Origin of the sequence: Microvirga massiliensis (genome assembly GCF_001006805.1) — a bacterium.
GTDB classification, from domain to species: domain Bacteria; phylum Pseudomonadota; class Alphaproteobacteria; order Rhizobiales; family Beijerinckiaceae; genus Microvirga; species Microvirga massiliensis.
Map to the genome: position 1 here is coordinate 344,980 of NZ_LN811356.1, position 57,671 is coordinate 402,650.

Consider the following 57,671-nt stretch of genomic DNA (forward strand, 5'->3'; position numbering starts at 1 on the left):
GTGGCGGCTGCGATGCCCAGGAAATGACGCCGCGCTCTGCTGACGGGCCGAAAACGGTCTGGGGCTCGTGACATGAGCTTACCCTCCGAATGGAGCATTCTAAGTTTGCTCGTGGCGAGTAGAGTGGCCCAGCCCACAAAACTGAGAAATTCCCCAGAGAACAGTATCAATTTGGGTGAAGTCTCTACCGCTTCTGCGGATACCATTGTGCGAGTGGACGCGGTGGGCCTACGACCGGCGCAACGTTTCGGCCTTGTAACGGACAGGTCCTCTTTCGGTCTCTGGCCCGGCGATGTGGCGGTTCTAGGCAATCTCTCGGCGCACAAAGTGGCGAGTAGAGGCGATCCAGGGGGCGAGGCCAGCGTTCTCTACCTGCCGTCCTCCTCGCCCGATCTAGCAGGTCTATGCCAAACTTAAGGCGCTCTGCAAAAAAGTTGCCGCACAAATGAAATACGCGCTCTGGCAGGCTATTGGGAATTGCTCGACGGCTTTTCAGCCGTGAATGACAGAATTGTCTCACGAACTGCGACTACAAATCCGTATTAGGCGAAACTGCTGTAAGACCCTCAAGGACCACTGCTGATCTTGAGAGTGCCGCGGTCGTTCCAAACCTCTCCTGCAATATGCGGATCCGATGTTGGAAGTCCTTTAGCGAACAGTCGCCCATTTATTGCATATGGTGCCGATGAAGTTCCGACCGCACCCGCTGGTGTTCGCGGATCGAGCGGCAAGAAACTGTTGTAATACCAACTCCCGAACTCATCATCGGTCATGGAGCCGGCCGGGATGGTAAGCAGGATCGGTTCAAAAATATCGAACGTGCACCCATCCTCAGACTGCGGATAAACACAGGCCCCGTACGCCGGATCCTCATTTGCAGAGCCTGCAGTGATCAGTGTCAATCCTAAAGTCATCCAAGCCCACGCAGGAAAAGCTGGAACTCCTATCCCCGCCTGGGCATAGTTCGTTTCATCCCCATTCTCGATATTGCGCCAAATATTCAAATTGCGACGCCAGCTGCAAATCCGAAACCCGACGAAACTTGGAATTTCCCACGTACCGCGGGTTCGCAACCAGCATCCGAATGCCACATGGTCGCCTACGGACCAGCCGTCACGCGGGCGCGATGGGGGCTCTAAAAGCAACTGTGCGTTTCGCGACCCGTTGTCGCTAATGTTGTAGGCCCGCAGTGTTCCATCGGGCGCATCAACCAGTGACACGACCATGCCGCGGTCAGCTCTGAGAGCCCGTCTGGCTCCCACTGCAGGTAGAGGAGAGGGGTTGAGAGCAGGTGCAGATGCCCGTGCCATACCGAACGAGCGGCCAACAACCTCACCGCGCAAGTTGAAGCCGACTTGACCCTGGCGGGCATCGGCACCGTTCACGACGACAGCACGTCCTCGGATGGGATGATTGCGGCCAGGGCTGATAACGACCGTATCCGGGGCCGCGTGGGGTGGCTCGATTTGAATATCTGCGAACGCTGATCTTGGAATGTCGACACGGGATGAGTTCTGGATCGTCGGTCCGCCGCGAAGCCCATCATATCTCTTGACCCAAACAAGCGGGGGTTGGTCCGAGATAAAGTCGCCTTCCATAATAAGATTCCGGACCGTGACGTTCGATCCGGAGCCGTCAATATAAAGGCCGCCGCGAGCCCAAACGCTGTTGGCAATATCGACGAGGCCAGATTGCTGGCCTCTGAGGCGTATGCACGCCCGGCGCGGCGACTCCAGGGGGATATTCTCGTTACTGCTGATCACTGTATTATGGAAATAGAGCCAAAATCCCCATCCGATATCGACGGCAGGCCCCATTACGCCGTCATCTTCGCCGGACTTGCGGAGAATCTGTAAATTGTCGAACCAAACGAGGGCTGTCATGGACTCCATTCCGCCACCGCCATCGGCCTCATATCCGATGCGAACAGCATGCGGTGCCTCCCAAATCGCGGTGTTCGCGAACCTGGTGCCGCGGTTGGGAGTCCCAGCGAGCCAGATGGCCGGCAGGTCACTAACCCAGTGCGACTGATCGCCATTTTGGGTCGGGTAGATCACGGCGGCACATGGTTGTCCAAACTGGATCGATTGCCCTCCGCTGGCACCGAGAAACAGTACGGATTTTTCGCGTCGAAATCCTGGCGGGGGAGACGAGAAGCTAGGATCCGACGCACCGATCAACCAGATGCCTTGGTGATCCACCTCACCGCCTACAAGAGCGCCTGGCGCGAAGACGATGGTTCCACCGCCGCCACCAAAACCACCAGTGTCCGGAAGGGCATCATAGGCGGCGAGAATGGTTCTTTTCGCCGTCAGCCAACTCGATCCATCATTGTGATCACTGCCGACTCGGCTGTCCACGTAGAGTACATGAGCTTGACCATTAGCGGAGAGCAGTTCACCGGCTGTGTGGGGTGAAAGGCAGAGCAATGTAGAGGATTGGATTGCCGGAATGCTCATTCGGTTCCCCACATACAGGTGCTGAAGGTGGCCCATGTATCTACTGAGTTATTCGGGCGGTCATCAACCAGAGCTTAGGATTGGCCGTGGCGACCATTGCTCTAGACTCGCGACAAACGTGTCATCGTTAAAGCAAGATCATGTCCAGGAGCTGATACTGATGATGCCAAGCGATTTACGAGCGTCGTGAACTTGCCTTGCATCTTGGGCCGCATCCGCTTCCGAGTCACTGCAGAGGGACGAACGTTTCTGCGGGAAAGCAACGAGTAGTCTGTCTCGGTGTCTTGTCGCATGCGACTTCAAGGTAAATGCGCCGAATCGACTAGTGAGTGATATCCTCTAAGCCCCAATCAGGGATTGTTTTTCTCCCTCGCATCGAAACCCAACGTCTCGGAGTGTGGATGATGGGTTGGGCGACACAAGTCGGTAGAGTTAGATCATCTATATCTTTCCAGTCATACTTCTGATGCACCGGTTGGGTTTGCCCTCGTGAGGCGCCGGCCGACAGTCAAAGCCCTCCTCAAACCTTGGTGATAGGAACTCCTTATCGCAGAACTGACTCTCGTTGGGCACAGCGCAAGGACGTGGTGTGCCGCATCCCGCCCAAGAACGAAGGCTACGTCGGCACATCGTCTGCTTAGAGTCGATCCGGCCAGGGCTCGTTGGTACATGCACAACAGGTTCTGCGTTGCTGTCTCTAAGGCGAATCGCTCTGTCACGACGCGACGTCCAAAATGCGAAAGTTCGTCACGAATGGTCGGGTTCAGCATTTCGTGGATGTGAAAGGACAGCTTTTCGATTGGATCTCCATCAGAGCCATTCCCATAAAATCCATAGCGCATGAAGTAGGGTAAATTATTTTGGGTAAATGGCTTAGAAAAGCCGTCACTGCCTAAAACAATCAGCGGTTTTCCAAACGAGAGGCCGCGTATAGCAGCTCCTCCCATAGCAAGTACAAGATCCGCCGCGCTATATGCAGGTCTAGGATCATTCATAAGGCCCGTCATCATGATTACTTTTGCTCCCACGCGTGCATTTACCTCTTCGGCCAAGCAACGCAGAGTAGCCGCGGCATCGCCGTCACCTACAACGGCCAATCGTAATTCAGGTGCATTCAGGTGTGCAACTGCGTGCATAACATTCGCTATACCTTCGGCCTTCATCGACTTCTCTAGTCGAGATACAATAACCAATAGCGGAGCGTCAGGGCTAATTTGCCAACGCGTACGGAAATCCAGAGACTGTTCCGGAGAAGACAAATCCGCATCAAGGTTGACTGGGGGCTCCATGAGCCAGACTGGTCCCCATCGGGACGAGGCAGCCGATTCCCTGAGTTCCTCTGTCCCCACAATCAGGGGAGTATTTGGCGGCAAGCCTGTAACGTTGCTCATTCCCCAATTGGTGACTATCACAGCGCACCGCGAATGACGAGCGAGTGCCAACACAGCGGATGCGGCCTGCCCAACACCAAAAACATGTATGACATCGAACTTGTCTCGTTCCACTAATTTTCGGAAGTGCTGCGCCTGCGCCCAATTGCTTGCGGCTGCGGGCAGAACTTCCACATGCCACCCGCGCTCCTCTGCAACGGGGAGCACTGAAACAGGCGGATCGTCATGAATTCCGAAGACAGTCACCTGACAACCATTTCTACGCAAAGTTGTCGCGAGATCGAGTGCGTTCAGAGAATTGCCTCCGAAACTGAGCTCTCCGAGTCCAATTGCAACACGCAGCGACTTCTCTGTTGGAGCGCACGTAGATGGATTAGAAATGGGTTGCATATAGGAGCCTATCGCATAGTAGTATATCTGGAATGAGGCGGGGTGTATCGATCCTCACTGCAGGAGACATGGGTGCTGCCGCTATCCTATAGTGCATGTACGAGTCTGATATCTTGTGACCCCACGGGAACGATCGTGCGTCATACCTTTCGCGGCGGCTAGTTATCCGGACGGACTTCGAGTTGTGTTCAGTTGCACTAGCCGATGAAATCCTTCCGCAGCTATACGTAGCTCTGCTAGGAGAGGATGCGCTGTCAGACATAGTCCAGCCAACCATGCAAGCATGCTACCAACCACTGCGAGGAATAGTAGTGAGGACTGCAAATCCGCCCATGGGCCGCCAACGGCCAGACAGGTTGCCGGAACTGAGGCAGTCAAAAGCGTGACTGCGGCACTTCTGCGGACAGACGCGGCAATCTCGTTCCAACTCAAATCTAATCGCCGCCGAATGAGAGCCATAGCTACCCCGACTTGGAGCGGCAGTATAATTAGCATGCTCGCCGCAACTGTCCCCGCGCCATGCAAGGCGGCAGCAGTAACGATACATGCAGAAATGGGGAGAGAAATTACGCTCGAAGTCAACGTATCCCGGATGTGCCCCGAGGCGACAAGGACCGGATAAGTCAGTGGCGCAGGCGCCATGACGAGACTGGCCAACGCCAACATTCTGAGGACCGGTGCCGCGGCATCCCATTGCTCGCCCAGGAGGAGGCGCACCACCGGTCCCGCCAGGAGTGCAAGGCAGAGGAAGGCAGGCCATTGCACACATGACAGGAGGCAAAGGCCATGAAGGTAGGCTGTTTTTAACTCCTCTCCAGCGCGCGCCTTGGCGGCAAACGCGGGTAGAATGACTGGCTGAAAGGCGCCCACGATGGCTCGGTTCGGCATTTGAGCGAGCACGGCCGCCCGGCTATAGAGGCCAACCGCATTGAATCCCGCGAACCGTCCCAAGAGTAGCTGCGGTAGCATTTCGAACGACGCATTCAAAAAAGCTGTGGCACTCGAATAGCCGCCGAAACTGAGAACTTTTCTCCATTGCCTCAGGCAGGGCTTGTACATCCAGAACTGCCGGCGCATCGACAATGCGAGCACCGAGATTGTTGCGGCCGAAGCGAAAGCTGCGAGAGGGAGGCTGAGATACCCAAAGCCGAGTGCAATGAAGAAGAGTGACGCTACTAAGTTGATAACTGTACTCGCGAAATTAATGATGGCCACCGATCGAAAATCCATCTCCCGCTGCATTAGGCCGAGCGTCGGGCCAGCAAGCGAGCCGGCCACGAGTCCTACGCTCGAAATGTGAATGACCGGTTCCAGCCGAGGCTCAGCATAGAGCCTCGCGAGGGGAGCGGCGGCAAACGCGAGAGCAAGAGCAGTGAGGAGAGAGGACGCAATGACCAGCGTAACCGTGGTGCGAACGCCATCGGGGACAAGGTCTCGTTCCTGTACGATGTAGGTGACTGTTCCGAATTCGCGCAGCGAATTAGTGACCACGACGATGGCACTGGCGACCGCAAACACGCCGATTTCGTCGGGCGACAGCAGCCGCGCTATCAGCGCTGTCGATGCCAAGCCGATAGCAAGACCCGCATAACGATCGAGTCCGGAAAATAGCAAGGACCGGCGCAATTGGGTGAGGAACAGACTGGAGGTAGCGGTCAATTGCCTTCCATTCTCGAACTTTGGCCGTATGTCGGGCTATACACATGATTATTCAGCTTCGACTGGAGGGCAATCGAGCTGCGCAAACGCGGTAAGGAGCAAGGGCGCCTTACAGTGTCACTACATCCTCCGGCGTTACTCGAAGCGGCCAAGCGAGGTAACTTTGTAAGGAGTAACTGGCGTCTGTGGACATTCGATTCACAGTCAAGTTTGTGCTCGCGGGCTGAATCATGACAGTGAGGTTCTGGTCGGTCTCGTCGTGACGGAACGTGATCCGGCGAAACTGCTTCGGTGTGTAGGAGAAGCTCTCCATCAGACGGAGCCGGCAATACATCTCGAAATCGCACGCGCTGTGGTGCGATCGAGCAACTTTCGGCGGGGTGGCCGGCGTGCCGCGGCATCAAGCTCATAACGGAGCCAGCCGCTGTCGAACGCTGTGTGGCCGATGAACGCCTTGATCGCGAGTTCCGCGAGTAAGTGCTCAGTAAGGCTAGCCACAGGCACTGCTGCATCCCGAAAGTCGCACAGCTGGATCTCCATTAATGCGAACTGTGTCCGGCTCCCTGAAGAGCAGCTCCCACTCCAGATGGATTCTGCGGAGCAGACTGGTGCGGGCGCCCCGCGAGGTGACGCTCGCCGCGAAAGAACACTCCGAAGCTCATCAGGAGTATACGGACATCAACCCAGAATGATGCATTCCGCACATACCATTCATCATAACTATTCTTTTCAAGAGCGTCGAGTGCGCGACCTCCATTTACCTGAGCCCATCCAGTAATCCCAGGTCGGATGGACAGCCGAACCGTAGGATCCGGCGGCTGATCGGCAGGCAAGAGCGGGCGGGGACCGACGAGAGACATGTCACCGGAAAGCACGTTCAGCAGTTGGGGAAGCTCATCCAGACGAGTACGCCGCAGAAATTCTCCGACCCTCGAGAGCCGCTCCTCTTCTGAGACCAATTTTCCCAGATGGTTGACAGGAAGATGCAGGGTTCTGAATTTATAGAGGAGAAAGGCGTGTCCACAGCGACCCACACGCTGTTGCCAGAATAGCAATGGCGAACCAACATCCAGGAACACGACAACTGCCACAAGAGCTGAAATGGGCAGTGTCGCGATGGCAGCCACGAGAGCCACCCCAAAATCGAGCGCGCGCTTGCTGCGGTGATACCGAGTCAGGGCCATCCGCTTCATCGTGTTCTCTCGGTGGTCCAAAACTGCTATATTGTCGGAGAATCCTTGCAGTTGGGGCACAAAATCGAAGCCGATAACCCGACGCTCACATACCTGCCGGATCTCGGAGAGTAGTTCCGTCGGCAGGACACTCTCATCTCCTCCTACGAGCACCCGATCGACCGGCACACCGTGTATCTTGAACTCGTCGATAACTCGCTCGAGCTGCTGAGGGTGACCGATAATGTGAATGCCGTTGATGGCTCGGCCGACGAGCTGCGCCCTCTCGTCGAGCACTCCGACGACACGACATTGCTCGCGCAGGCAAGTCTGGATCATTCTGATGTAGGCGGCCGTCAGGGGATTCGAGCCAAGCATCACGACGTTGGTGATCCGCGATCCCGGCGACGGCCGAAGACGCGCCGCCAGGAAACGCTGTGCTGTTATTCGGGCGGCAATCAAGCCTGTACCCAGGAGTAGGGCGTGAATCACGGGGGTGGAACGTGGAACGCCTTCAAGCCGTGTGAAACCGAAGGAAGCAATGCACGTCAGTATTGCGGTGCATACCACCGCCTTCAAAACGTTCCCCGCATCAGGCAACGAGAAGTAAGGGGTAAGGCCATCCCCTAAGCGGAAGATGACGAAGCAAGTAACCGCGGCAACAAGAGCTACCAGGGAATAGAATGTGCTGATAACCAGCCATCCAGCGGAGAGGAGTTGAGCATCCCGTAGATACAGGGCGAGCGCCGGAGATATAGCTGCCCACACGACGTCGAAGGCCGCAACCTGAATCCGCATGGAGCCGCACGACGATGGCAATCGAGCATGCATGACTTTCATCCTCGGATTGCTAGAGGATGAACACCAAGCTTCCCCAGAGATAGTACACATTCCCGGTATATATTCGCGAAATGTGATCTCGATGGAGAAGCGAGTTACCTCGCTCGGACGAGATACTTTACCACCTTGGTAGTATTCTAGTACCGAATGCCGGGTGATCCCGACAAATTGGCCTTTATTGACGAGTCGTGTGACGGTGAATAACAAAAAACAAAATCCGCCGAACCGACGGCCAACTGCCTCGAGCGGCAACGTGCTGGCCGGGTAGGAGCCACGATGCAAATCGACGATTGCCGGGATGTAGTTGCCGACGTTCCGGCGCGTAGCCAGCTATTGGTTTCTCGCCTTCAGCTATTAGATGGTGAAAGATGGTATGCAGTGCATGCCCAGCCGCACCGTGAGAGTGGTGCTGAAATGCAACTTCGACTTCAAGGCTATCGAAGCTTTCTGCCTCAGACGATCAAGACCATTCGACATGGGGGTCAATTCCGAACGGCCAGAGCGCCATTGTTTCCGCGATATTTCTTCGTCATCCTGAACTTGAAGCGAGATCGCTGGCGATCGGTAAATGGGACGTCGGGAGTATCGAGCCTTATCATGGCTCATGACCGCCCAGCTCCAGTTCCCAATGGGGTAGTGGAGGCGCTCCTGGAGATGGCAACGGGCCCAGGCTTCGTGCATGCCGACCAAGATATAGCGGTCGGGCAGAATGTCCGTGTTCTCGCTGGCCCGTTCACCGACATAATCGGATCACTTGAACGGACCGACGATAAGGGCCGCGTTCGCGTACTGCTCGACATCATGGGTGGAAAGGTTCCGACGGTTCTCCAACGTCGACACGTCAAAGCCGTTTAGTCAGCATCGCGACAGCGACTAGGCCATTCATGCCATTCCCGTTAGCCGCTAATGGGAGTGATCGAATTTCATAAACGGGTTGAACGTCTCTCCACCCGAACGGCGGTAGCATGGAAGCAATGGCAGGGCAGCGCTTTTGCGCACTTAAGTGATGTAGGGCGCTCCTGCGTGTTTGGTCGAATGGACAGGCCCTCCCGCAGATAGTGGACTCATCATAATGTCGGCCGCTCATGCTCTGACATTGCCCCTGAGGCTGAACGGTTGGCCGGATTGCAAGCGCTTCGCGCAGAATGTCGGTTGCGGAAAATGCAGAGTCAGTCTGCTCCCGGGAGATGCCCAGGCAAGGGCCTGGTGGGCGGGCGCTTCTGTTCTGAAACCTCACGCGCCTGCGCTCGGTAAGGTATTGCCAGCAGGATTTTCGGTGACTGAAGATGCTATGCTCCAAGTCGACTTGATGAACTTGGCGTATTTCAATATGGCCCCTGGAGATCGCTACACGATCCGAATTGCTTATCAACTTCAGAGGCGAACTGATCTCTCTGTTCCAGTGGCGCCAGTTGTCGTCATCGAGGGAACCACGCAAGGCCCCCAAGTTTTTCTGCTCTTTCCGGGGGAAACGCCGGATCTGACCCTACCCGATCTGTCCTACACGCGGGTTTGGACGGGAATCGAATCGTGATTGTTTGCCGCAACACAACTTGGCGTGGCATTGTGTCGTGTTCTGGCGCGCAAACGCAAAACCGGGTTGTGGGGATCGAGGTGGTCGGCAGCGCCGTATCGAACCGAGCTGCGGCCGCGCAGATCGGCGAGGCCCATATGGGACCACAGCTCCCGAAGCGGACCAGTCGAAGAGGTACTCCAGGAATAATACCTTAACTTGCATTTTTCCCACCCCTCGAGATTACTGCGAGCGTCATTCACATGTGCGGCCTGAACGGAATTTTCTCCTACCATTCTGCAGCGTGCTTTCCGAAGCGCGCCGAATTGATTGCCACGCGCGATTACATGCATGCGCGAGGGCCCGATGGGGCAGGGGAATGGTGGAGTGAAGATTTCCGTGCGGCACTAGGCCATCGGAGGCTGTCCATTCTTGACCTCTCCGAGCGCGCAAGCCAGCCGATGGTCAGCTTGGATGGGCAACTTGCGGTAGTCTTCAACGGAGAGATTTATAATACTCCGGACCTCCGCACGGAACTCGAGCGACGTGGCGTTGTATTCCGGACCACTTCCGACACGGAAGTGCTTTTGCATCTTTTTGCATATCATGGAGAGGAGATGGTCCATCACCTGCGAGGCATGTTTGCGTTTGCAATCTGGGACGAGGCCAAGCATCGCCTCTTCCTCGCGCGGGATCCGTACGGCATAAAGCCTCTCTACACCGCTAATGACGGGTGGACTTTTCGCTTTGCGAGTCAAGTCAAGGCGCTTCTTGCAGGGAGAGCGGTATCGCGCGATCCTGAGCCCGCTGGCATAGTCGGTTTTCACCTCTGGGGTAGCGTGCCGGAGCCTTTTACAATGTATCGCGAGATCCGCGCTCTGCCAGCTGGCCACACGCAATGGATAGACGCAGCCGGTCCCCGGAAGCCTGTGTTGTATGCGTCGGTCCCTGCGGCGCTGTCTCGCGGCGTCCGCATGGCGGTAGGACGAGATGAGATTACCCCTCGTATTAGGGCAGCCGTACTGGACAGCGTGCGGAGCCATCTGCTTGCTGATGTCGAAGTCGGTATGTTTCTCTCGGCGGGTGTGGATTCCGGAGCTGTGCTTGGTCTGATGCGCGATGTCGGACAAGCCAAGGTTCGCGCGATCACTCTTGCCTTTGAGGAATTCCGTGGCACCGCGGATGATGAACTGCCGTTGGCAGCCGAAGTGGCAAGGCTCTATGGTGCCGAACACGTCGTTCGAACCGTGTCAGAGCGCGAGTTTCAAGCCGACCTGCCTGTGATTCTGGATGCGATGGATCAACCGTCAGTTGATGGAGTGAACACTTGGTTTGTGTCGAAAGCAGCTCGTGAAGCCGGGCTCAAGGTAGCGCTTTCCGGATTGGGTGGCGACGAGCTCCTGGCCGGCTATCCGAGCTTCCGGCAGATACCGCGTTGGGTTGCCGCGTTTCGAGTTCCGGCCGCGATCCCCGGCGCTGGGATGATAGCACGCGCCATCTTGGGTAGGCTTGGCCTGCACACTCGTCTGCCGAAGGCACTGGGCTTGGCCGAGTACGGCGGAAGCTATGCCGGGGCCTATCTGCTCCGACGTGGCCTCTTCCTACCCTTCGAGCTGAAGACCATACTCGACCCGGAACTCCTGAGCGCCGGAATGCGCCGCCTCGCTCCACTTCGGAGGCTCCGGGAGAGCATGACACCTGATCCACGTGTGCCGATCGCCCGCGTTGCAGCGCTTGAATCAGCCAATTACATGCGCAACCAGCTTCTACGTGATGCCGATTGGGCAGGGATGGCGCATTCTATCGAGATCCGTACGCCTCTCGTAGACTTTCATCTCCTCAAGGCGCTGGCGGCCGTTGTGCCGAGTCTCGACGAATTGTCCGGGAAGCATGCCTTGGCAATGGCACCGAAAACACCGTTGCCTGTCGCGATTGTCGGTCGCGCCAAGACTGGCTTCGGAGTGCCTACCGGGCATTGGATTGCCGCTTCATCTTGTGAAACCGCGCGCAGCAAGGGTGCCGCATCGAGGGCTTGGGGGCGCGAGGTTCTGAGTCGAATGATAGATAGCCCCAAAGCGAAGCTTGCGTAAGATAGAACGTGAGCACAGCAATGCATATTCTCGCGCTGGTCACGGACGCGTATGGCGGGCGTGGAGGTATTGCTCAGGTGAGCCGCGACATGGTGGCTGCGTTTACGAATAGCAAGGATGTAGCCCACGTTGACATCCTCCCCCGTCACGCCCCGGATCTCCTAGCGGGATTGTCCGAAAAGGCGCGGCAGCATCCCGCACGGGTTGGGCGGCTTGCATATTCTGCCGCTGCGCTGAAGGCTACGCGCCGAGTTCGTCCAGAACTGATCTACTGCAATCACCTCTACATGGTCCCGCTTGCGGCCTTCATTGCGCGGCTGAACCAAGCCAAGCTGCTCGTTCACCTGCACGGTATCGAGATCTGGCCTGCGCCTTCGACCCTTCAACGTCGCTCATTAGAACTCGCTGATCTCGCGTTGTGCGCGAGCCGCCATACACGTGCGCGACTGCTAACCCATACCAACTTACCGCCCGAGCGCGCCATCGTCCTGAGTAATACGGTTGCGTCAGATTTCGCGCCAGGTGACCGAGCTGCCGCACGCACGCGGTTCGGTTTGGACGCGCAGCTAACGCTCCTGACTGTCGGCCGTCTGGACGCGCGCGAGCGTTACAAGGGGCATGACAGGATTATCCCTCTACTGCCCGGTCTGCTGGCGGAAGGACTGGATATAATCTATCTCGTTGCCGGAGAGGGCGATGATCGATACCGGCTCGAGACACTTTCTCGGGAGCACGGCGTAGCGGAGCGGGTCCGTTTTCTAGGCGCGGTCGCTCGCGCCGACTTGCCAAATCTCTACCGTGCGGCAGATCTGTTCGCCATGCCCTCCACTGGAGAGGGCTTTGGAATCGCCTTCCTTGAAGCTATGGCCTGCGGCGTTCCTGCCATTGGTATTGCAGTTGGAGGTGCCTCGGATGCACTCTGTGACGGGGAGCTAGGAGTTTGTGTGAGCGAAGTAGATTTTCCGCAAGTATTTGCTCAACTGCTTCAAGCCGCAGCAAAAGACCGAGCGCAACTTTCTTCTAATGTTCATGCCCGCTTTGGCTTTCCCGCTTTCCAAGCTCGGGTGGTGAAAGCACTAGCCCATCTGCAGTAAAAGGAAAGAGTACTCCTATCGCGCAAGCATTGCTACGGTATAGCAAAGAACGAAGGTGCGTTGACGGTACAATAATCGCTGCAGAAAGTATAACCTTGTAACACAGTAGGTGCCATGTCAAAGTGGCTGAGCAGGTAAATTGCATGAGCCACAACTCACCAATGCGGTGCAATAGCGGACAACTAGCACAGGAAAGTCAATGGCTTTTGAGATGGGCTTACTGTTACAATCTCCCGAGGGGCACTGCACTTAGGGTGCCGGTCTGCTTTGGAGTGGCTTCGTGAGCTCGTACGTCCATATCTGCACGCTATGCGAGAGGGGTTACGATCTAGGTGTTGGGGCTCTACTCAACTCACTAATACTGAGCGGTTTCAGAGGAAAGGTGTCCGTTGGGACGAGAGGAGAGATCTCAGCGCTTTTGGGGAACATTAAGACTGCATGCTTCAGACATAATATTTGCGTGTCTATCTTAAATGTTGATTGGGATGGCCATCTAACAACATTCAAGCCAGCATTTATGCGCCAAATACTCGAGGCAACTGTTGAGAACGAAGGAGGAGTTGCGTACTTTGACCCAGATATCGTTGTAGAGGCCCGATGGGGATTCTTCGAAAGTTGGATAAAAAATGGCGTGGCGGTCTCGAGTGATGTGGTTCACAACATGATGCATCCCCATGATCCTCGGAAGCTGATGTGGCGCGATATTGCGGAGCGACTGAATTTGGAATTCCGAGATTTTCAGGGCTATGCAAATGCGGGCTTTGTTGGTGTGCATCGAAAACACCGCACTTTTCTGGATAGTTGGGCGATGTTGACGGACAAGCTCAGTGAGGTGGGTCTCCTTGATCCTTATGCATTTAGGCAACGTGACCCAACTCACCCATTCGTTGCCGCAGACCAAGACGTCATGAATATGAGCTTTCACATAGCAGACGTCCCAATTTCGCTCGCAACACCAGATGGCATGGGTTTCCAGACAACTGGTGCAACGTACATGGCACATGCGCTCGGACCAAAGAAGCCATGGCAGCGTGGGTTTCTCTCTCAGGCGTTACGACGAGGTGTTCGTCCGAGCTATGCGGCGCGCCGTTACTGGGAGTATGTCGAGGCGCCCGTTCCAGTATTCAGTTCTTGGGAGGTGCGTATGGCTAAACTCGAAATCAGGGCAGCTGCGTTGGTAGCTCGACTCGCTGGCTGATGGATTTGCAGAATTCGATTTTATGGCCACTACCGCCAGCTTTATTAGCGCGCACTGCCGCAATGCATATCAACTCCAAGAAGCTTCGGAATCGCGCCATTTGCTGGTGAGGCGCTGTATGGGCCAGGCGGCGAGCAGACCAATGACGCTGGCGAAGCAAACCGGGCGTGATCAGCTTAACTTTACACCGAGCCTCCTCGGCAGCAGTAGGTACGGGAAGTTGAAAGCACTTTCGGCCCGCGGAAGCGGCACGCTAGAGCGTTCGGTGTGAGCATCAGAGCGCTTGCGGAGCCGGTGTTATAAAGGTTCGACGAGATTGCGACGTAATCATAGGGCTGTGGATTGAGATAATATTCATTTCATATTGGACTTGGTGGGTTAGTTCAGCATGACGTCAAAGCAATCGAATGTCGGCATTGAATTAGGGATCTCAATAGTTATCCCATCATATAAGCGTTTCGCCGCACTGCGTGATACCCTCGAGGATCTGACCCGGCAAAGCTTACCGCGCTTTGAAGTGCTTGTTGTCCTGCAAACGCAGCTATCGCTGGCGGAACTTGCTGACCTTCCGGGACAACCGCGTGTGTTCTATGTTGAGGAGCCGAACGCGAACCTCGCACGTAACATCGGCCTCCTCGAGGCGCGGTATGATATTGTTCTATTTCTTGACGATGACCTCCGGATAGAAGATCCAAGCTTCCTGTTCAAGCATGCTCGTAACTTCGTCGATACCAGCATTGCTGGAGTCTATGGCCAAGTTCTGGAGGTGGGGCAGGCTCCAACATTGATGCCGGATCGGAGTACCATTGAAACCTCATGGGGCTGGATCTATCTGCCTGCGAACTACGGCCAGCGCTGTCGCACGCGCAATGGAGGTAGCGGCAATCTTGCTGTCCGGCGAGCATGGGCAATCGCCGTCGGGGGAATGGATGCGCACTTCATCAAAGGGGCGCGTCGCGAGGAGACTGAGTTCAATCTTCGCTACACCAAGCGCTATGGGCCGCTTGTCTTTGATCCTGAGGCGAGCGTTGTTCACCTAAGCGCTGAGGGTGGCTCGCGGACATGGGGGCACGTCCGGCAGGTCGTGCCCATGCACCACATCGTAGGTCACTGGTACTTCCTATTAAGCTCGATGCGCAACCGGTCCTTGACGCCACGAAGCGTATTGCTTGAACTTCGTCACATCGCTACAGCGCTCATTCGCAATCCATCCGCTAGAGCTGGCATTCCGAGCTTCTTGCTCAATGCGAGTCGGGCGCTTATTGGCTTAGCACTTGCGTCATATCAGATTTCAAAAGGGCCGCGCTGGATCGACGGGATCGCTCCGGACCGGTACGAAGTCCTCTCCGACGCGGTCCATATTAATTAGTTCTTGTCGCCGGACGAGAGGCCTGACTATTGAGGATCTTTTTCTTTTCCACTGTCTTCGCGCCGAGTGTTGGCGGAATTGAGAGGCTTGCCGAGACACTGTGCGCAGAGTTCGCTGCAAAGGGACACGATGTTCGGCTCGCGACGCTCACGCCTTGTATCGAGAAAGAAAGACGGCCTTTTGCGGTTATCCGCCGGCCGAGCCTCATCCAGTTCTTGGAGCTGCTTCGCTGGAGCGAGATCCACATTCAGGCCAACGTCTCGCTCAAGTATACGTTTCCGCGTGTGCTACAGCCGAAACGTTTGGTGTATCAACACAACAATGTCTATCAGCGTGATGATGGTACGCTCGGTGTCCTCGATCACTTGAAGTGTCTGATAGCGCGCCATACGCTGGGTATCGCCAACAGCTGCTATACTGCGGGTAAGCTTGGCTGTGCTCGTACGGTGTACAACGCGTATGACGATTTCGTCTTTTGTTCGACGGTGCCGTGGGATAATCGCGACCGCGACATAGTTTTCCTCGGTCGGCTTGTGTCGCAGAAGGGCTGCGATGTACTCATGCGGGCACTAGGACGGCTATCGCGGGACGGTCTGAGACCGTCCGTCACCATTATCGGCGACGGTCCGGATCGCCACATGCTTGAGATGCTCGCCCAAACTGCGGGAGTTAAGGCGCAGGTCCGGTTTACAGGAACGCTAGCGGGCTTCGCTCTCGCCGCAGAACTCAATCGCCACCGGGTTCTCGTTGTGCCATCAACCTACGAGGAGCCCTTCGGCATCGTGGCGCTCGAGGGCCTTGCCTGTGGCTGTCTTGCGGTGGTTTCAGAGCGCGGTGGCCTCATCGAGGCGATTGGACCGCACGGTCTTACATTCCCCAACGGTGATGAGGCTGCGCTTGCCCGAACACTTGCTGAGGTGGTTTGCGGCTGGGACGTGGCTCGCGCTCGGCTTGCAGGTATCGACATGCACCTCGCGAACTACCGGGCGTCGGTTGTGGCCGAGCGCTACCTTGCCATTTTTGAGGAGCTTCTAAAGCAGAGAAGCGGGTTGCTTGACGCTCGAAGTCACTAGATAGTCATCATGTCACGACAGGTTCAACGGTCAACAGACTGTAACCGTTCACTATAACTGGCGTAAGTACGTTGACTGTAGTCATCAGCCATCCAACCGGGAATGCGAACGTTCGAGCCGTACTCCGCGCAGCCACACATAGCGGGTACCTGCACAGCTTCTGGACCTCTATAGCAATGCCGCCAATTTTGGCGAATCTCCCTCTGGTAAAAACGCGAGCGAAACGCGAAATCGGGCGGAGGATATTCCCGGAAGCGCCGTGGGAGCGGACGCACGTGCGGCCCATGCGGGAGACAGCACGCCTCGTCGCCGGACGCATGCGTTGGGCTGGTCCGACACGGCATGAGACTGGCTGGGCGTCGGTCGACGAAGTATATCGAGAACTCGACCGCGATGTCGCATCATATCTCGGTCGAGCCGCTGCACGTGGCGTAAGGGCGGTGTACGCTTACGAAGACGGTGCGCTTGAAACCTTCCGCGTAGCGCGCAGCCGCGGGCTTAAACGCCTCTACGATTTGCCAATCGCCCACTGGCGCACCCTTCGGCGGTTACTTGCGGAGGAGGCAGACATGCACCCCGCTTGGGCGCCGACGATGGAGGGCCTCGTCGACAGCCCGTCCAAGCTCGAGCGAAAGGACGAAGAGATCGAACTCGCCGACCAGGTTGTGGTCGCATCAAGTTTTACACGACGCAGCCTGGAGGAGCATTTCGGTCGGGATCTCGCCATTACTCTAACACCTTATGGCGCTCCACCTCCGCTGGTGACGTATCCGGCGCGGCGTAGGGCTGGCGAACCGTTGCACTTGTTCTACGCTGGCCATCTCACGCAGCGGAAAGGGATGGCATACCTCATCGCGGCTCTACACTCAGTCGATATTCCATGGCAAATGACGTTGGCTGGACCAAGACCCGCAGCAGCCCCGCCCGAGTTAGATGCTTTTCTAGCCGACCCTCGCTGTCGGTGGCTAGGACACGTTCCTCATGCAACACTGCTTGAGGAGATGACGCGAGCCCATGTATTCGTTTTCCCTTCAATCGCCGAAGGATTTGCGATGGTCCTGTTTGAGGCCATGGCTGCTGGAATGCCGGTCATCACCACACCGCATACTGCCGGACCCGACATAATGACGTCTGGCCAGGAGGGATTTATCGTTCCGATCCGCGATCCTAATGCCATTGCAGCGTGTATCGCGCTCCTTCATGCGGACGAGGACAGGCGCCTCGCAATGGCAATGACAGCGCTCGCGCAGGCCACGACATCGCGCTGGCAGGACTACGAGGCCAAAATTATCGCCATTTTCGATGAGATCCTTGCATGATTGCAGCGGATCCCCTCACTTTTCGCGATCTCTACTTGCCAACGAATCGCGTTGAGCTTCGAAAAGCGCGCCGGCGCTTGGTCGTAAATATGGTTCTGCTCATCTACGCTCTGGCGTTGATTGAGGGGCCTCTGCGCAAGTGGATTTTGCCGGAACTTGCGACACCGATCTATTTTACCCGCGATCCAGTTCTGCTTTTCCTCTACTGCTACTGCCTGAAATATCGGCTTTTCGCGCGCGGCACTCTCGTTCGACTCTGGTTTGCCATTGCGCTTGTCACCACCGTAGTCGGGATACTGCCCTTTATCTATAGCAGTCTCGATCCCCGCGCTTGGATTTTGGGCGTACGGAGCTACTGGATATATATGCCACTTGCGTTTGTCATTGCCGTTAACTTTCACCGGCAAGACGTCGAGCGGTTCTTCCGATGGAATATGCTACTTGCCGGACCCTATGCGGCGTTAGTGATTTTACAATACAGATCGTCGCCGTCGGACTGGATCAATCGCGGGTTAGAAGACGAAGTCGAGGTTGCGATGGTGGCATTCGACATCGTGCGGCCTTATGGACTATTTACGTTCACGGGACCGCATGTGGACTTCACCGCGTCAATAGTGGCGATGTTCGTTGCCTTTGTTCTATCGCGCCGCCAGGGTCGGTTCGACGCTCCAATTCTCTGTCTTGGCGCGGTGGCGGTGGGCGCGATGGCAGTACTCACCGGAAGTCGCGGAATCTACTTCTCGATCGGCGCAATCTGCATAATAGCTCTTGTGGGGTCTGCCATTGCCAATCCTAGTGTGCGCACATTGGCACGTACCGCGGTTATCGCGCTAGCGATAATGGCTGCTGCAGTATTGTACGTTACATTCTTCGCGGATATGTATACAGCAATGGAGACTCGCTTCGAGGTGGCTGCTCGGGCGGAAGGCTCCATCTGGGAGCGCGCCCTCGCCGGAGTTTTTGGATTCATAGAGCCGATGTTTTCCGCGCCTCTGATTGGCTATGGGATTGGGACAGGTACGCCACCAATCGCCAGTATTTTACGCCTGCCTCAGTATGTGTATGGTGAGAACGAACTAGTGCGAGTAGTCAATGAACTTGGGTTTCTATTGGGGCTGGGCTTTATCTTCGTCCGTCTCGGGACTGCCTTTTGGCTGGTGGCGGCGGCCTTTGCGGCGGCACGTCGGGGCGAGCTTGCAGCCCTTCCTCTCTCCGGTTACACGATAATCGCGATTTCCATAGGCCAGATTACATTTTCGCCGCTTAATGCTTTTCAGCCATGGGTAGTAGTCGGAGTTATCCTTGCCCTTTGTTGGGATCATGCGGGGCGAGCGCTGTTCCTGCGTACAGGAAGATGAGTAGACCCAAACTCGTATCGAAGCACCTCGCTCGGTAAAGCAAGCACGGTGACATTATGGTTAGCCCGTACCGTGTCGTGAAAGCCATACTGCGGCCGGCGTGCATTTTCTGCCCGTCGCAAGTATCCCGTTGAGTCGGCTATTCACCCAATGAACCCATAGGACGGGTTGGGATAAACACGCACTTGGGCCCCCACTGTTGCTCGACCGGGCCGGCAGGCACGTCGTGAGCAGACTGAGGGTGCCCGCCAACCTCACGCTCGTGCCCCCTCCCGCGTGTTCGCCTGAACTCAATCCGATCGAGAATGTCTGGCAGATTTTGCGCGACTAATGGCTGTCGAACCGGATCTTGACCTCCTGAAGCGACATTCTCGGTCACTGCTGCGTGGCCTGGAACAAGCTCATGGATCAGCCTTGGCCCATGATGCCCCTCAGCCTGCGCGACTGGACCCATGGGGCCTGATCAATGAGACTTGGTATAAGTTTGCGTGGATGGAGATGCTTGCGGTAGATGCTCAGCGCGCCACCGAAGCCGAACCACAATTGTATTCGAGAGTATTTACCTTCAGCGAACTTTTGTTGAGCGAACAGTGAAAGTTGCGCTTCTTACTGCGACGTTGTCTCCGGCCGCTGGCGGGTTGGCAACTTCGGTTCCCGCAACGGCGGCGGCCCTTGCGGAGCTGCCTGGCTGCGAGGTTCATATTGTTGGGACCGAGGATACCGCTGCCCCAGAGGCTTGGCGCACCTGGGGTCGCCACGTTCACTCACATCGTACTTACGGGCCCGCTGCTTTCAAGTTCGCTCCGAGCATCGGGCGAACACTACGGGATCTAGGCGCGGATGTCACTGACGTGCAGGGTCTCTGGGTACATTCGTCTTTAGCGCATCTCGGGTATCAACGGAGTCGCGGGCGACCATATCTCATCACACCGCGCGGGATGCTGGATCCGTGGGCGCTGAAGCGTTCATGGTGGAAGAAGCGTGCTGCCGCTTGGTGGTTCGAGGATGCGCATCTGCATGGAGCGATGTGCCTTCGCGCCACCGCCATCATGGAGGCACACCACTTTCGGTCCTACGGCCTCCGTCAACCGATAGCGATTGTGCCGAATGGAGTCGATCTTCCAGCCTTGATGTCTCGGACTAACGCTGGTGATCGGCGGAAGCGTCTTCTGTTTCTCAGCAGAATCCATCCGAAGAAGGGAATCCCATTTCTTCTGCGGGCCTGGGCTGCACTTCACCGTCGGCATCCCGATTGGGAACTTGTCATTGCCGGGCCGGAAGAGATCGGACACCAGCGCGCAATGCAAGTGCTCGCGAAAGAACTGGCATTGCCGCGTGTCATGTGGCCGGGGCCGGCACATGGTCAGGAGAAGGACGCGCTCTATCGCAGTGCTGATCTCTTCGTGCTTCCAACGCACGCAGAGAACTTTGGCTTGGTGATCGCAGAGGCACTGTCGTATAGGATACCCGTAATTACCACTACCAACGCACCTTGGGCCGGCGTCCACGAGCACGATTGTGGCTGGTGGATAGACCTCGCCGATGGCCCTCTCATCGAGACCCTGCACTTGGCTCTTGGCCTACAGGATGCCACGCGTACTTCTATGGGTGCGCGCGGCCGGGCTTGGATGGAGAGGGATTTTGCTTGGGCAGCCGTAGGAAGGCAGATGCTGGAAGTCTATCACTGGGCAGCTGCGGGCGGTGCGCGCCCGTCTTGCGTTCTTGTCGACTGAGGCCGCGGCACTCCGTTACGACCAGCGCAATAATCAGCAAACGAGCACTCCAGTTGGCTTCGAATAATCCAAAGAAGGGAGTTCCAATGCTTATCCTGGGTTTGAATGCGTTTCATGCGGACGCATCGGCTTGTATCGTTCGCGACGGTGTTCTGATTGCAGCGGTGGAGGAAGAACGCTTCCGCCGCATAAAGCACTGGGCTGGCTTTCCTACAGAGGCCATCAAATGGTGCTTGGATGAGGCAGGCGCTACCCTCGCGGATATCGACTATGTCGCTGTCAATCAGGACACTCGCGCCAATATGTGGAAGCGGGCGGAGTTCCTCGTTAGATCGCGACCGGATCTTGGTTTTTTGCTGGACCGACTTTGGATCCGCAAGGAGCGAGCTAGCGCGAGCAAGCTACTTGAGGGTATTTTTCTTGGAGAGACGTTTCGGGGAAAAGTTCAGCCCGTGGAGCACCATCTAGCCCACATTTCCTCTGCGTTTCACGTTTCACCCTTTGAGGAGGCTGTTACAATCTCGGTAGATGGGTTTGGTGATTTCGCAAGCACGGTTTGGGGGACGGGCTGCGGCACCGACATTAGCATCGATAAGCGCATTTATTTTCCGCACTCACTCGGAATTTTTTATCAGGCGATTACCCAATACCTGGGGTTTCCCAACTATGGGGACGAATACAAAGTTATGGGACTCGCGCCGTACGGAGAGCCTAAGTATGTCGAAGCGCTGCATGCACTGATTGAATTGCTGCCGGACGGTACTTTCAACCTGAACACAAAGTACTTTCGCCATCACACGGAGAGCTTGCCCCAGCAGTGGGAGAGTGGGTGCCCGACTTTCGATGATCTTTTTTCCCCAGAGTTTGAGAGCCTGTTCGGACCTCGTCGAGCCCAAGATGCGCCGCTGGAGCAATACCACCGCGATCTCGCCCGCTCGGCACAAGCGCTTTATGAGGAGGCCTTCTTCAATATCGCTCGAGCTGCCCGGAGGAACACGGGAATCACGGACATCGTTCTTGCCGGGGGCTGCGCAAATAACTCTGTTGCAAACGGTAAGATACGTCGCGAGACACCCTTCCGACGAGTCTACGTGCATGCCGCACCGGGCGATGCCGGCGGAGCCATTGGAGCCGCTTTTGTTGTGTGGCACCAAATGGGAGGTAAGACGCGGTTCCCAATGGAGCACGCTTACTGGGGCCCGTCGTTCAGCGACGGAGCACGCGCAGCCGCGCTTCAGGCGCGCATTGACGATCTAGAAGTTGAGAATTGCTACGTTGCCGTAGTTTCGGATGAGGCTGAGCTCTGCCGGAGAACGGCTGCGGCTGTTGCCGAGGGCAAGGTCGTCGGCTGGTTCCAAGGCCGCATGGAGTGGGGTCCGCGAGCACTTGGGAATCGGTCTATTATCGGTGATCCGCGCCGAGCAAACATGAAGGACATTCTGAACGCCAAGATCAAGCGTCGGGAGAGCTTTCGCCCGTTTGCGCCGTCCATCCTCAAGGACCATGTCAAGGATTGGTTCGAAGAGGACGACGACGTTCCCTTTATGACGCAGGTGTTCCAAATCCGGGAGGAAAAGCGTTCAAAAATACCAGCCGTCACTCACGTTGACGGATCAGGGCGACTTCAAACGGTGTCTCGCAGTATTAATTCTCGATATGCCGCTCTTATTGAAGCCTTTTACGCTATTACCGGTGTGCCAATTGTGCTGAATACAAGCTTCAATGAGAACGAGCCGGTTGTCTGCCGGCCGGAAGAAGCGCTGGACTGCTTTTTGCGAACAAGAATGGATACTTTGGTCCTAGGGAACCATGTTGTCGAGCGCCGTACCATATAAGCGCTGTGGCACACGATTTGCTCAGTGCCTTCAGGTCGACTCGACAAGTGCAATAACATGACTGCCTTGGTTTCCTTTAGGTGACATTAGGGAAACAGCGCGGGTCTTGACACGCACCGTCTTCACTCCCGGATCATAATGACGGGGAGAGCCTCCTTTTCGCCGGCTTCGACGCAGGCCGCATCAGCCTTGCATTCGTAGGAGCGCTGTGAGCGCACTGTGCATATGAGCTTGCGTCGCCACTGGGGCAAAGCCGATCATGCCACACTGAAGTCCCTGCTTGAGGCGTGCGCAGGGTCTTCCAATTGTTCATCGTCGATCCCTCAGCCGGCTATTCAGTGTTGTATCTGAACGTTGCCGAAGATTAGGATAGCTGCGGCTGCGCTCGCAAGAATGCTTGAGAGAAGTGTTTTTGCGTGATACGTTCCAACTGCACTACTTTGAACGACCAAGCTGCCTGTAAGATGGTGGAAGAGCCGCAGACAACAGAAAGCAATAGTAACAAAGAGCTATGTCTAAGCTGATCTTCGTCAACCGCTACGCGCCCCCTGATCACTCCGCGACAAGTCAGATCCTTGGAGATCTGGCTTTCCATCTCGCAGGACAGGGCGAAGATGTACATATCGTGTGCAGCAGTCAGCTTTATGATGATCCGACAGCAAATCTCGCGGCGGAGGAAACCATCAATGGCGTGACGGTCCACCGCATCTCGGGCTCTACTTTTGGTCGTGAGCGGCTCATCGGTCGCGCGGTGGATTATTTGTCATTTTATATCGGAGCGCGCACTTTTCTGAACAAGATGGCTGCCCATGGAGATGTGATCATCGCACAGACTGATCCCCCACTGCTTTCAGCCGCCATCGCAGATGTTGCCTCGAGGCGTGGTGCGAAACTCGTCAACTGGCTTCTAGACGTTTTTCCGGAGGTTGCAATCGAACTTGGAGTTCCGCTTATGAGCGGCCCGGCGGGCTCGGCTCTTGTTTCATTTAGGGATCGAGCGCTGAGAATGGCCGCGAAAAATGTTGTGATTGGTGAGCGAATGACGGATCACTTTGTGCGCCGTGGCCTGAGAACCTCGCAGGTGGCTACCATTCCGAACTGGAGCTTGGACGACGTGATTGCTCCAGTGTCGCATGATGACAATCCGCTACGAAAGGAGTGGGGGCTGTCGGACCGGTTTGTAGTCGGATATTCTGGGAATCTTGGGCGAGCGCACGAATACGAAACGGTCTTGAGCGCAGCGCAGAGACTTCAATTTGCGTCCAGTGTGATGTTTCTCTTTGTTGGAGGCGGTCATCAGGTCAGGATGCTTGGCGCGAGGGTAGCTGCACTGGGGCTTGCCGACAGGTTTCAATTTCGACCTTATCAGGATCGTGCTGATCTCTCGCGATCGCTCGGCGCCGCCGATGTACATTGGGTTTCATTGCGCCCGGAGCTTGAGGGGTTCATCGTTCCGAGCAAGGTCTATGGGATTGCGGCGGCAGGTCGCCCGATCATAGCGGTGACTGCTCGAGATGGCGAGGTCGCGCGTTTGGTTGTGCGCCACGGATGTGGAGCCCACGTCGATCCGGGGGACGGAGACAAGTTTGCAAGAGTTATTCTTTCATTGCGCGACGATTTTCGGCTGCGAGAGCATTTCGGAGCTAACGCGCGGCTCATGTCTCAGCGGCATTTTACGAGAGCAGGGAGCCTCGCATCATGGAGCAAGTTGCTGCAAGAGGTCCGGTGCCTCTGAACCCAAAGAGTTTCGCGTTGCCGTGGAGTGTGCCCTGGCTTATTCACTCGCCGTATAGATCGGAGCGAAGCTCAGTTGTGTCCGAGCGGTTATGGCGGGCAGGTGGTGCCTCAGGCTGTTCCAGAGTGGATGGAGATGATTCGATGGGGCTTATGGCAGAGGCCGGTATGCCAACCCCGCGGCGGAAGGACTGAGCCAAACCGCACGCGACAACACTTGCGCAAACGACGCCGTAGCCGGGGATCTGAACGGAAAAATCCAGGAGCGAATGGCTCATAGAGAGAAGGCCACCAGCGAGCCCCGCGAGTGGGATGACGAGGTCGCGCTGCCGCACGAAGACTCCTCGGAAGAGAGAGAAACCGGCCGGCAGGCACAAAGCCGTCAGGCTCAACAGGACGGGCAAGCCCATCTCTACGGTAAGTTCGAGAGGAGTGCTGTGGGCACGATCCCATACCCCACTTACAGGAATGGCGTCGCTACGGAGGGCAGGGAACACATCCGCAAAGGAGCCAAGCCCGGTTCCGAACAGAGGGTGGTCTTTAATCAGGGCGAGTGTCGATCTGTAGATCTCGGATCGCCCCTGATCGATCAGCCCCTCTGCTCCTAGCCGGAGTGCGATCCGACCTCCCCACACTTCGAGTGCAATGCCGCTGACAGTCATCGCTGTCAGGAGTAGCGGAAGCCAAAAGCGGCCTCTAACGGTCCGAAAGAAGTAGAGGCTGCAACAAATGACAACGGCGGCAAGCGTGAGCAGAATTCCGGCACGTGACTGAGTGAGCAGATTGGCCGTTATACAGATAACGAATCCGGCAAGTGCCACTCCTAGCTTTGTGTCGAGAATAGTTGCATCTACGCTGCCGGACGTTGCCAATGCCTTTTTCTTCCGCTGCAATCTTGCAGCAGCAAGGAGCAACCATAGCAGAGCGCTCGTGCCGTAGTAGGTGGCGGCCGTGTTCCTGTTGATGAAAGGTCCGGTGATGACGTTGGAAGCCGAGACTTCCGTCGTGAGCAATGCAGTTCCGTTATCGATGGCCAAGCTGCCGATGTCGTATAGGCCGTAGACTGCAGCCGAAGCGGCGCATGTCCACAAGAGAAGATAAGCAAAGTTGCGATCGAGTGTATTTATGAATGCCGCCATGAAGGTGAGAGCCAGAAGCAGGGGAGAGCCGAGGGACAGCCAAGGTGCAGAGAGGTTGGCGGAGACGGCACGCCGAAGGGGTTCTCGTAATAGGTGCGCTGCGTCTGCCCAGACTGGATGAAACTGGCCGACGAGAGGTGCCGACGCAAGCTGGTGCCAGACCGTGATGCCAAAGAAGGCAACAAAGGCGAGGAACGGAACGATAACCCAAAGGTGAACTGTCCTGACTCTTGAGGTTGGCGCCAGGACCAAGCTCAGAGCAATCACGATTGTCCAGACCGCGATCCAGACGGTTTCGACGGAGCCGAACGGGAGTGGTGCGAACGCGACCGTGCCCATCAATGATATACGGGAGACGGAAGTGCCCATATAGGATCTTACATTTGAGAGTTGTCGCGCTGTCACCTACAAAAAAAGAGGTATTTACCACACAAAGGTGCATAGCTGCATTACTTCGGGAGATCGTTGCCAGATCTAAGACTTATGGCGATGTCACGGTGTTGTGTCTCTGTTTGACCCATCATATCGCGTGTGCGATTTTCCGAGAGGTGGATTTGACTGGCAGATGTTCTACCACCTGCTCTATTTAACTACTGGCTCGGGGAGGCGCTTGGCTGCGCGAGGTCCGAAGAGGCAGGCATGCTGAAACCGAGTCCACCCGTAACTACAAACTCGCCTGTGCTTTCGGAAGCACGGGCCGAGGAAGCTCTCAACTTCAGTGCTGTGTTCCATTTCCTGCGGCGGCAGTGGTTGGTCATCGCAGCATCGCTGCTGAGCGTCATCGGCCTTGGCGTAGGTTATGTCCTGGCCACGCCGCCGACCTATCTGGCCCGGGCCTATCTGCTGCTCGATACCAAGAAATTGCAGGTGTTTCAGCAGCAATCTGTTGTAGGGGACCTGGATTTTTCTGGTAACTCCGCGGCCTTGGAAAGCCAGATCGAGGTTGTGCGCTCTGTCGACGTGGCCCGCTCCGTTGTGGATGAACTCGGGCTCGCCGACGACCCGGAGTTCACCGGTCAGGTCACGAGCTTCTTCGGCTCTCTGTCCTCCGCCCTGCTCCAACTTCTAGACTGGACGACCGACATGGGCTCTCCGGAGGAGGCACAGGTTCTCTCCCGGGAGCAACTGACGAAGCTTGCCGTCGGGTATCTGCGCGGGAATTTGCAGACCCGTCGTGTTCGGTCCACCTACGTCATTGAGGTTGGCATCGAGTTGCTTGATCCCGGCAAGGCCGCACGCGTTGCCAACGCCGTAGCACAGGCCTACATCCTTGATCAGACGCAGTCGAAGCAGTTTACCACGAAGCGCGCTATAGATTGGCTGCAGGAGCGAATGGAGCAGCTCAGCCGGGAAAGCATTAAAGCCGAACGGGCCGTACAGGATTACAAGACTCAGAACCAGATCATCAATCTGGGTGGGCGGCCGATCGACGAGCAGCAACTGGCCGAAATCAGCAGCCAGCTTGTCTTGGCCCGCACACATACGGCCGAAGCGAAAGCAAAACTCGAGCGTCTGCAGCAGGTGATCGCCTCCGGCGGCACGGATTCCATGTTGGCGGACTCTCTCCAGAGTGACATCCTGACGACGTTGCGGCGCCAGTATGTCGACAAGTCCTGGAGGGCCGCCAATCTCTCGACACGCTATGGCAGCAAGCATCAGGCTGTCGTGACGCTACAAGCTGAGATACAGCAGTTGGAAGCTGCGATTATGGTCGAACTTCGCCGTATCGCGGAGGGCTATCGGAGTGACTACGACCTCGCACTGAGCCGCGAGAGGACCATTCAGTCCCGTCTGGTCCTGCTGACTCGACAGAATGCCGGGACACGTCAGGCGCAAGCCTCTCTGCAAGTACTGGAGAGCACCGCGCAAGCCTATAAGCAACTGCATCAGAGCTATGTTCAGCGCTACATGGAGGCCACTCAGCAGCAGTCCTTCACGCCTACGGAAGCGCGCGTGCTGGCACCTGCCGAGGGCGCAGTCAAGACCCATCCGATCGGGAGCCGCATCCTCTTGATGGCCGGGTTCCTGGGGCTCGCCGTCGGCGCCGGGATCGGATACCTGCGGGAGAGCCTCGATCGCGTCTTTCGAACGGCGCGGCAAGTTCAACAACTCGTCGGTGTCGAGTGCCTTGGTGTTCTACCAGCCATGCCGGAAAAGAAGCGTCATCAGTTGAACGGCGGGTCGGCCCCGCCGGAAAGAGAGATTACCCAGGACCTTGGGGTAAAGCGTCAGGTGGTTCTGACGCCTTTCTCGCGCTTCACGGAGACTGTAAGGAACGTCAAGGTTGCAGCCGATATGAGTGCCGTCGCTCGGGATGTACAGGTGATTGGGATCGTTTCGGCTGTTCCGAATGAGGGCAAATCGACGATCGCTTCCAACTTGGCACAGCTGATCGCCCATTCCGGGCGGCGCGCCTTGCTCATCGATGCAGACCTTCGTCATCCCACGCTTACTCACCTCATGGCACCCGGGGCGCAGTGCGGGCTCCTGGATCTACTCCGTGATGAAAAGGATGAATCCAGAAAAATCGCAGATGTGGTCTGGCATGACCCGCTCACCGGACTTGATTTTCTGCCTGGCGTGGTTGGAGATGGTCCTTCCCATACCAGTGAGATTCTTTCGTCGGCAGCTATGGCCAACCTCGTCCAGGCAGCACAGGCGGAGTACGACTACGTCGTCGTCGATTTTCCTCCCCTTGCGCCAGTAGTAGACGCAAAGGCGGCCAGTCCTGTCATCGATGCCTTCGTGCTCGTCATAGAGTGGGGCCGCACCTCACCCGAGATCGTGTCCGAGGCTCTAGGTTCTGCCGAGGCTGTGCAGAGCAAGCTCATTGGGGCAGTTCTCAATCGAGCGAACCCCACAAAGCTGAAGCAATTGGAGGGCTATAAGGGTTACGATTATCACAAGTACTACAGTGCCCGCGGTTCCAGCGCATAGCATCAAGCCGGGCGGGCAGCGGACACTCTCATGGGTAACCCTGGCGCTGCTCCGGGGCATGTTCCTGGCACTGGCAAGTGCGGGGGCCTTCTGGAGCCTCTCCGTCATCCCCGGCGAGAGAGAGGCCGCTCCCCTCAACCGCCTCGCGAATCGCATTCTCGCCGGGAGGACACCGACGCTCGAGGCTCTCGCGCCCACGCTCGCTTATCTCGATCGCTCAGATAGCCCCCGAGGTTGCTCCAGCCCGGCGCTCCGGCCGATCGCCACGATCCGTCTCTACGCGGCGGCACTGGCGCATTCCACGGCAGCCGACGAGAGTGCAAAGCTGCTTCTTCAGAAGGCGCGACGTGATATCCATGCCTTTCTGCGTTGCGCTCCCCACCAATCTTTCTATTGGTATGCTTTGTTTTGGGTAGAGATGGCGCTTGGCGGCGACAGCCATGACCATTTGCCTCTCTTGGAATTCTCATACAGGCTTGGCCCACATGAGGGCTGGATCAGTGCCTATCGCTGCCGGGACGCTCTGCCCTATTACGAGATGGTGAACCCGCCTACTCAGAAGCACATCCGGGAAGAGTATCTCAGCCTCGTCCGGGAGAATGCCGGTGAAGCAGCGGCGATTCTGCGCCTCGGCGACGCCGAAATCCGCTCACGCGTCCTCGAGTTCATAACGGTACTCCCCCTGGAAATCCGCGAGAGCTTCGCGCGACGTCTCGACTCCCTAAATATCGAGGTCGATGTGCCGGGCGTTGATTACGAGGCGCTCTATTCACGCCCGAACTTGCCCAAACTATGAGCAATCAGATCCTTTTGCAGACGGAAGGTAGAGCTTTCGGCCGGGCTTTGCCGGGCGGCCAGCTCGGGGTGAGAAAACGCTGCCGGTCATCTTCGAGAACAAGGCAGGTCAGCCGGTTGGAGATGTAGGCGCCGGTGTCGATGTTGATCCGGTTGTGATGGATCTCTGGCTCGCTTACGGGCGTATGCCCGTGAATCACTACCTTGCCGAAATCTCTCTCGGAAGCAGTAAACTCCTCACGGATCCAGAGGAGATCCTCCTCCGTTTGCTCCGTCAGGTCGATCTCTGGCCTTACACCTGCATGGCAGAAGAAATAATCTCCTGAAGTGAATGACAGAGGAGTGGCACGCAGGAATTCGAGATGCGCCGCGGGTATTAGCTTCCGGAGTTCATAAGCCGCTTCCTCATAGCCCCGACCTAACCGGACCTCCCGCACGTCGAGCCCGTAAGAATAGAGCGTCTCCAGCCCACCATTGTGGCGCCAAGTCGTCAGCGTTTCGGGATTGTTCAAAAATTGTAGCAGCATTGCTTCATGGTTGCCGCGCAAAGGTACAATACGGGCCGGAAACGGCGAGGCAGTTAGACGGTCGAGAACTACGCGGGAATCGGGACCTCGGTCGACGTAATCGCCGAGGAAGACAATAGCGGGAGCGTTGATAGGAAACTCCTCGAGATCCTCAGCAATACTCTGCCTCATTCCATCAAGCAGATCGGCCCGCCCATGGATGTCGCCCACCGCGTAGACCCGCTGCCCCGCCGGCACGCCGGGCTTCATGACCTTTTGTTCCTGGCCCGGGAACAGGCGCCTGAGAAATCGCAAGTCTTCCTCTCACGATGCCCGCGCGGCCGCAGAGCGCCCGCCATCGCTGCTGGCCGGAACGGTACTCTCAACGGCTTGTCGCAGCAACGCAAAGGCTGATATGTTTCCTACTGTCGGAATGGAAGGTCGAGCCATGTCAATCATGGTCAAGAGTGCGCGAGCCGCCCTCGTTCTAGTCGCCGGGGCCTTCTGGCTAGGATCCGCCGATTCTGCCGGTGCGGTGCCTGGCAGTCGCGGCAGCGAAACCGCAGGCCAGGCAGACTCGCAGGCCACTACGCAATTTTCCACCAGCTCAGTCAGCCCTAGCAGACCGAGTGACTGTCCTGATGTGGATGCTGGTGCGCAGGACTCCAAGCCCAATAACAACGCCAAAAAATGCGGCTTCGAGAGAAGGCGTTAGTCATCAAACTCATTTGGCCCGTTGATGTAACAGCTTAGCACTTCTCTGTCAGATGCTATGTTCTGGCACATAGCGCGGCAAACTCTGCTTGATAAGATGCAGAGAGGCGAGCGTCAGACACTACAATAATGCGCGAGTGACGTACGCCGACGGTGGTAGGGCCGTTCTCGTTGCTCCACCCCTTGGGGAGGAAGACGCATTGTACCCCTTCTCTAGAGGAGGCCATCCATCCATTGGCTGTCGGTCGCTTTGGGGCGATCACGCGGTGGAGTTGTCGCACTAGGGTCGGATCCAAGCCGTCGACGCCCTCATGGGTGCCCTAATGTCGCGCGGAGAGCGGAATGCCGATCAACAATGTGCGCCTAGGCCAGGACGTGCGAATTGTTCATCCGGAACTCGTCAACCTGTATGGCTGCAGCATCGGCGGCGGCACGCAGATCGGTCCTTTCGTGGAGATCCAGAAGGGCTGCCGCATCGGCGCGCGCTGCAAGGTCTCCTCGCATTCTTTCATTTGCTCAGGCGTGACGATCGAGGACGAGGTCATGATCGCCCATGGCGTGATGTTCACCAACGACCTCTTTCCTCGCGCGACCAATGACGACGGCAGCCTGCAGACCGAACAGGACTGGCAGGTCGTGCCGACGCTGGTGAAGAGATGCGCCGCGATCGGCTCCAACGCGACCATCCTGGCGGGCGTCACGATCGGCGAGGGGGCCCTGGTCGGGGCGGGCGCGGTGGTGAGCCGGGACGTGCCCGATTTCGCGATCGTCACTGGAGTTCCTGCACGGGTGATCGGAGACACGCGCGCCCGCAGCACCGGATGCGATGAGGTCACGCAAGAGGCTAGGGCATGATTCCCGTCGGCATCGTCGGCTACGGCTACTGGGGACCCAACCTGGCGCGCTGCACCGCCGAAGCGGACGGCTGCACGCTCGCGGCTATTGCCGATGCCTCGGCGGCGGCGCGCGCGAGAGCTGTCAAGCGGCACAACGCGGCTGTGCTCGACGATTGGCGCGACATGATCGCCGATCCGAACATCGCCGCTATCATGATCGCAACGCCGGCCCGCACGCATTTCGAGATCGCACTCGCGGCCCTGCACGCGGGCAAGCACGTCCTGGTCGAAAAGCCCATGACCGAGACCTCCACGGAGGCGCTCGTCCTGATCGAGGAGGCCGCCAAGCGCAACCTGACGCTCATGGTCGATCACACCTTCGTCTACACGGGCGCGGTGCGCAAGATCCGGGAGATGATCGACGAGGGCCTCGTCGGGGACGTCTTCTATTACGACTCGACCCGCGTCAATCTCGGCCTCTTCCAGCACGACGTGAACGTCATCTGGGATCTCGCGGTCCACGATCTTGCGATCCTCGATTACCTGCTCGACTGCCAGCCCGTTGCGGTCTCTGCCAATGGCGCGGGCCACCTCGGTCGCCTCGAGAACATGGCTCAGATCACGATCTACTTCGCGGGCGGCACGACGGCGCATCTCAATGTCAACTGGCTCGCCCCGGTCAAGATCCGCCAGACGCTGATCGGCGGCAGCCGGCGCATGATCGTCTATGATGACCTGCAGCCGAGCGAGAAGATCAAGGTCTACGACCGCGGCGTCGATGTCGTGGGAAGCCAGGAGGAGCTGTACAGGCTTCTGGTCTCCTATCGCACGGGCGACATGTGGGCCCCACAGATCTCCGTCAAGGAGGCCCTGATGACGGAGGTCGAGCACTTCCTCGACTGCATCACCACCCAAACCGCTCCCCTGACCTCCGGGGGCAGCGGGCTGCGGGTGGTCGAGATGCTCGAGAACGCGAGCCTGTCGCTGCAGCAGCGCGGTCACCCGATCGAGTTCACCCCGCTCCGGAGAGCCTCGTGATTCCGTTCCTGGACTTGCAAGCGCAATACAACTCGGTCGGACACGAGATCGAATCTGCGGTGCTCGCCGTGCTCAGGAGCGGAGAATACGTGCTTGGCCGAGACGTCAGGGAATTCGAAGAGGAGTTCGCCCGGTTCTGCGGCGCTCGGGAGGCCGTTGCCCTCAACACGGGAACGTCAGCGCTGCATCTCGCCCTCCTGGCGGCCGGAATCGGCCCAGGCGACGAGGTCATTACAGTCCCGATGACCTTCGTGGCGACCGTTGCCGCTATCCTCTATGTGGGCGCCAAGCCCGTCTTCGTCGACATCGATCCCGTCAACTGGACCCTCGATCCTGGTCACCTCGAGAAGGCTATCACGGCGCGCACCAAGGCGATCATGCCGGTCCATCTGCATGGCCGTCTTGCCGCCATGCCGGCCATCCTGGAGGTCGCGGAGCGCCACGGCCTTTTCGTGATCGAGGATGCCGCCCAGGCGCATGGCGCCGAGGCGCACGGGCAGCGTGCGGGGACATTCGGCGCCATCGGGTGCTTCAGCTTCTATCCGGGCAAGAACCTCGGGGCCTGCGGCGAGGGCGGCGCGATCACCACCAACCGCCCCGATCTCGCGGACGCCATCCGCTCGCTGCGGGATTGGGGTCAGGCCGGCAAATACAATCACGTGCGGCAAGGCTTCAACTTCCGCCTCGACACCGTCCAGGCGGCGGCGCTGCGGGTGAAGTTGCGGCATCTCGAGGCCTGGACCCGGGCACGACGCGATCTTGCAGGCGATTACGATCGGCGTCTCGCCGAGCACGGGATCGCGCATCCGGCGCCGGGCGGCCGCGATCACGTCTACCACGTCTATGCCGTGCGGGTGCGCGAACGAGACCAGGTCCGGGGCCGGCTGAGCGAGCTTGGGGTCGCCACGGGGATTCATTACCCCCGGCCCGTGCACTTGCAGCCAGCCTATGCGGGGCTGGGTTACCGGAGCGGCGACTTTGCGGTCTCAGAGAAGTTTGCTGCGGAGACGCTCTCCCTGCCCCTGTTCCCCGAGATGACGGGACAGCAGGTCGCGCAGGTGGTCGAGGCCCTTGCGCATGCCGGCGCGGCCCCGGCGGCCTCGGCCGCCTGAGGCAGCGATGGCCGCCCACATGATCGTCAAAGGATGATGAGAGCAACATGGCGAAGTCCAACATCTTGACCGGCCAGCGCGTGCTCGTGACCGGCGGCGCCGGCTTCGTAGGCTCGCACATCGTTGATCTCCTGGCGCAGGAGAGGTGCCGCGAGATCATCGTCCTCGACAACATGGTGCGGGGATCGGTCGCCAATCTGGCGGGCGTGTTGGGCAACCCAACGGTGCGCCTCGTCGAGGGCGACATCCGCGACCGAGCGCTCCTGGCGGACCTAGTCGCCGGCACCGACACGGTGTTCCATCAGGCGGCGCTGCGGATTACCCACTGCGCTGCCGAGCCCCGCACGGCCCTGGAGGTGATGGTCGACGCCACCTTCGACCTGCTCGAGCAGTGCGTGTCCGCCGGCGTCCGCAAGGTCGTGATGGCCTCCTCGGCATCCGTTTACGGGATGGCCGAGGAGTTCCCGACCCCCGAGCGCCAGAACCCTTACGCGAACCGGACCCTCTACGGCGCCGCCAAGAGTTTCGCAGAGGGGCTGCTGCGGGCGTTCAACGACATGCAGGGCCTGGAATACGTGGCGCTGCGCTACTTCAACGTCTACGGCCCGCGCATGGACATCCATGGCCGCTACACGGAGGTGATGATCCGCTGGATGGAGCGGATCGCGGCCGGGCAGCCGCCGGTCATCTATGGCGACGGCCTGCAGACCATGGACTTCGTGCACGTGACCGACGTCGCACGCTCCAATCTCCTGGCGGCGCAGAGCGAGGCTTCAGACATCGCGCTCAACGTCGGGAGCGGTACCGAGACCTCGCTCTTGCAGGTCGCGCACCTCCTCGCGCAGGCGATGGGCCGCCCGGACCTCGTCCCGGTCCATGCCGAGGAGCGCGCGGTCAATCCTGTGCCGCGCCGGCTCGCCGATGTGACGGCTGCTCGGCAGGCAATCGGCTTTGAGGCCTTGGTTCCCTTCGAGACCGGGATCGAGGGCCTCGTGGCCTGGTGGCGGGCGCAAGTCGCCAGCCCCGCCCTGGTGGGAGCGGCAGAATGATTCCGATCACGCAGCCCGTGCTCGGCGAGCCCGAGGCCGAAGCCGCCGCCGCGGTCATCCGGTCGGGCTGGCTGACGCAGGGACCTCAGGTTGCGACCTTCGAGGAGGAGTTTGCTGCGGCTGTCGGGGCGAGCCACGCCTGCGCGGTGGCCAACTGCACGGTTGCCCTGCATCTGGCGCTTCTGGCCGCGGGCGTCGGCCCCGGCGATGAAGTCGTCACCGTCAGCCACACCTTCATTGCCTCGGCGAACGCGATCCGGCAATGCGGCGCGCTCCCGGTCTTCGTCGACATCGATCCGCAGACGTTCACAATGGCGCCCTCGGCTATTGCCGAGGCTGTGACATCGCGGACCAAAGCCATTCTCTGTGTTCATCAGATCGGGATGCCCTGTGATCTCGCCCGCATCCTGCCGATCGCGCGCCAGTATGGCCTGCCCCTGATCGAAGATGCCGCTTGCGCGATTGGATCCGAGATTCTCATGAATGGTGCTTGGGAGGCGATCGGGCGTCCGCACGGGGACGTGGCCTGCTTCTCCTTCCACCCTCGCAAGGTTCTAACCGTCGGAGACGGCGGCATGCTGACGACGAACAACTCTGATTGGGACCGTCAATTCCGCCTCTGGCGCCAGCATGGAATGAGCGTGCCGGATCTCGCGCGTCATCAGAGCCGCCGTGTCATCGTCGAAGAATACCCGGTGTGTGGCTTCAACTACCGGATGACGGACCTGCAAGCGGCCGTCGGCCGGCAGCAGCTCAAGCGACTGCCGGAACTAATCTCCCGACGTCGTCAACTGGCCGCCTACTACAGCAGTCTCTTGTCTCAGGTAGACGGCGTTATCGCGCCAAAGGAGCCTGCCTGGGCGCACTCGAACTGGCAGAGCTACTGTGTGCGGCTGCCCAAGGGCGTCGAGCAGATCACGGTGATGCAGCGCATGCTCGATCGCGGAGTGGCGACCCGACGGGGCATCATGTGCGTGCACCGCGAGGCCGCCTATGCCGACGTGCCGGTCGGAACGTCTCTGGTGAATTCCGAAAGGGCTCAGGATGAGTGCATTCTCCTCCCGCTCTACCCTCAAATGGATGAGGGCACCCAGCGTGATGTCGTGGAGGCTCTTACAGACGCTCTTCGGTCTTGACAGGACTGAGCAGCCCTCATCCTTCAAACAGCAGGAGGCTTCTGCGACCCATCTCGCTCTGCTCGAACAGATCAGGGCTCTCCAGAAAGCTCTTCAGGAGGAAAAGCTGCGGCGATTCGGGCGCCGGGTCTCGTTCGGGGATCTGGTCACAGACCGCTGGGAGAACGCCCGGCAGTACGGCTTCGGAGAGGGCTCGTCCTGCTACGACGACGTATTGATCCTCGGCGATGTCCAGGTCGGCCGGCACACCTGGATCGGACCGAACGTCATCCTCGATGGCTTAGGCGGCGGCCTCGTGATCGGGGATCACTGCTCGATCTCCTCCGGAGTTCAAATCTACACCCATGATACGGTCCGGCGCAGCGTCACGATGGGCCGGGCTCCGATTGCCTATAAGCCGACTCGGATTGGAAACGGCGTCTATATCGGCCCTAACAGCATCGTCGCAATGGGCGTCGAGATCGGTGATGCTGCCGTGATCGGCGCCATGTCGTTCGTCAACCACAGTATCCCACCCCGCACGAAAGCCTGGGGATGCCCCGCCACTATCACGGGCGACGTGGAAATCTGAGACTTCGAAGTCTTTGTTTGATGAGAGGCACGCCATGGCAAACGAAACGAATCGACGCGTGGCGCTGATCACGGGCGTGACGGGACAGGACGGGGCCTATCTCACGGAGCTTCTGCTCTCGAAGGGCTACATCGTCCATGGCCTCAAGCGACGCGCTTCGTCCTTCAACACCCAGCGCATCGACAAGCTCTACACGGATCCCCATGAGCCTGACGTGCGCTTTCATCTCCATTACGGAGATCTGACGGATTCCACGAACCTCATCCGGATCGTTCAGGAGACGCAACCCACGGAGATCTACAACCTCGCGGCCCAGAGCCACGTAAAGGTGAGCTTTGAGACGCCCGAATACACTGCTAATGCCGACGGGATTGGCACGTTACGTCTCCTCGAGGCCATTCGCATTCTCGGCCTCGAGAAACACACCCACTTTTATCAGGCATCGACCTCGGAACTCTATGGTCTCGTGCAGGAAGTACCACAGCGGGAGATCACACCCTTCTATCCGCGTTCGCCCTATGCGGCGGCGAAGCTCTACGCCTACTGGATCACGGTGAACTACCGCGAGGCTTATGGCATGCATGCCTCGAACGGCATCCTCTTCAATCATGAGGGGCCAACCCGGGGTGAAACCTTCGTAACGCGCAAGATCAGCCGCGCCGTTGCGGCCATTCAGCTCGGCCTGCAGGACAAGCTCTATATCGGCAACCTCGATGCCAAGCGCGATTGGGGCCACGCGAAGGATTACGTGGAAGGCATGTGGCGCATCCTCCAGCAGGATGAGCCGGATGACTACGTTCTCGCCACCGGCGAGACGCACTCCGTGCGCGAGTTCATCGAGCTCGCCTTCCGTGAGGTTGGCACCAGGATCGCGTGGCGCGGCAAGGGCGTCGACGAGGAGGGCCTCTGCCGCTCATCGGGGAGGGTTCTCATCTCCATCGATCCGCGCTATTTCCGGCCCACCGAAGTTGAGCTGCTCTTAGGTGATCCGTCGAAGGCGCACCAGCGCCTCGGCTGGCGACACGCGACGACCTTCCCGGAACTCGTGAGCAGCATGGTGCGCAACGACCTCGAGATCGTCGCGCTCGAATCGAAGATGCGGTGCCTTGTCTCGGAGTAGGCCTCCATGGGAGCTTGTGATCTGCGCAGCAAACGTGTCTTCGTGGCCGGCCATCGCGGCATGGTGGGCTCGGCCCTCGTGCGACGGCTCGCCTCGGAAGATTGCGAGACCGTCGTCGCGGATCGCACGGAACTGGATCTGCGCCGTCAGGCTGAGGTCGAGGCCTGGATGGCCGCGTTCCGCCCCGATGCGGTGTTTCTGGCTGCTGCAACGGTCGGCGGCATCCTCGCGAACGACACCCGCCCCGCGGAGTTTCTCTACGACAACCTCATGATCGAGACAAATGTCGTTGAGGCCGCGCGGCGCACCGGCGTCGGCAAGCTCATGCTGCTCGCCTCCTCCTGCATCTACCCGAAATTCGCCCCGCAGCCAATCACCGAGGATGCGCTGCTCACGGGTGAACTCGAGCCCACGAACCAGTGGTATGCGATCGCGAAGATCGCCGGCATCAAGCTGTGTCAGGCCTATCGCCGCCAGTACGGCTGCGACTTCATCAGTGTGATGCCGACGAACCTCTATGGCCCGAACGACAACTTCGACCTCACCTCGAGCCATGTCCTGCCGGCGTTGCTCGTCAAGGCCCATGCCGCGCGCGCGCACGGCGCACCGGCCCTCGAGGTGTGGGGCACTGGCGTGCCGCGCCGCGAATTCCTCTATGTGGATGATCTCGCCGATGCCTGCGTGTTCGTGATGAAGTACTACAGCGGCGAGGGCCACATCAACATCGGTACGGGCACCGATGTCACGATTCGCAAGCTCGCCGAGTTGGTCTGCCGCATTGTCGGCTTTGAAGGCGAGTTGCGCTTCGACACCACGAAACCTGATGGCACTCCACGCAAGCTGCTCGACGTCTCACGCCTCGCAGCCCTCGGCTGGCAGGCGCCCACAACCCTGGAGGACGGCATCCGCCGCTCCTACGACTGGTACCTCGCCCATCGCGGCCAAGTCCGCGGTGCCGCGTAGACCCGTTCAAGACGGGAACTCCAAACAGCCTCGAAACTCTCTGCGTGTCATCTAATGCGGGATTTGATGTGATTGCCCACAGGTCGACTCGCCCGTGGGGAATGCGCGAGATCATTATCTTGTTGTTTGTGCAGGGTTTCAGGCCAGCGCCGCAAGGGCGCAGAGACGAGCCTCGGTTTCTGACAGAACCCAGCCGTCGACCATCACGGTTCGACCTTCGGCGAAATCGTTTCGCTGTGCCTCGCGGATTAAAACGCGCAGCTTCGCAGGATTGGTTGCCGTGAGTGGCCCACCATCAGCTCCATGCAGGTGATGCAGGAGGTGTTCTGCGCTCGCTTCGCTTGCGGGCAGGAGGCGGAGATATTCGCGCCCGACTGCGCAAGCGCTCTCGTGATGGCAGAATAGCTCCGAGAGCATCTTTCGCATCGCTTGGGAACCGGCGCCGCATTCTGGCGTCTCGCTTGCGAACGCATTCGCCCGGCCGGGCACGAACGGGAGCAGAATTGCTGCGGCGAGTCTTTGGAGTAGTTCGCGACGTTTCATCACTTGCCTCGCGGGTTCAGTTGTGGACCTTGGGCATAATGGCTCCGTTAAGAACGGCACCCCTACGAAGCATGTGCGCAACAGCGATTATCGAGGCATCCAGGCCGATACCAGGGGTGTAGGACGCAGCTGAGGCGTAGCAAGTCGGCCGCTCGCCGCTCGATCGTTCCGGCTCGTCAGCTGGGCCTGTGGAAACCGGGACTGTCGTGGCGGGCTGGCGAATTCCACCGAGAGGGTCTCGGGCCCTCTCCGGACTCCACTGATCCATCGCGGTCATAGGAGAAACGTCACCGCTTCTCTTCGGCAGGACTGTGCTGCTGGAGTTTGTGACCGCTCTGGCCCGGATTGTTGTGCTTGTTGTGGTCGCGGCTCGCCTGATGCGAGTCGCTGCCTATCGCGGGCGTCTTGCCGCAAGGGCTCTTCGAATCGGCCTGTGCCCTGTCCGTGATGTCGCTCCGGTTCGAGTTCTCGGGACCGCCGTCCTGCTTTCCTCCGGTGCGAACGGAGTTGGGCTGGCTCCGGTTTCCATCGCTGCTCATAGTTGTTCCTCTGCTCTTTCCTGTGACATCTCGATTTGAGCCCTCCGGACCGACATTAAGAGGGACCCGTCGAGTTCTGCTCAGGACAAGTTCAGAGGTGGAAATTTGTTGCGTGCACCGCGGGCTAAACATCTAATCCTTCGTCGCGGGTGGCTCACTGGTGGGTTTTCCAGGCGCAAGCCATCGCTTGGACTCAAACACGGTCGCTCGATCCTGGGGCCCAGACCGAGGGCGGAGCACCGGACAGAGCGTGACAAGCGGGCGGCGCTGAGGCCGGACTCCGATCCCAGGAGCGTCTCGGGTATCCGACTGCTTCTCGAAAGCACGGGCTTGCAGGGTTACACGGGCCCTGCAAGTCGGACCTGCGTTGATCGACGAAGCCTCACCTATCGGGGAACATAGCTGGGTGATTGCCAGCCTCCACGTCCGGGTGGCGTCATCGGCACGTCACGCCCCGGCGGGAATCCACCGGGCCTCACGCCACTGTCCGGATAGGGTCGCGGCCGGACTGGGCGAGGACCCCGGTCCATTGCACCGCCGATCAGGGCGCCGCCGAGAATGCCGATCGCAACTGCGGCACCCGGGTCGAAGGCTGGCGGGGCCTGGACGATGACCGGCACCCGTTCGACGGGTGGGCGGGTCGCTACATCCCGCTGCGGCTTAGGCTCCGAAGGCTTCTGTATCTTGCGTTCCGGGCTAGCCTGTTTCGGTTTCGGTTTGGCTGGTGCAGTCTTCTCGGCCTTCTTTGTCGGAGCCGAGATGCTGCGCGTGGGCGTTGCCGGCCCACAAAGCGCAGCCACCCGGAGGGCTCGCCCGGGCGAGGTCGAGGCGAGCCGGAGAGCCTCTGTTTCGTGGGTCGATCCGGGATAGAGCCGTTGGAACAACCGGAAGGCGTCTGCGTCTCCCAGACGAATGGCTTCGGCCCAGGCTATTTCTTCAGAGCGCAGGGCCAGGGTCCTGTAGACCCACAGGGCATGCTGGTCGTCCGGATACAATTCCAGGACGATACGATAGATCTCGGGCTCATCCCAGAACACCGCCGTTCGATAGGCCTCATCGGCCGGAACGGTACGGAGGGCCTGGAGGGTCGGACGGGTTTGGTCGAGACGCGCCGTGCTGTCGCCTCTCTTGCTCGGCTTCGCCGCGCTCGCCGATGCCACGAAACTGAAATCGGTCGTGAGAGAGGACGTCTCCCAGGGCGTTTGAAGTCCGCTCGTCGCATCATGCACCGAGAGGCGCACCCGTCGGAACAATTGCTCGACAGGCAGGCCGGGCTCGGGCAGCAGATCGAGCAAGGCAGCCGTATACGGGCTGTGCTCGCCGGATCCGTCCGCAGCCTGCGCGCCCGGAGACGTCGCGAAGGCGACGAGTGTGCCCCCTTTGGAAGCGACTCGGGCGAGCCCGGCCTCGCTCTTCCCGTTTCCATCGTCGAGGAGCCTGGCCGCGAGGCCGCGGGCGCCGGAATCAGGAGCGAAGGGATTATCGCGGCATGCATCGAGGATGACGATCTTCGTGGCGGCCGCCGTCGCGTCGAGGCGTGTCAGGATATCTCCGAGAGAGACCGATCGGGATCGGATATCCGCATCGGAACGCGTCGTGACGTCGACCGGCAGGAGGTAATTCGTGCCTTCGATCTGGACCGCATGGCCCGCATAGAACACGACGGCTGCCGTGCCAGGCCCCGCCTGCTCGACGGCTTTCGCAAAGGTTTCGAGTGTCGATCGGAAGGCTGCGGCGGTCGCATCGGAAGCGTGGACCACCTCGAATCCGGTGCTTTCGAGCGCTTTTCGCATGGCAGCCGCATCGTTCGTCGGATTCGGCAGCACGGGCGCTGATCGATAGGCCGCGTTTCCGACGACGAGAGCAATCCGCTTCGCTGCACTGGCAGGAAGGGTCGTCAGGCCGAAGGCAATCAGAAACATCGAGAGATGCCGCAACAATGCGGCAACACAGTCACGAGCGACGGATCTGTGCACGGCAACACCTCGTCCGCTATCGGTACCCCGCCATTTTCTGCCCGTATGGGTCGGCTCTCTTCGGGCCTGATGCTACGAATCTCCGGCTTCAACGATAACAGCAGGTTCGAGCTGAGCCTGTGCGCTCCGGCACGGGCCTGTCCGACGGGTGTGCGACCCGGAAATGCCGGCTTCAGAACCGCGCATTCCACTCGCGCTTGCCGTTGGGGCAGCGTGGACACGTGAGCTCGTTCGTGCTTCACCTCCGTATTCTTGGGGAAACGTCGCGTTCTTCAGGTTCGAGTAAGAGAAAATCAGCTAATAGGTATGGACGCATCCTTCCGTGATGCAGCGGCGAGCGAAGCGTTCGCCACCTTACCAAACGTCATCGTCGGATATTCCCATCATGAATAAAACGCTTGCGGTTTCGGCATCTGCTCTGGCGTTGATGACTTTCACCGCAACCTCCTCGCGCGCGGCAGATCTCCCGACACGCATGGCGCCGCCAGCTCCAATCGCTGCGGTTCCCGTGTTCACATGGACGGGTTTCTATATCGGGGCGAACCTGGGCGCGATCCGAGACGCTTCGGAAATGACGCTGACTGCCAATCCGGAGACTTTTAATAACGGCCCGGTGTTTCCGGCAGGCGCGCTGTCGGCAGCCGACTTCGCCTTCATGGCAAGCCGGGCGTCGGAAGACGAGACCTCGTTCACCGGTGGTGGCCAGATCGGCTACAATTATCAGGTTGGCGGCTTCGTGTTCGGCGTCGAGGCGGACATCAACTTCTCTGATGTCCAGAACCGGCGTGACCGGGCGGATCCGCTCCCGGCTCTCTTTGGCGGAACACCGCTTCCCCCGCTTACTTACAATGCCCGCCTTCACAGCGACGTCGACTGGTTCGGAACGGTCCGTGCACGTGCCGGTGCGGCCGTCGATCGGTTTCTCGTCTATGCTACTGGCGGGCTTGCCTATGGGCACGTAAAGACGAATGTCGCCGCCTTTCCAACCCCGGCCGAGACCGTATCATTCATCTCCAATGGGTTGGTCGACATCAACCAGGTCAGGGATTCCGACACCCGTTTTGGCTGGACTATCGGCGGTGGCGTCGAATACGCCTTCACGAACAATCTCACGCTCAAGGGCGAGTATCTGTACGTCGACCTGGGTGACAAGAGACACATCGCACCTGCCGTGGAACCGGCGCTCTTCCGCGGGTCGACCATGACGGCTTCCGAGGAGACCAAGTTCCACGTGATTCGGGCGGGCGTGAACTTCAAGTTCAACACCTGGTGACGAATGGTTGATCAGGACGCGGTCGGTTGCGCGACCGCGCAGAAACTCCCGGGACGCTGATTTCTGCGGCCTTCTCCAGCCCGCCCCTTTCGTCATGGCGAGCGGAGCGAAGCGATCCAGGAGCGCATCCGTCGACGGGTAGATTGCTTCGCTTGCGGCTCGCAAGGACGGGAGTGCAATGGCAGGAGGCAGTGCATCACGCCTCCGGCTCACAGCGACGGCAGTGGGCCCGGCGCTACTCCGTTTCCGCCCCTGCGCTGCCCGCCCTCGCCCCTCTTCGTCATTGCGAACGAAGTGAAGCAATCCAGGCCTCCGCCTCAGGACGAATCACTCCGTCTGCGGCCCGCGATGACGGGAATGCACCGTAACAGACCGACGTCACAGCGATGGCGGCGGCCCTCGCGCGCCGCCGCCTGATTGGCCTCAAGTGCACCTCGACGCCGTGATAAGCACGCGAAGGCGTCGTAGCCCTGACCTGCCGCCTGTCATCCGAAGCACAGCGCTCTCTCGAACGCCTTCACGCCGTACCAGTGCAGGGCAGGGGGGGCTTTCTTTCCTCTGCCCGTGCGGAGAGGCAGGTGCGGATCTTCTCCAGCAGGCGGGCGAGGTCGACCGGTTTCGTGTCGAAGTCGGCGCAGCCCATTTTCATGCTCCGGTCGCGATCGCTCGCCAGAGCGTGAGCCGTGAGGGCGATCACGGGGATGTCCCGCGTGGCGGGCGTCGTCTTAATGATCTGGGTTGCTTCCCAACCGTCCATGTCGCCGAGCGCGACATCCATCAGAATCAGGTCGGGCTGTTCCTCTGCGGCCATGCGGACGCCGGTCGGCCCATCGATTGCACAGCTGACCGTGAAGCCATTGCGGGTCAGCCTGCGCGTCAGGATATCACGATTCATCTCGTTGTCGTCGACGAGGAGGATCTTGGACATGAAAACGCTTCTTAACAGAGAAAAACGACGACTGGGATTGCTGGGCACGGACGCGTGCCGCCAAAGGTTATGCGATTACCGGAGAAGGGTCTGTGCCAATCTTCACACTTCGCCCCGTTTCATCGTGCCCTTCGGGTTCGAGAGAGGGTGAGTTCGCGGTTGGCGAATCCTCCGGACTCGAATTCCTCCGCGTGGCGGGAATGCGGATCGTGAAAGCACTTCCGACTCCCGTTTCGCTCTCGACCGAAATGTCGCCGCCCATCAGGCGGCACAACATCCGGCTCAGCGCCAGCCCCAGGCCCGTGCCGCCGTATTTGCTTGCCGTTGCGTCATGCGCAACGGTGAACTTCTCGAACAGGCCCGAAAGCCTGGTCCGGTCGATCCCGATGCCTGTGTCACGCACCGTCACCGCGATCTCGTCTCCGAACCGCGTCGGTTTCCGCACCGCCGAAACCGTGATCCGGCCACGCTCCGTGAATTTGCATGCGTTCTCCAGGATCTGCGCCAGCGCATGTTCGAGCTTCTGGGCATCGCACACGATGGTGCCGAGCCGGTCGTGAAGTTCCAGCGAAAGCTCGTTGCTCCCGTTTGACGCGAGGGCGCGGTATCTCTCGGCCGTATCCCGGATCAGGCAAGCGAGATCGATCTCCTCGTTGAGGAGTTCCATCCGCCCGGCCTCGATCTTCGAGAGGTCGAGCACTTCGTTCACGAGCTTGAGCAGGTGCTGGCCGGCCCCGTGGATTCTCTCGAGGTCTGCCGCGCTGTTCGTATCTCCTTCCTCTGCGGCATCTTCCAACAGGATCTGGCTATAGCCGATGACGGCGTTGAGAGGCGTGCGCAGCTCGTGGCTCATCTTGGCGAGAAACTCGGCCTTCGCGGCGCCCGCGCGCTCGGCGGTCGCGGTCGCGCGGCGCAACTCGGCGGCCGTCGCGAGATGACCTCGCATCTCGCTCTCGAGCTCGAGCCCCGAGGCCAGGATTTTGGCGTAGTAGAACGCCATCATCGTCACGTAGAGCGCAGTGGCGACCGTGGAGACGATCCCGAGACCCTGAACCGAGGCCAGCGGCATGTCGTTCGGAACAGAGTGGCCAAGGGCGTAAAGTGCCGCGAACCCAGCGAGGTTCGCTGCGAACATGCCGAGAACCGTCAGCCGGAGCGACGGTTCAGGCCCAAGATAAAAGAATGCTAGCAACGGGATGGTCAGAACCCACGGCAATGTGGGCGAGGTCACCCCGCCATTGAAATAACAGCTCCAGAGAATGCAGAAGATCAGATTCTGGACGGATAGAAGCGCGAGCAGCTTGTAGCGACCGATTGCTCGCAGGACGAACGGAAAAACCCAGAAGCCCGTTATCGAGAGCGCCAGTACCGCAACGTCATATCCCGGGGTCGGGTCGAGAATGTAAAGGGCCAAAGGAACGGCATTGCCGATGAACGGGCCGAAGAGATGGCTGATGAGAAAGATGCGGACTTGCTTACGGGTTTCCTTCTCCGCCGCCAGATCGGGCGGGATGAACCATTCGAGGACGCGCTCGAGCTCAGTGAATCGCAGGCGCGAACGGAAAGACATGATGGTTTCTGAAATTTCGTGGGCCCGACTGAAATTTGTAAAGCTACTCGGTTAAATACCTCTTCCCATGATCATATACGTGGTGATCCGGCCGACGAATTTGACGCAGATCAATGAATCGACCTGCGAGTCAGGATTTGATGGGGTATAAGGGTTGCGTATGCCCGTAAACAGTTTTGAATAATTATTGTTTAGGAACTGGTATGTCAGTCTTGGCTGCAAGTCGGGGGAACCGGGGTGCCGGTTGGTTGCAGCCGATGCAGGACAGGTTATTCAAGCTCATCGATTGGTTCATCCCCGAGGAGGCCCGACGGGAGCGATCCGAGTTCGGTCGCGCGCGAAACTTCGTCTTCACGCACCTGTTTGGTCCGGCTCTTGCCCAGTCGATCAGTATCTTCCTTTACTTGGCGGACCCGGACCCTGGCCTTGCCTGCTGGACGATCATTGCCTGCATCTGTGCCTTCTGGCTGCTGCCGTTCGGCCTCAGGCTGACCAGGAATCTGCGTCTGATCGCCATGATCTCCGTGGAACTCCTCGCCTTCGCGGCGCTGTTCGGAGCCTACCATTATGGCGGCGTGAGCTCACCGTTTCTTCCGTGGCTGATCGTCAGCATCCTCCTGGGTTTTTTCTACCTCTCCGACCGGCCCTTCCTGGTGATCGGGCTCTTTGCGGGAAATCTTGCGGCTTTCTCGATCGCCTATGTCCTGAACGGCTTTCCCGAGCACGTGCCGCTTCCGGCGCTGGCGCCCGTCGGCTGGATCTCGATCTTCTCGGCCACAGTCTACATGTCGTGGATGGCAATCTATTACGCGAACGTGCACTCGATGCGCTTCGATCTCGAGCGCGAGGCCGAGCGGCACCGGGCAACGGCGGTGCGCCTCCGCCAGGCCAAGGAACTGGCCGATGATGCCAACCGGGCAAGGTCGATCTTCCTGGCCAAGATGAGTCACGAGCTTCGCACCCCCCTCAATGCCGTCATCGGCTACAGCGAGATCCTGCTCGAGGATTGCGAGGCGGCCGGCGAGAGCGAGACGAAGCTGGCGGATCTGCGGCGCATCAATGCGGCGGGAAAGCATCTTCTGTCCCTGGTGACGGATGTCCTCGACCTCTCGAAGATCGAGGCCAACACGGTCGAACTCTCGATCGAGCGGGTCAGCCTGAACCGTCTCCTCGACGAGGTCATTGCGACCTCCCAGCCTCTCATCGCGCAGAAGCACAACCGACTGGTCATCAACTGCCCCAAGGACATCGGCACGATCTCGACCGATGCGACGAAACTTCGGCAGGTGATGCTCAACCTGCTCAGCAATGCAGCCAAGTTCACCAGCGGCGGCACCATCACGCTAAGCGTCTTGCGCGACCGGACGAGCGTGGGCGATTGGATCGAGATCCAGGTCCATGATACCGGGATCGGGATCGCCAAGGCGGATCTCCCCAAGCTGTTCCAGAATTTCGGGCAGGCGACCGCCGCGACGTCGAGCGTCTATGGTGGAACCGGCCTGGGACTGGCGCTGAGCCAGAAGCTCTGCGCCCTGATGGGCGGCGGCATTTCCGTCGAGAGCGAGGAAGGTCGCTGGTCCCGTTTCACGGTGCGCCTCCCGGCGGCCCTGACGCCTGAGCCCATGGATGAGGCCCGTTTGGCCGACGAGGCCACGCAGACGCTCGCACTCCCGCTTTCCCCCCCTCTGCTCGCCAGCTGATCCGACATGACCCCGATCTCGAATCCCGTCTCTTTGGCCCAAGGGGCGTCCCAGTCCGCCGTATCAGGCATGGAGCAGAGTGCTCCCACGCAGCCTCCTCGACTTCTGATCGTCGATGATCTTGCGGACAACCGCGCCGTTCTGGCGCGGCGCTTCCAACGGCGCGACTTCTCCGTCACGGAGGCGGATGGCGGCCAACGCGCCCTCGAACTGATCGCGCAGCAGCCCTTCGACGCCGTTCTCCTTGATGTAATGATGCCTGACCTCGATGGCTTCGAGGTCCTCAGCCGGATTCGCGAGCAGCACTGTCCTGCCGCACTTCCCGTCATCATGGTAACCGCGAGGGCCCAGAACGAGGACGTCGTGCGGGCTCTGAATCTCGGAGCGAACGACTACGTCACGAAGCCCGTGGATTTCGCGGTCGCCCTCGCGCGCGTAAGCGCACAGATCGCACGAAAGCGCATGGAAGACGCTCTTCGCGAAAGCGAGGCGCGCTACCGTCTGCTGGCGGATCACGCGACGGATATGATCGTCCGCGCGGATTTGAGCGGGCGACGCCACTATGTCTCTCCGGCTTCGAGAGATTTGCTGGGCTATGCGCCAGAGGAACTCGTGGGCACGCGCCCGCAGGATTTCGTCCATCCGGACGAGGCTTCCGGGCTGGCAGAGATCTTCTCGCGGCTCCAGGAGGGGCGGACCGAAAGGGCCACCGGCACATACCGGCTCCGTCACAGAAGCGGAACGTGGGTCTGGGTCGAGGACAATCTGCATCTCGTGCGAGATGCAAAGGGGATCCCGCTGGAGGTCATCAGTGCCTCCCGTGACGTGACCGAACGGCAGCGCCAATCCTGCGAGCTTCGCCTCGCCAAGGAGCGCGCCGAGGAAGCGAGTCAGGCAAAGACAGAGTTTCTGGCCGTGATGAGTCACGAGACCAGGACACCCCTGAACGGCATTCTCGGATACGCAGATCTTCTGCTGAACTCGCAGGGCCTGAGCCACGAACAGCGCCGGCACGCGGAGCGGATCCGAATTGCCGGGTCCGCGCTGCTCATGATCGTGAACGATATCCTCGAGTTCTCCGAGCTCGAGGCCGGCAAGACGCAACTGCAGTCGGAGCCTTTCTCTCCCGAGGTGCTCCTAGACAGTGCGATCTCGATTGTGAAGGCGTCCGCGGATCAGAAGGGGCTTGCATTGGAAGTCGATATAGCAGGTCCCTTGCCCGACCTGCTCGTCGGTGATCAGGACCGCTTGCGACAGATCCTTCTCAATCTCCTCAACAACGCCATCAAGTTCACGCCGCAGGGCCGTGTTGTCCTCTCCGTGTGCCCGCAGACCGTTTCGGAGACACGGTGCCATCTGCGCTTTGCGATCTCGGATACCGGGATTGGGATCGAGGACGAGAAGCGGAGCCGCCTGTTTCAGATGTTCAGCCAGGTCGATGGCTCGGTGCGCCGCCGCTTCGGGGGAACTGGGCTCGGCCTCGCGATCTCGCAGCGGTTGGCGCAGCTGATGGGCGGCGAGATCCACGTGGACAGCACCCTCGGCCGGGGCTCCACCTTCTGGTTCGAGGTTCCTCTCGAGGTCGCATCGAGGGCGGACCACGCGGAGGCTACGGATCATAAGTCTGCGCCGACTCGATCCGCCCGAATCCTTCTGGTCGAAGACAACGACATCAATCAGGAGATCGCGCGCGCCATGCTCGAGTCGGAAGGCCATGAGGTCGATGTCGCTCCCGACGGATCGGTTGCTGTGATGCGCATTCAGGCGGTGCGTTACGACCTCGTCCTGATGGATGTCCAGATGCCCGTCATGGACGGGCTCACGGCCACGCGACGCATCAGAGCACTGGATGGCCCGGCGCGTGACCTGCCGATCATCGCTCTGACTGCGAACGTCCTGCCCCAGCAGGTTCATGCCTTCAGGGAGGCGGGAATGAGCGACTATATCGGCAAGCCATTCAAGCGTGACGAGCTCTACCAGATCGTCGAGCGGTGGGTTGGAGCGGGCAGGGGGAATTCCCGATCAAGTGGCAGCTCGGCACAGGAAAATGTGCAACGCCTCGACACGCTCGGGTGGTCCCGCCCATCCTCGGACGAAGGTGCGTCTCATCGTGGGAAAGTCCATGTTGCGTAACAGGCTCACTCACTGCGGCAATTGGATGGGCCGTCATTTCGCGGTGTTCCGAGGCGGATTCGCCGTCTTCATGCTTCTCGCGCCTCTCGTCGTGGCGCCGGCAGCTTTCGGAAGCGATCTTGCATCGGCGCCGAACGGAAAACGACGATCCCCTCTTTCAGGAGCCTATCTTCATGTCGGCCCGGCCGGGCTCGTGCTCGATGAAGGCGCAAGCATCCGGGCTGCGGGCCAGCCGCTCGTCGGAGCAGATATCTCCGTTAAGTCACAGCTTACGCTCGGCATCGAGGCTGGCTACTTCCTGAATCCGAATTTCGCCATCTCGCTGACGGGTGGGATCCCCCCGGTTGCGAAAATCGAGCTTGCCGGAACGATGAGCGGCATGGGGACGGTCGGCAAGACGACCTATGGTCCGGTCGGCCTGACGGCTCATTACCACTTCCGCGAGTTCGGTCGCGTGCAACCCTATGCGGGGGTTGGGCCGGTCCTGTTTTACGTCTTTGACGACGAGGACGGAGTGCTGACCAACCTGAAGGCCCGACAAAGCGTCGGCTTTGCGCTCCAGGCGGGGGCCGACGTCATGCTCGACGAGAGTTGGGGAGTTTTCATTGATGTAAAGAAAGTATTCCTGCAGACGCAGGCTCATGGTTCTCTCGGTGGGGTTCCGATAAAAGCTGACGTCCGGCTCGATCCGCTCGTCGTACACAGCGGCGTAACGTACCGCTTCTAAGCCTTTTCGCGACAGTGCAGACGCTCGGCCATATCTGGCCCGGGCAACGTGTTGCCGCGGGAATTCACGGCATGGTGCAGCGTTAGGGAAAGCGGTGTGTTCGATTCCGGCGCTGCAACGACCATTGTCTCGATAATCATAAAAGCCCGCAGGAGCGAGCATGCTAGATTCCGCAAACAACAATATCCCGCCCGCCGCCCTGGGGGGCAGCATGAGGGACTTCCGCGTCCTCAAAGGAGAGAACCTCCTCGATCGTGTGGACAGTTTCTTTCAATGGCAGGACCTTCGTCGGCAGAATGGGCTATGGCCCTTCTCGCGTTCGACGGAGGGTGGGCCGACTGCCGTATGCGCAGCCCGGGACGACCAGGGCAATAGGATGGAGGGAGTTAATTTCGCGTCGCAGGATTATCTCAGCCTGTCGCGTCATCCGGAAATCCTGAATGCCGCGAAGGATGCCATTGAGCGCTACGGTGTGCATAGTGCCGGCTCACCCGTGCTCGTCGGAAACACGGTCGATTCCATCGCTCTCGAGCGCAGAATCGGGACCTTTCTCGAGATGGAAGAGGTCCTTCTCTACCCGACGGGCTGGGCCGCCGGCTTCGGCGTTATCAAAGGTCTGGTTCGCTCGTCCGACCATATCGTGATGGACGCTCTCGCCCATACATGCCTGCAGGAAGGCGCAAAGGCCGCAACGAAAAATATCTATCAGTTCCGCCATCTCGACCTGGATCATTGCCGCCGCTGGCTCAGCGCCGTGCGTGCAAAGGACACCAGGAATGCGATCATGGTCGTGACCGAAGGCCTGTTCTCGATGGACTCGGATACGCCGGATCTGGCGGCCATGCAGGATCTTTGCCGCGAATACAACGCGACCCTGCTCGTCGACGTTGCTCACGACCTCGGCTGCTTGGGCGACGACGGACGCGGGCATATCGGGCTCCAGAAGATGCTCGGCAAGGTCGACCTCGTCATGGGAAGCTTCTCGAAGACCTTCGCCTCGAACGGAGGGTTCGTGGCGTGCAAGAGCCGCTCCGTGAAAGAGTATCTCCGCTTCTACAGCACGCCGGCGACCTTCTCGAATGCCGTCTCTCCCGTTCAGGCGGCCGTCGTCCTGAAAGCGTTCGAAATCATCGAGTCCACGGAGGGACGTTCCCTGCGCGCCGCACTCATGAGGAACATCCTCAGCTTGCGGCAGCACGTTCGAAATGCCGGCATGGAGGTCTACGGAGACCCATCCGCGATCGTGGCTGTGAGGATGGGCTCGGAGGGATTGGCGCGGCTGGTGAGCCGTCGCCTGCCCGAAGTCGGCCTGCTCGCCAATCTCGTCGAGTTCCCGGCGGTTGGAAAGGGGGCTGCCCGTTTCCGGCTTCAGGTGATGGCAAACCATACCGAGCAGGATATCCAGCAAGCAGCGCAACGCCTTCACGTCGCCTATCTCGATGCCTCCGCCGAGTTCGATGCGCTTCCGCAGCCCGAACTGGAGATGGCCATCGCCTGAGCACGGAGTTTACCGTGCGTTAACGATATCGAACGAAAAACAGCAGGAGAGCCGGAACGACCGCATTCAAGAACGGTTGTCGGCTCGGAGGGGGCTTCCATGATCATCCTGGATCCAAGTACCGGGCAGACCGTCACGATTGCAGCGCCGATCAGGCTACGCCCAGTGATGCAATCGACGCGCAATCCGAAGGACTGGGGCGTGAACTGACGGACGGTTTTCCTGATTCCGTTGGCTCGGCCGTGAGAAATGCCCCCGGCGACTCTCGACGCTGTGTTGGCGAATTGCGGACTCCCCAGAGAATAGGTGAGATTCCCGGCGTTCGGCCATGCAGGCCATTGTTCCGCACGTCGTCCTCAGACGGTCTCCATGGCGGAGAAGATCGTCGCCCGACCACTTCACTGTGACATGGCAATCACCGTCTTTGCGAGCGGAGCGGAGCCATCTAGGAGCGCATCCGTCGAGGGGTAGATTGCTTCGCCTGCGGCTCGCAAGGACGGAGGTGCGGCGGAAGCGGTAGTGCATCACGCCTGCGGCTCGCCATGACGGCAGTAGGTCCGGCGCTACTCCGCTTCCGGCGATGCTCCTCGCGCTCTCACACCCTCTTCGTCATTGCGAACGCAGTGAAGCAATCTACCCGTCGACGGATGGTTCGCCTCGCCAGCGACACGCCATGACGGAAATGGCAGTCGGACGAACCGTGCGTGCCGTCTGCACTTCGCAATGGCGACGTGAATGCTGCGGGGCACCTCCTGATCCGGAACACCCTCGGGATCAGTACCCGGATACATACTGTTCTTCGGCCAGCCCGATCAGACACACAGGTTCCAATCGATGCGGCGCGGTGGGAATGACCTTCCGTATCCAGGCCGAACTGGCATCGCCCAAACACAAAGAAACCGCCCGTGAGGGCGGCTCTTTTCAGGGGGGACTCGATGGGGCGCGTCAGTCGTTCTTCATCAGAGCCGACTGGATCGGTTTAACCGCAGTCCCGAACCAGCGAGTCGTCGATTCCGCGACATCCCTCCAGTGGGTGGTGGCCGTCTCATAGATCTGACGCGCACCGCTGGTCTGAGCGCGGATCACGTCCGAAAGCGTTGTTGCCCGCAAGGTGGATTGCAGGGCCTCGAACGCGGCATCGTTCTGCGCCTGCCAGGCCTTGATCACCTTCCCATTGACTTCCAAGGCGCCGCGGGTTGTTGCATTTGCGCTTTCGGTGATCGCCTCGCGCAGGTTCGCCGTGGTGGCCCGTGCGCGGGCATAGGCATCATGGGCCTGCTCTGCGCCGACCCCCAGGAGACGGGCAGCCGGAAGCGCAATTTCCGTCGTAGCCGCGACCGCAACAGCGCTGGCCTCGACGGCTGCGTGCGTGGGCCGCAGCGCGGGAGCAGCGGCGCGAGCCACCGCGTCAGCGATCGGATCGGGCTTGGCATCCGCCTTTGGGGCAGGGAACAAGGAGGGTGCCGGCTCCGTCACGGCAGGCACGGACGGCTTTTCCGAAGGCCCCGGGGCGGCCGACACGGCAGCGGTCTTCTCAGCCGTCATCTCGGAACTGCGTGCCGCCTTCGTGGCGACTTTCGCAGCCGGCGCCTTCTTCTTCTCGGGCGCTGTCGTGGGGGTCTTCTTCGGGTCAGCCATCATCGTCTCCTCGTGCTGTCGGTGGCACGGGTGTGGTCCTGCCGCAGGAGGTGCAGGATTATTTCTTCGGTTGCTTCGTCGCGCTCTGGGCCAGCGTGCCGAATTCCTTCGCCTGCGCCTGCATGGCTTCCATTTGAGCGCGGACGTAGTCGGCCTGATAACGCATCGCCTCCTGCAGGTCCTTGGCTCGGACCAGCTTCTGGGCAAGGTCGAAGGCAGCCGCGATGTTCTGCTCCGCGTAGGCGAAGGTCTTGCCGGTCACGTCCTTTGCACTGGCCTGCATGGTGCTGGTGGAACCCTCGACCGTGTCGGCCGTCTTTCGGGCTGCACTCATGAAGCCATCGAACGCCTTGCGGGCCTGCTCGACGCTCTTCTCGGCAAAGTCGCGCATTTCGGCAGGGACTTCATAGGGAAGTGGACGCTCAGCCATCGTGATCTCCTGCTATGGTGCACTGCAATATCGATTGTGCAGTGCAAAATCAATAGGGTAGGTTTTTATTAACCCTAGCATGAAGTAAAGCTCTGGGTGGAGACGGCGAGTGATGGGCACAAGAAGGCTGTCCGTTAAGATCTCCTTAATATGTTCGATTCGGTGACCACCCCGATGATCCTGAACCCGAACGGGCTTTCGCAGCCGGGTTCCAACGAGGCCACAAGCCGCGATCGTGGCTCTGCGTGCCCTCTCGATGGTTGCCGCGGGGCATCGCCGGCAGATTGGGGCCGATAGCAGCTCTATGGAGGAGAAACCGAATAGCCCGGAGCAATTGGAGTTCGGCGAAATCGCGAGCCGGTTGAAGGCCAATCGCGATTCCGCACGCTTTCTCGACGATGACAGCGTCGTCATCGTCTGGGATTCGTCTGGGTCCCGGATCCTGTCGTTTTCCGCAGCGGCGAAGCCTCTCGTCGAAGCTCTGGCCGGCGAGGCAGGACCGGTGCGCCTCGATTCCGGTGCATGCGAGAGACTGCGTCTTCTCGCATCGGGGCTTGCCCCTCGGGAGGGCTTCCGGCTCGAACGTCTGCGTCTGAACTCCGAGCTCGCCACACCGCTCTCGTGGGCGTGCCGGCGGATCGAGCTGGATCACGGTCCGGCTCTGGCAACGGCTCTGATCGGCGCGCTGCCCGATCTCGGCATCCGATCAACCGCCGAGCCGGAACTCGGCCGGCCCTTGGCAACACCCGTGCCCACGGAACGAACGCTCATGCAGAAAGAGACCGTTCGCTTTGTTTGGCAGATGGATGCCGACAGGCGGTTCACCCAGATTTCTCCTGAACTCGGAGGCCTCGTCGGCCCCATGTCGGCAGACATTCTGGGGCGGACCTGGGACGAGGTTGCGCTCTCGACCGCGCGCGACCTCGCCGATGACCCGGTGCAAAGCGTGGCGAGCCTTCTCGAGGCGCGCAGGACCTTTAGTGGCCGCACGGTGGCCTGGCAGGTCGACAACGAGCCGGTGGAGGTCCTCGTGGATCTTGCCGGAATGCCGGTCTTCGCGGCCGACCGCAGCGTCATGGGCTACCGGGGCTTCGGCCTCGCACGTGTGGACAGGATCCCGGACCGCCAGCCCGTTCGGAACGAGGATGTCGCCGAGACGGCCGATCCCCCATCCCTCGAGGCGATCCCGTCGGCGGACGAGGGCATGCAGAGTGGCGAGCATCCCGCGGATGAACCGGAGTTCGGCTCACGGGAAAACGAGGTCCTCGGCGACGACCATCGCCGGGACCTGATCGAATTGCCCGATGAAGAAATGGCGGAGACATCGGATTCCGAGCCGGAATTGTCGCAATCGCAATCTGAAACGTCGACGGGCCTGACCAGCGCCGAGCGGAATGCCTTTCGTGAGATCGCACGGGCCCTCGGTGCACGATTCACGGCGCCCGCTGAGGACACGGAAAGCCGATCCTCGGCGGCCCCGGAGGCTCGAGAATCCTTCGACCCGTCCAGGATCGCCGCGGAAATGTACGATCAGCTTCCGATCGGGATCATCGTCCATCGGAGCGGGCAGATCCTGTTCGCGAACCGGCTACTCCTCGATTTGTCGGAATACGGGACGCTCGACGTGCTCGCCGCCGAGGGCCGGCTTGCCGAGCTCTTCCGTGGCAGTCCTTCCTTGTTGCGTCTCGAGGACGTTCCTGCGCCCGTCGCCCTGTCGACGCGGCACCGGGAGAGCATTGCCGTCGAAGTGCGCCATTCCCAGACCCATTGGTGCGGTGAGCCCGCGGGCCTGATGCTCGTGCGCAAGATTCCGGAGACCGATTCCGCTTCGCGCCTGCGCGAAGCGGAACTGGATCTGCGCCGCCGAGAGGCCCGGATCCATGAGCTCGAGTCGATTCTCGAAACCGCGACCGATGGGGTGATCGTCATCGACGAGGCTGGCAGGATCCTGTCCCTGAACCGGTCGGCGGAGGCGCTGTTCGGTTACGATCAGCGGGAAGTCGTCGGAGAGGCGATTACCGTATTGCTGGCGCCGGAAAGCCACATGACAACCCTCGATTACCTCGAGGGCCTCCGCTCATCGAGTGTGGCGACCCTCCTGAACGACGGCCGCGAAGTCCTCGGCCGGGTGAGGCAGGGCGGAACGATTCCTCTCTATATGACGCTCGGCCACGCAGCCGATGGGCCGGTTCACAAGTTATGCGCCGTGCTGCGGGATCTTACTGCATTCAAGCAGACCGAGGCTGAGCTCCTTGCCGCCAAGAGAACGGCAGAGGAGGCCAATGCCCAGAAGTCCGACCTTCTCGCGAAGATCAGCCACGAAATCCGGACGCCCCTGAACGCCATCATCGGCTTTGCGGAAGTCATGTTGGAGGAGCGATTCGGTCCGATCGGAAACGATCGCTACAAGGATTACCTCAAGGACGTGCATGCCTCGGGTGCGCATGTCATCAGCCTCGTCAACGACCTCCTCGACCTTGCGAAGATCGAGGCAGGACGCATGGAGCTTTCGTTCAGCACCGTGGCGCTGAACGATCTCGTCACTGCGTGCGTGACCCTTCTCCAGCCGCAAGCCGCGCGCGATCGGATCGTGATGCGGACGAGCTTCGCGCAAGGATTGCCGAGCGTCGTCGCGGACGAGCGATCGATCCGTCAGATCGTGCTGAATCTCGTGTCGAATGCGATCAAGTTCACGGATGCCGGCGGACAGGTCATCATATCGACGGCCCTGACGGATCGCGGCGACATCGCGTTTCGCGTGCGCGATACGGGAATCGGAATGAGCGAGGAGGAAATCGAGGCTGCCTTGGAGCCGTTTCGCCAACTCGCCACATCCCGCAAGCGCGGCGGCACCGGTCTCGGCCTGCCGCTCACGAAGGCATTGATCGAGGCGAACCGCGGAGCGTTCCGGATTTCGAGCCACCCGAGTGAGGGAACACTCGTCGAGGTGCTGTTCCCTCCGGCCCGGGTTCGCGCGAACTCGTAGAAGCTTTCCGGCTACGTGGCCAGGAAGCGACCGGGCGGCTGGACCGATCCGCGCCCCACGGCTAGAGCATCCTCCGGCCAGCTGGCTTCACCTCGCCGCTCGACAAGCGCGAAGAGCCCAGGAAGAGAGCTGATCCGGCGAGAATGGAGTGGCTCGCGCGACGTCGCTCGACTGGTCATGGGATTGCGCACATGCAGCTGGAACTCGATCAAGAAGAGGTGATGATCCGGGACACCGCACGGCGTATCGCGGCGGAGCGTCTTGCACCCTTGGCCGGACGGCTCGATCGCGGCGAGGGCCGGTCGGAGTTTCTCGGCAATCTCGCGGAACTCGCGAGGCACGGCTTCATGGCACTCAACGTGCGTGCCGAATACGGGGGCGCCGAGGCTGGCACTGTCGCCTTCGCGCTCGCGATCGAGGAGCTCGCCTATGCATGCGCATCGACGGCCGTGACGACGTCGGTGACGAACATGGTCGGCGAAGTCGTCCAGGCGGTCGGTTCGGAGGAGCAACGCGCCACGCACCTGCCGCGCCTCGCCGACGGGGCCTATGCGGCCGGCGCCTTCTGCCTCACAGAGTCCGGAGCGGGGTCGGATCCGGCCGCGATGCGCATGCGCGCCCGGCGCGATGGTGACGGTTACGTTCTCGACGGATCCAAGATCTACATCACGAGCGCCGAATATGCGGGTTTGTTCGTTGTGTGGGCTGTCACCGATCCTGAGGCTCCCAAGGGGCGCGGGATCTCGTGCTTCCTGATCGAGCGCGGCACGCCGGGCCTCGTGATCGGCAAGGCTGAAGAGAAGATGGGCCAGACGGGCTCGGCGACGAACGTCGTGAACTTCGATTCCTGCCGCGTGCCGGCCTCGGCCCTGATGGGCCGCGAGAACGACGGCTTCCGGATTGCCGTGGGCGAACTCGCCGGCGGGCGGATCGGCATCGCAGCTCTGTCGCTCGGCATCGCACGCGCTGCCATGGATGCCGCAAAAGCTTACGTGAAACAAAGACGGCAGTTCGACGCCGCCATTGCCGATTTCCAGGGCATCCAGTGGATGATCGCCGATCGGGAGGTCGATCTCGAGGCGGCGCGCCTCCTGATCCTTCAGGCGGCGTATCTCAAGGAAAAGCGCGAGCCCTACGCCAAAGCCGCTTCGATGGCGAAACTGTTTGCCTCCGAAGTGGCTCACCGGGCCACCGACACCGCGATCCAGCTCCTTGGCGGGGCCGGCTATTGCAGCGACTTTCCAGTCGAGCGCTACGCACGCGACGCCCGCATTACCCGGATCTATGAGGGAACCTCGGAGATCCAGCGGCTCATCATCGCACGCGAAACCCTTCGACAGGTTGCCTGACCGGCCAACGGCATTAGCTGTCGCCAAGCGGTCGAATGCCTGCGCCCGTCGCCGAACGAAGGACGTCCGAATGAGCACCTATCGACTCGAGAAGCTCTTCGCACCGCGATCCGTCGCTCTGGTCGGGGCCAGTCCCAGGGAGGGCTCGGTCGGCCGGGCAATCCTGAAAAATCTCCGCGAGGGCGGGTTTGCAGGAAAGCTCTACCTCGTCAATCCGTGCCATCCGGAGATCGATGGC

General features: G+C 59.7%; 41 protein-coding genes and 1 pseudogene (1 of these 42 running past the window's edge). 29 read left to right on the plus strand and 13 right to left on the minus strand.

Annotation, left to right across the window (positions count from 1 at the left end; all coding sequences use genetic code 11):
* Positions 1-566 precede the first annotated feature (566 nt).
* From BN1233_RS22115 to BN1233_RS43160, 4 genes are all read right to left on the minus strand, one after another.
* A complete protein-coding gene (locus BN1233_RS22115) occupies positions 567-2,459 on the minus strand; it encodes a hypothetical protein (protein WP_147707422.1) in 1,893 nt (630 codons plus the stop codon).
* 455 nt (positions 2,460-2,914) lie between these two features.
* A complete protein-coding gene (locus tag BN1233_RS50805; RefSeq protein WP_082145579.1) occupies positions 2,915-4,240 on the minus strand; it encodes a glycosyltransferase in 1,326 nt (441 codons plus the stop codon).
* Positions 4,241-4,402: 162 nt separating this feature from the next.
* A complete protein-coding gene (locus BN1233_RS22125; protein ID WP_048708543.1) occupies positions 4,403-5,899 on the minus strand; it encodes an oligosaccharide flippase family protein in 1,497 nt (498 codons plus the stop codon).
* Between the two features lie 539 nt (positions 5,900-6,438).
* Positions 6,439-7,902: a sugar transferase gene (locus BN1233_RS43160; protein ID WP_052763877.1), complete on the minus strand. Its 1,464-nt coding sequence runs from the start codon at positions 7,900-7,902 to the stop codon at positions 6,439-6,441.
* Between the two features lie 285 nt (positions 7,903-8,187).
* Between BN1233_RS43160 and nusG the strand changes: the two genes are divergently transcribed.
* The 11 genes from nusG (at position 8,188) to BN1233_RS22200 (ending at position 24,228) form a co-directional block, all read left to right on the plus strand.
* Positions 8,188-8,766: a transcription termination/antitermination protein NusG gene (gene nusG, locus BN1233_RS50585; protein ID WP_082145582.1), complete on the plus strand. Its 579-nt coding sequence runs from the start codon at positions 8,188-8,190 to the stop codon at positions 8,764-8,766.
* A gap of 921 nt (positions 8,767-9,687) precedes the next feature.
* Positions 9,688-11,514, plus strand: a complete 1,827-nt coding sequence (gene asnB, locus BN1233_RS22155) for an asparagine synthase (glutamine-hydrolyzing) (RefSeq protein WP_046865761.1) — start codon at positions 9,688-9,690, stop codon at positions 11,512-11,514.
* 20 nt (positions 11,515-11,534) lie between these two features.
* Positions 11,535-12,608 (plus strand): glycosyltransferase family 4 protein, encoded by a 1,074-nt coding sequence (locus tag BN1233_RS43170; protein WP_048708537.1) that lies wholly within the window; start codon positions 11,535-11,537, stop codon positions 12,606-12,608.
* Positions 12,609-13,068: 460 nt separating this feature from the next.
* Positions 13,069-13,806, plus strand: coding sequence for a hypothetical protein (locus tag BN1233_RS47140; RefSeq protein ID WP_147707426.1), 738 nt, complete (start codon positions 13,069-13,071; stop codon positions 13,804-13,806).
* Between the two features lie 388 nt (positions 13,807-14,194).
* A complete protein-coding gene (locus BN1233_RS22165) occupies positions 14,195-15,175 on the plus strand; it encodes a glycosyltransferase family 2 protein (RefSeq protein WP_048708536.1) in 981 nt (326 codons plus the stop codon).
* Positions 15,176-15,204: 29 nt separating this feature from the next.
* On the plus strand, positions 15,205-16,248 hold the full coding sequence (locus BN1233_RS22170; RefSeq protein WP_046865763.1) for a glycosyltransferase family 4 protein: 1,044 nt from the start codon (positions 15,205-15,207) through the stop codon (positions 16,246-16,248).
* A gap of 440 nt (positions 16,249-16,688) precedes the next feature.
* Positions 16,689-17,567: a glycosyltransferase family 4 protein gene (locus tag BN1233_RS44240; protein WP_048708534.1), complete on the plus strand. Its 879-nt coding sequence runs from the start codon at positions 16,689-16,691 to the stop codon at positions 17,565-17,567.
* On the plus strand, positions 17,564-18,925 hold the full coding sequence (locus tag BN1233_RS22180; protein ID WP_046865765.1) for a hypothetical protein: 1,362 nt from the start codon (positions 17,564-17,566) through the stop codon (positions 18,923-18,925). The genes BN1233_RS44240 and BN1233_RS22180 overlap by 4 nt, the downstream gene beginning before the upstream one ends.
* 590 nt (positions 18,926-19,515) lie before the next feature.
* Positions 19,516-20,658: a glycosyltransferase gene (locus BN1233_RS51160; protein ID WP_074078335.1), complete on the plus strand. Its 1,143-nt coding sequence runs from the start codon at positions 19,516-19,518 to the stop codon at positions 20,656-20,658.
* An 86-nt stretch (positions 20,659-20,744) separates the two neighbouring features.
* Positions 20,745-22,493, plus strand: a complete 1,749-nt coding sequence (locus tag BN1233_RS22195) for a carbamoyltransferase family protein (protein WP_046865767.1) — start codon at positions 20,745-20,747, stop codon at positions 22,491-22,493.
* 511 nt (positions 22,494-23,004) lie between these two features.
* Positions 23,005-24,228, plus strand: a complete 1,224-nt coding sequence (locus BN1233_RS22200) for a glycosyltransferase family 4 protein (protein WP_046865768.1) — start codon at positions 23,005-23,007, stop codon at positions 24,226-24,228.
* Between the two features lie 43 nt (positions 24,229-24,271).
* Here BN1233_RS22200 and BN1233_RS22205 read toward each other — a convergent pair whose 3' ends face one another.
* A complete protein-coding gene (locus BN1233_RS22205; protein WP_187144342.1) occupies positions 24,272-25,705 on the minus strand; it encodes an O-antigen ligase family protein in 1,434 nt (477 codons plus the stop codon).
* A 300-nt stretch (positions 25,706-26,005) separates the two neighbouring features.
* Between BN1233_RS22205 and BN1233_RS22210 the strand changes: the two genes are divergently transcribed.
* Together BN1233_RS22210 and BN1233_RS22215 are read left to right on the plus strand one after the other, a co-directional pair.
* On the plus strand, positions 26,006-28,303 hold the full coding sequence (locus BN1233_RS22210; RefSeq protein ID WP_046865769.1) for a Wzz/FepE/Etk N-terminal domain-containing protein: 2,298 nt from the start codon (positions 26,006-26,008) through the stop codon (positions 28,301-28,303).
* Positions 28,281-29,099, plus strand: a complete 819-nt coding sequence (locus tag BN1233_RS22215; protein WP_046865770.1) for a hypothetical protein — start codon at positions 28,281-28,283, stop codon at positions 29,097-29,099. The genes BN1233_RS22210 and BN1233_RS22215 overlap by 23 nt, the downstream gene beginning before the upstream one ends.
* A gap of 4 nt (positions 29,100-29,103) precedes the next feature.
* Here BN1233_RS22215 and BN1233_RS22220 read toward each other — a convergent pair whose 3' ends face one another.
* Positions 29,104-29,874, minus strand: coding sequence for a metallophosphoesterase family protein (locus tag BN1233_RS22220; RefSeq protein WP_046865771.1), 771 nt, complete (start codon positions 29,872-29,874; stop codon positions 29,104-29,106).
* Positions 29,875-30,660: 786 nt separating this feature from the next.
* On the opposite strand from BN1233_RS22220, the gene BN1233_RS22225 reads away from it, so the two are divergent.
* The 8 genes from BN1233_RS22225 to fcl are packed head-to-tail and all read left to right on the plus strand — an operon-like array spanning position 30,661 to position 38,143.
* Positions 30,661-31,173 carry an acyltransferase gene (locus BN1233_RS22225; RefSeq protein WP_046865772.1) on the plus strand — a complete coding sequence of 171 codons (513 nt, stop codon included), beginning with the start codon at positions 30,661-30,663 and terminating at the stop codon, positions 31,171-31,173.
* A complete protein-coding gene (locus tag BN1233_RS22230; protein ID WP_046865773.1) occupies positions 31,170-32,192 on the plus strand; it encodes a Gfo/Idh/MocA family protein in 1,023 nt (340 codons plus the stop codon). Before BN1233_RS22225 ends, BN1233_RS22230 begins: the two co-directional genes overlap by 4 nt.
* The gene (locus BN1233_RS22235; RefSeq protein ID WP_046865774.1) at positions 32,189-33,304 is read left to right on the plus strand and encodes a DegT/DnrJ/EryC1/StrS family aminotransferase; all 1,116 of its coding nucleotides are present in this window, start codon (positions 32,189-32,191) and stop codon (positions 33,302-33,304) included. Before BN1233_RS22230 ends, BN1233_RS22235 begins: the two co-directional genes overlap by 4 nt.
* 47 nt (positions 33,305-33,351) lie before the next feature.
* Positions 33,352-34,353 carry an NAD-dependent epimerase/dehydratase family protein gene (locus tag BN1233_RS22240; RefSeq protein WP_046865775.1) on the plus strand — a complete coding sequence of 334 codons (1,002 nt, stop codon included), beginning with the start codon at positions 33,352-33,354 and terminating at the stop codon, positions 34,351-34,353.
* Positions 34,350-35,489, plus strand: a complete 1,140-nt coding sequence (locus BN1233_RS22245; protein WP_046865776.1) for a DegT/DnrJ/EryC1/StrS family aminotransferase — start codon at positions 34,350-34,352, stop codon at positions 35,487-35,489. Before BN1233_RS22240 ends, BN1233_RS22245 begins: the two co-directional genes overlap by 4 nt.
* Positions 35,452-36,060 (plus strand): acyltransferase, encoded by a 609-nt coding sequence (locus BN1233_RS22250; protein WP_082145585.1) that lies wholly within the window; start codon positions 35,452-35,454, stop codon positions 36,058-36,060. The genes BN1233_RS22245 and BN1233_RS22250 overlap by 38 nt, the downstream gene beginning before the upstream one ends.
* A gap of 34 nt (positions 36,061-36,094) precedes the next feature.
* Positions 36,095-37,180, plus strand: coding sequence for a GDP-mannose 4,6-dehydratase (gene gmd / locus BN1233_RS22255; RefSeq protein WP_046865777.1), 1,086 nt, complete (start codon positions 36,095-36,097; stop codon positions 37,178-37,180).
* Between the two features lie 6 nt (positions 37,181-37,186).
* Positions 37,187-38,143: a GDP-L-fucose synthase gene (fcl, locus tag BN1233_RS22260; RefSeq protein WP_046865778.1), complete on the plus strand. Its 957-nt coding sequence runs from the start codon at positions 37,187-37,189 to the stop codon at positions 38,141-38,143.
* A gap of 138 nt (positions 38,144-38,281) precedes the next feature.
* On the opposite strand, the gene BN1233_RS22265 is transcribed toward fcl, so the two are convergent.
* The 3 genes from BN1233_RS22265 to BN1233_RS43190 all read right to left on the minus strand — a co-directional run bounded on the left by BN1233_RS22265 (position 38,282) and on the right by BN1233_RS43190 (position 41,201).
* On the minus strand, positions 38,282-38,686 hold the full coding sequence (locus BN1233_RS22265; protein WP_046865779.1) for a hypothetical protein: 405 nt from the start codon (positions 38,684-38,686) through the stop codon (positions 38,282-38,284).
* A gap of 287 nt (positions 38,687-38,973) precedes the next feature.
* A complete protein-coding gene (locus BN1233_RS22270) occupies positions 38,974-39,225 on the minus strand; it encodes a hypothetical protein (protein WP_046865780.1) in 252 nt (83 codons plus the stop codon).
* A 386-nt stretch (positions 39,226-39,611) separates the two neighbouring features.
* Complete coding sequence (locus tag BN1233_RS43190; protein WP_048708525.1) at positions 39,612-41,201, minus strand: caspase family protein; 1,590 nt, start codon at positions 41,199-41,201, stop codon at positions 39,612-39,614.
* A 385-nt stretch (positions 41,202-41,586) separates the two neighbouring features.
* On the opposite strand from BN1233_RS43190, the gene BN1233_RS22280 reads away from it, so the two are divergent.
* Positions 41,587-42,474: an outer membrane protein gene (locus BN1233_RS22280; protein WP_048708523.1), complete on the plus strand. Its 888-nt coding sequence runs from the start codon at positions 41,587-41,589 to the stop codon at positions 42,472-42,474.
* A gap of 517 nt (positions 42,475-42,991) precedes the next feature.
* On the opposite strand, the gene BN1233_RS22285 is transcribed toward BN1233_RS22280, so the two are convergent.
* Positions 42,992-43,402, minus strand: a complete 411-nt coding sequence (locus BN1233_RS22285; protein ID WP_046865781.1) for a response regulator — start codon at positions 43,400-43,402, stop codon at positions 42,992-42,994.
* Positions 43,403-43,469: 67 nt separating this feature from the next.
* Entirely contained in the window at positions 43,470-44,972 is a 1,503-nt protein-coding gene (locus BN1233_RS43195; RefSeq protein ID WP_048708521.1) for a sensor histidine kinase, read from the minus strand.
* A gap of 257 nt (positions 44,973-45,229) precedes the next feature.
* On the opposite strand from BN1233_RS43195, the gene BN1233_RS43200 reads away from it, so the two are divergent.
* The 4 genes from BN1233_RS43200 (at position 45,230) to BN1233_RS22320 (ending at position 51,030) form a co-directional block, all read left to right on the plus strand.
* Positions 45,230-46,672 carry a sensor histidine kinase gene (locus BN1233_RS43200; protein ID WP_048708519.1) on the plus strand — a complete coding sequence of 481 codons (1,443 nt, stop codon included), beginning with the start codon at positions 45,230-45,232 and terminating at the stop codon, positions 46,670-46,672.
* A 6-nt stretch (positions 46,673-46,678) separates the two neighbouring features.
* Positions 46,679-48,805, plus strand: coding sequence for a hybrid sensor histidine kinase/response regulator (locus BN1233_RS22310; RefSeq protein WP_082145587.1), 2,127 nt, complete (start codon positions 46,679-46,681; stop codon positions 48,803-48,805).
* The gene (locus BN1233_RS22315) at positions 48,795-49,532 is read left to right on the plus strand and encodes an OmpW/AlkL family protein (protein WP_048708517.1); all 738 of its coding nucleotides are present in this window, start codon (positions 48,795-48,797) and stop codon (positions 49,530-49,532) included. Before BN1233_RS22310 ends, BN1233_RS22315 begins: the two co-directional genes overlap by 11 nt.
* Before the next feature lie 160 nt (positions 49,533-49,692).
* Positions 49,693-51,030, plus strand: a complete 1,338-nt coding sequence (locus BN1233_RS22320; RefSeq protein ID WP_052763881.1) for an aminotransferase class I/II-fold pyridoxal phosphate-dependent enzyme — start codon at positions 49,693-49,695, stop codon at positions 51,028-51,030.
* Positions 51,031-51,975: 945 nt separating this feature from the next.
* On the opposite strand, the gene BN1233_RS22325 is transcribed toward BN1233_RS22320, so the two are convergent.
* Together BN1233_RS22325 and BN1233_RS22330 are read right to left on the minus strand one after the other, a co-directional pair.
* Positions 51,976-52,671, minus strand: coding sequence for a phasin family protein (locus BN1233_RS22325; protein ID WP_046865784.1), 696 nt, complete (start codon positions 52,669-52,671; stop codon positions 51,976-51,978).
* A gap of 67 nt (positions 52,672-52,738) precedes the next feature.
* Positions 52,739-53,098: pseudogene (locus BN1233_RS22330) on the minus strand (phasin); the annotation flags it as partial.
* Between the two features lie 235 nt (positions 53,099-53,333).
* On the opposite strand from BN1233_RS22330, the gene BN1233_RS22335 reads away from it, so the two are divergent.
* The 3 genes from BN1233_RS22335 to BN1233_RS22345 form a co-directional block, all read left to right on the plus strand.
* The gene (locus tag BN1233_RS22335) at positions 53,334-56,084 is read left to right on the plus strand and encodes a PAS domain-containing sensor histidine kinase (RefSeq protein WP_082145589.1); all 2,751 of its coding nucleotides are present in this window, start codon (positions 53,334-53,336) and stop codon (positions 56,082-56,084) included.
* A 191-nt stretch (positions 56,085-56,275) separates the two neighbouring features.
* The gene (locus BN1233_RS22340; RefSeq protein ID WP_046865871.1) at positions 56,276-57,433 is read left to right on the plus strand and encodes an acyl-CoA dehydrogenase family protein; all 1,158 of its coding nucleotides are present in this window, start codon (positions 56,276-56,278) and stop codon (positions 57,431-57,433) included.
* Positions 57,434-57,503: 70 nt separating this feature from the next.
* Positions 57,504-57,671 carry the 5' end (the start) of a bifunctional acetate--CoA ligase family protein/GNAT family N-acetyltransferase gene (locus tag BN1233_RS22345; RefSeq protein ID WP_046865786.1) on the plus strand. It continues 2,553 nt past the right edge of the window, so the window shows 168 of its 2,721 coding nt (coding positions 1-168); its start codon is at positions 57,504-57,506; the stop codon falls past the right edge of the window.

What these genes read in the sequence shown, in the direction of transcription:
- BN1233_RS22115 (WP_147707422.1), bottom strand. Translation starts at nt 2,459, where the DNA reads ATGAGCATTCCGGCAATCCAATCCTCTACATTGCTCTGCCTTTCACCC.
- BN1233_RS50805 (WP_082145579.1), bottom strand. Translation starts at nt 4,240, where the DNA reads ATGCAACCCATTTCTAATCCATCTACGTGCGCTCCAACAGAGAAGTCG.
- BN1233_RS43160 (WP_052763877.1), bottom strand. Translation starts at nt 7,902, where the DNA reads ATGCATGCTCGATTGCCATCGTCGTGCGGCTCCATGCGGATTCAGGTT.
- nusG (WP_082145582.1), top strand. Translation starts at nt 8,188, where the DNA reads ATGCAAATCGACGATTGCCGGGATGTAGTTGCCGACGTTCCGGCGCGT.
- asnB (WP_046865761.1), top strand. Translation starts at nt 9,688, where the DNA reads ATGTGCGGCCTGAACGGAATTTTCTCCTACCATTCTGCAGCGTGCTTT.
- BN1233_RS43170 (WP_048708537.1), top strand. Translation starts at nt 11,535, where the DNA reads ATGCATATTCTCGCGCTGGTCACGGACGCGTATGGCGGGCGTGGAGGT.
- BN1233_RS22165 (WP_048708536.1), top strand. Translation starts at nt 14,195, where the DNA reads ATGACGTCAAAGCAATCGAATGTCGGCATTGAATTAGGGATCTCAATA.
- BN1233_RS22180 (WP_046865765.1), top strand. Translation starts at nt 17,564, where the DNA reads ATGATTGCAGCGGATCCCCTCACTTTTCGCGATCTCTACTTGCCAACG.
- BN1233_RS22195 (WP_046865767.1), top strand. Translation starts at nt 20,745, where the DNA reads ATGCTTATCCTGGGTTTGAATGCGTTTCATGCGGACGCATCGGCTTGT.
- BN1233_RS22200 (WP_046865768.1), top strand. Translation starts at nt 23,005, where the DNA reads ATGTCTAAGCTGATCTTCGTCAACCGCTACGCGCCCCCTGATCACTCC.
- BN1233_RS22205 (WP_187144342.1), bottom strand. Translation starts at nt 25,705, where the DNA reads ATGGGCACGGTCGCGTTCGCACCACTCCCGTTCGGCTCCGTCGAAACC.
- BN1233_RS22210 (WP_046865769.1), top strand. Translation starts at nt 26,006, where the DNA reads ATGCTGAAACCGAGTCCACCCGTAACTACAAACTCGCCTGTGCTTTCG.
- BN1233_RS22220 (WP_046865771.1), bottom strand. Translation starts at nt 29,874, where the DNA reads ATGAAGCCCGGCGTGCCGGCGGGGCAGCGGGTCTACGCGGTGGGCGAC.
- BN1233_RS22225 (WP_046865772.1), top strand. Translation starts at nt 30,661, where the DNA reads ATGCCGATCAACAATGTGCGCCTAGGCCAGGACGTGCGAATTGTTCAT.
- BN1233_RS22230 (WP_046865773.1), top strand. Translation starts at nt 31,170, where the DNA reads ATGATTCCCGTCGGCATCGTCGGCTACGGCTACTGGGGACCCAACCTG.
- BN1233_RS22240 (WP_046865775.1), top strand. Translation starts at nt 33,352, where the DNA reads ATGGCGAAGTCCAACATCTTGACCGGCCAGCGCGTGCTCGTGACCGGC.
- BN1233_RS22245 (WP_046865776.1), top strand. Translation starts at nt 34,350, where the DNA reads ATGATTCCGATCACGCAGCCCGTGCTCGGCGAGCCCGAGGCCGAAGCC.
- BN1233_RS22250 (WP_082145585.1), top strand. Translation starts at nt 35,452, where the DNA reads ATGTCGTGGAGGCTCTTACAGACGCTCTTCGGTCTTGACAGGACTGAG.
- gmd (WP_046865777.1), top strand. Translation starts at nt 36,095, where the DNA reads ATGGCAAACGAAACGAATCGACGCGTGGCGCTGATCACGGGCGTGACG.
- fcl (WP_046865778.1), top strand. Translation starts at nt 37,187, where the DNA reads ATGGGAGCTTGTGATCTGCGCAGCAAACGTGTCTTCGTGGCCGGCCAT.
- BN1233_RS22265 (WP_046865779.1), bottom strand. Translation starts at nt 38,686, where the DNA reads ATGAAACGTCGCGAACTACTCCAAAGACTCGCCGCAGCAATTCTGCTC.
- BN1233_RS22270 (WP_046865780.1), bottom strand. Translation starts at nt 39,225, where the DNA reads ATGAGCAGCGATGGAAACCGGAGCCAGCCCAACTCCGTTCGCACCGGA.
- BN1233_RS22280 (WP_048708523.1), top strand. Translation starts at nt 41,587, where the DNA reads ATGAATAAAACGCTTGCGGTTTCGGCATCTGCTCTGGCGTTGATGACT.
- BN1233_RS22285 (WP_046865781.1), bottom strand. Translation starts at nt 43,402, where the DNA reads ATGTCCAAGATCCTCCTCGTCGACGACAACGAGATGAATCGTGATATC.
- BN1233_RS43195 (WP_048708521.1), bottom strand. Translation starts at nt 44,972, where the DNA reads ATGTCTTTCCGTTCGCGCCTGCGATTCACTGAGCTCGAGCGCGTCCTC.
- BN1233_RS43200 (WP_048708519.1), top strand. Translation starts at nt 45,230, where the DNA reads ATGCAGGACAGGTTATTCAAGCTCATCGATTGGTTCATCCCCGAGGAG.
- BN1233_RS22310 (WP_082145587.1), top strand. Translation starts at nt 46,679, where the DNA reads ATGACCCCGATCTCGAATCCCGTCTCTTTGGCCCAAGGGGCGTCCCAG.
- BN1233_RS22315 (WP_048708517.1), top strand. Translation starts at nt 48,795, where the DNA reads ATGTTGCGTAACAGGCTCACTCACTGCGGCAATTGGATGGGCCGTCAT.
- BN1233_RS22320 (WP_052763881.1), top strand. Translation starts at nt 49,693, where the DNA reads ATGCTAGATTCCGCAAACAACAATATCCCGCCCGCCGCCCTGGGGGGC.
- BN1233_RS22325 (WP_046865784.1), bottom strand. Translation starts at nt 52,671, where the DNA reads ATGATGGCTGACCCGAAGAAGACCCCCACGACAGCGCCCGAGAAGAAG.
- BN1233_RS22340 (WP_046865871.1), top strand. Translation starts at nt 56,276, where the DNA reads ATGCAGCTGGAACTCGATCAAGAAGAGGTGATGATCCGGGACACCGCA.